Below are 57,671 nucleotides of genomic sequence, written 5' to 3'. Positions count from 1 at the left end.
GCGGCGACGCTAGGTAATGCGTCTTGCGACGGATTGTTCAGCGAGGATCGGTCGGGGGAGATGACGGACACGGCCGATCACGCTTCCAATTCCGCCAACGGAATTTCGCCGGCCATCGCTCGCAGTTTGTCCATCGCGCGACGTTCGAGTTGACGAACACGTTCCTTGGAAACGCCCAAGCGGTCCGCCAAAGATTGCAGCGTGTGCACTTTCCGGTGCGGTCCCAATGAGAACCGGGCCCGAATGATGAATTTTTCGCGGCGATCCAAATCGCCCAACATCACGCTGAGCCGGCTACGCAACTCGTGCCAACGTTTCTCGCTGATGGCTGATGACCGATCTTCTTCACTGACGTCAATGTCCATGTCCTGCAGTCCCCCCTGCACCTTTTGGCGCTCTTGTTGTTTCAGCACCACCGTGCGGTAGGAATTCCGTCGAACAACTTGAGTCGCGTAGGTGCTGAATCGGAATCCGCGATCGAAGTCAAATTTCTCAACCGCTCGCATCAAGGCGACGATTCCATCGCTGAGCAAGTCGTCGAATGTGTTGTTGGGGTTCACGAACTTTTTCACGATCGAGAAAACCAATCGAAGGTTGGCTTCCACGATTCGGTCGCGATGCCAATCGGCCAGAGCGATCAGCAATTCGATCAATTCCAGACGATGGCGTGAAGGGCGTTCGGGGTTGAGCACGCTGCGGTGCATGGCCGCTTGTTGGAGCAGATAGTTCATCCGTTCGAACAACATCTTTTCCTGATGAGGCTTCAACAGGGGGGCTTCGCACAGACGGCCCAGGTGAATGGGGAGGTCGGCGCCGCTACGACGAACGGTGGCGATTCCAAGTGCCGTTTCGCGGGGAGCCAGTCCGAGTTCTTCACCAAAGATCTTCTTGCCTTCACGAACGGAGGTGAATCGCTCGTTGGAGATGAAGTCGACCTCTTCTCGCAATCGTCTGCGAGTGAGCGTACGCAGAGTCGCTGCGTCGGCGTCCGTCAGGTCAGTCAGCATTGGTCGAATTTCGACCATCGCCTGTTCCAATTCCGAACAGTTGATCCAAGCGGGGCGGCGGGCTGGAACGGAGGAAGCTTTCAAGGCGGGCATTGGATGACCTTCAGGAGGTGGCAAAACTGAATGGCTGAAGCGTGAATCAGTGTCAGTCTGGGAGGGCCGACGATTGATGAATCCAAAAGGCTCGGGGAGCTATGAATGCTCTCTTTCGCAATGGACTTCGGAACGCGGTGTCCGCAATCGCCGTGCCGTCTTTGACTCCGTGGTGGACGTTTTGGTGTGAAAAAACGTTCAAGACGTTCTCTTGTATATCGGCGGACGATTTAGAAGACAAGCACTTTCCCGCTGTTTTTGACCGAATTAGAAGACCGGAAAAAACGGCACGTGATCGGTTAGCGTGAATAATTTCACCTGCTGAGGTGGAGTTTGCCTGGTCGGAAATCGTCCAGTGTTGTCGACCGTTTACACTGGAAACGTTCATGCGGTGCGTTTAAAACGTTCATCTGCTTTCGCCAAACCGCTGGCTTTTTTCTTTCCTTCCTCTCATCGCTTTAGTCCCGTGGCAGCTCGTCAGCCTCAGTTTTCGCCGAAGCAGATCGCAGCGGCGATGAATGTCAGCGAATCTTCGGTCAAACGATGGTGCGACAACGGTACGATTCCAGTGATCAAAACCGCCGGTGGACACCGACGCATCACGCTCGATTCGTTGCAAGCATTCGTTTCCGGCGGTGATCGTTGTCTGATCCGGCCGGAGTTGTTGGGGTTGCCGCCGTTGGCAATCCAGCGAGAAACCAGGATCGAAGGTTCGTCGGATCCGCTGAGCGAGAATTTTCGCCACGCGCTTGCGGAAGGTGACGAATCACTCTGTCGCGATTTGATGCAACAAAAGATCGCTTCGGGTGCCACTCGCAGTGAAGCGGCCGAGGCTTTGATCACCGATGCCATGCATGGATTCGGAGAAGCCTGGGATTGCAATACGCTTGACGTCTATCAGGAGCGTCGAGGATGCGACATCGCCATGCGACTGATTTACGAGCTTCGCAGTGAGATTCCGGCTCCCGGCGGCTCCGCTCCCGTTGCAATTGGTGGTGCACCCGAAGGTGATCCATATCAGTTGCCAACGATGTTGGTGGAATTGGCGCTACGCGAAGTCGGGTGGAATGCGACCAGCTTGGGAAATGATCTGCCGATGGAAAGCTTCATCCAAGCGGCACTCGATTATGACCCGCAAATGGTCTGGCTTAGCGTGTCGTCGGTCAGCGAGCCAGGCATGTTCGTGGCGGCTCAGAATCAATTCGCCGAATCGCTGGGCGAGGACGTTCCGTTGCTGATCGGCGGGCGGGCTCTATCCGACAAACTGCGCCCGCGGCTTCGCTACACAGCTCACTGTGATTCGCTTCGTAACCTGGTGGAGCTTGCCGCGATGATGCGTTTGAATCGTCGGTCAAATTGATCGACTGCGAAACAGTCACGGCTGACGAGTGAATGCGGCCCGCGACTGATTCTTTGGACCGATGGGTTGAACCAACGGTATCTGAAACGAATCGCTTCGATGAAGCGATCGTCGCAATCAGCGAATCGTGACGGAGGATCCTTCGGAGAGGATGCCAAACACGTCGCGTGAGTAGTTGCCGGCAACGCTGATGCAGCCCTGATTGGTTGGGCTTTCCGCTTCAGGGCTGCCATGGATACTCAACCCCGATCCCAAATCGATCCACATCGAGCCATAGGGATTGCGTGGGTTGCCAGGAGGAATCGGCGTGCCCGACATGTCATAGTAGGTTTTGGCCGATTGTTTTTCTTGGATGGTGTAGGACCCGGGACGCGGTGACGGGTCGCTGCCCACGGCGATACTGAATCGGCCGGCATACAAATCGCCCAAGAACATCGTCAGTTCTTGGTTTTTCAAATCGACGTCTGCTCGGAACGGTCCGCGGACGACTTTCAAATCGGTTCCCGGCAGGACGGTGATCGGGTCTTCCACTTCATTGATGTTTGCCAGCAACTGCCAAGGCACTTCGTACTGCTTGGCGATGTCCATCAACGTTTCATTGGGACCCACGCGGTGGGGTTCGGCGATCAAGTGCTCGTCGGAGTAAATGACTTCGCGAGCCAAAGGATCCAAACGAATCAAGAGTTCCTGACGCTGTTCGCTGGTCAAGTTTGGCGTTTCGTAAAACAGACTGAGAGTCGCCAAAGCCTCGCGTCGACGGTCCGAGTGATATTGGCGGTCGGCGGTGGCGATCGCGTTCGTCAGCCCAGCAGATTGGATTTGCGAATCGGTGGCCTGGGATTCGGTTGGGGTGGGTGAAGCATCTGCCACCACGTCGTCCATCGATTCCGTAGCCGATACCGCAACGCTTGGATCAGGATTTTCGTATTGAGTTCCGGTGGAAGCGTATTCCTGATTCGGATCCAGTTGAATTGGAGTGCTGGTCCCCGGTTCGACCTCTGGCAAACGACTGGCGGAGGGTTCGTCCTCCCCCTCGTTTAGATCCGACATCGAGAACGAATTGGACGCTTCGGTGGATGCGGCACCGTTTGCTGGCAAATCAGCAAAGGATCGATCAACGGAGTCCATGGGAAGCGTGTCGTTTGGCGCGTTCAAATCGGCTGTGTTTGGCATGTCAAATGACGAGCCGGAGCCAAGACCATCGCCACTTTGGTTGAGAGCCATGTCCAAATCTTCAAAGCCGGACTGCGAAGCTTCCGTTGTCGCGTTCGGATTGCCAGCGAAGTCCGATGAAGCCATTCCGTCATCGATCCCCAGGTCAGCGATGGGGTCCAGTGGGTCGAGCGAATCAGGAATGCCATCGCTGATGTCAAACGTATCAGCGTCAACAATCAAGTCGCGAGCGACCTCGGGAGGCAAGGCATCCGGAGGAGTCGTCATCGAAATCCATGCGCCATAGAGCACGGTAGTCATCAAGACGACGATGGCGGCTGTTTTAAGTGTCTGCACGGTGGTCTCTCCCCTGCCGGGTACGTGCTTCCAAAGGCGTAGTTTTGAAGGGTTCTCTCTTCCATAGTGAAGCCCGAGCGATCATCGCTAGCCCAATTTGATCGAAGGTGAACATTGAGCAGGTTCTAGCCTGAACTTTTGGACAGAATTTCGTCTAGATGCGAGGAGAAAAATTGCAAGTTCACCGGTTGGACGCGAAATGCGTTTTAAGTTTCCGTGTCGACCGAACGACGTGTTTCGTGCGAAGCCCACCCGGCCAACATGGTGATCTTGTATCCCATGTCGGTGAGCTGCCCAAGGATGTTCGAGCCACGATTCGGTTGATTCATCTCTTGATTTGCTCCTTTGAATTTGCCCCTTTGTTCAACCAACTTGGATGAGTAAGAAAATGAAATTTGCCCTTCGCCCCATCGCTTTGTTGTCCGCTATCGCCGTTGCCATGGGAGTTGTCGCTCCCGTCGATGCAGCGACCACCGACACGCAAAAATTCACCGCCAACGTTGCGGTGAACATGAGCGTCACCGCTCCATCAGACGCGGTTTTGACGCACGATGAGACCGACGCGAACCAAGCCTTCACGGCTCAACCATGGTCCGTGATCGGAAACAGCCAAAACGGTGTGAGTGTTTCTTTTGCCACCAATGGCCCATTCGTGAACACCGCTGACGCGACGTTCAAACGCGACGCAAAGCTTGGTTTGTCGATCAACAGTCAAACCGGTCCCGGCGCGTTCACTGTTTCGCAAGCCACGGCACAAACGGATTATGCCAATTCGGTCAACGTCGCCACCGTCTCCGCGGTCAGCGATGGCGTCTCCAACGCCACGTTGGACTTGTCGGTGGAGTTCATCACGGGAACCTTCGGCACCTTCGCCGCAGGGACGTATGAAACCATCGTCACCGGTACGATCACCGCTCTGTGATCGATCGAGACTGAGACTTGTTTCGTTCGATCTCGACAGATCGAACGCTTTCTGCGGCGAGTGTTGATTTCCGGTCATTGACTCCGGCGACAATGGACAATCCACGCCGGTCGTCAACGCCCTGCAATCAACACCGTCACAAAATCTGCCCCACAATGACACTCCCACAAGAAGACAATTGAGTGACCGGACGGGCTGCCCACCTGTTTGTGCGAGGACTCTTTGATTTGCCCCATCATCGATTGATTTGCCCTATCAACCGAATAATGAGTCCTTGAACGACGGTCACTCAAACATGCGACGGCCCGTGAGCAATCACGGGCCGTCTGCATGTCGGAACGCCACCGAGACGATCAGAACGCTTGCGGAATCGACGTCGGCTGGCAAGCCCTGCGGTCTCCCCCCGACGGAGCGTTAAAAAACCGAAGCGGTGCAGGAATCGGGATTGGCACACTAGTGTACAACCGCTAACAGCAACCCTAGACATCGTTTCACGTATCCTTGTTCGTTTGCAGGAAAGCTGGCTCGTTGCACATCAGCAAGCCGTTTTCAGCATGCGAATGTCGCGGATCCAGTCGGTTTTCGTAGGAAAAGCGGGATGGTGTCGAGCGAAACTGCCCCTTCGCGTTTGCCCCTTGAGTTGCTGCTTTGTCCCATCGGTCTGCCCTCACGACCTTTCAACGAGAACGATGCGTCTGCATAGACGCGTCGATGATGGGGATATTTCTGACCTTTCTTCTGTCAGGGTGCGTGTACCGACCCGATTTCCATCGGACCAGCATCGATGAACTGATTCAACAGTCATTGGATCATTCCAATGCGGAACGCGGCGGCGACCCCGACATGGTCGGCAACGTAGGCGAGCCGGTGTTGGTGGATGAGTCCTTCGTTATTCCACAGGACAACATGGACCTCCAGTACGGAACGGATCAAGAGATCCCGAAATACCAGAACGATTGGTCCGTGGACGGTTACAGCGAATGGCAGCCCGATCGGCGTGGGGATGACCTGATTCCCATCCAGCAAGCCGCCTTCGTTCAAGACGCCAGCGGATGGAACGACACTCCGAACGATGAATTTCTGATTCAAGAAGAGTTCATTGAAACCGACGTTCGCGAAGTGTTGACATTGTTGGCTGCCGATGCCGAATTGGATCTGGTCTTGGATGACAACGTCTCTGGGATTGTGAACGCGCAAATCAATGACCTGACAATCGACGAAGCTGTTGAAAAGGTTTTGTTGCCGTTGGGCTTGGCGTCCACTCGCCGCGGACGTCAATTGATTGTCGCGCCGCCTGACCCCGCGTCGCCGTTGTTTCCGTTGGTTTCAGTGAAGCACCGCTATCAACCGGCTCACATGGATCCGAACACGCTGTTGGAAACGGTTCCTGTGGCTTGGTTGCAGTACGTGACCGTGGTTGAACAAGCAAAAACGATGCTTGTCGAAGCGCCGCCCACGATCGCCAACGACATCATCGAGCGGTTCCAAACCATTGACCAACCGATTCCGCAGGTGGTTTTGGAAGCCATCATTTGCGTGGTGTCGCCCGATTCGGGTTTCCAATTTGGATTGGATTGGCAACACGCGGTGGAAATGGAAGGCGTCAAACGTTTGTCCTTGAGTGCTTCTGGGTTGGCACTCAATGGTGAGGTGTCACAAGCCGGACTTGATGCGATCTTTTCCGACTTCGGCAGCACTTCCGCGTTTGTCAAACTGCTTTCAGAAAAAGGATATCTGACCATTCGAGCGACGCCGCACGTGATGGCCAAAGATGGCGAGCAAGCCAACATCGCGATCAATCGCGAAACGTTTTTCAGTGTGCAACCGCCTGGATCCACCGGGAACAACTCGGTGTTCTTCCAACAGGACATCCAAAAAGTGGATGCGGGAATCGTGCTGGACATCACGCCTCACATTCGCGGCGATGAAGTCACGATCGAGATCGAAAAAGCGGAAGTCAGTGAAGACGTGCGAAACGCGACGACTCAGTTGTCCATCAATCAGTACCCAATCATCAATCGACGCAGTGTTTCAACGACCGTGAATGTCAAAGACGGTAAGACCATCGTGATCGGAGGTTTGGTGCAACGCGAAACGGTGGACCGAGTGAACCGTATCCCAGGGCTCAGTCGTTTGCCTGGCGTTGGAAAGCTGTTTCAAACGACCGAGCGGCAAACTCGTGATGCCGAAGTGGTGATCTTCATCTCGCCCCGCATCGTGCGTTCCACCGACACGGCCATCATCACCGCAGGTGGATAAATTCGCGTCGTCATCCAACGTTTTTAAGTGCAAACCTTCTGCAGCCCCTTACTGTCTTGGTGAGTGGAATTCTTTCTCGCGATCATGTTCATCTGCTGCCGGTAGCACATGAACCTGTGTGAGCAAATTCAACTTCTCCAATTCATGTGCCCACTTGCCCACCTCTTGAAAACGACATCGATGACCGCGCTAGCCCCCTTTGTCACATACAAATCCCGTGGCCTCCTATTCCATGGTCTTCTCGCAGGTTTGGTTTTCGTCTTGATGACCAGCACAACGTTGGCTCAGAATCCACGTTCGACGCGAGACGGTCAGGACGGCAATCAAGCTGGAAACGTGCCTGGCGATTTGCCTGGTGGCAAACGGGTCAGCATCAATCGTCGAGTCGAGCACGCGTTTCGGATTGAACCAGTTGTCCAACGTTTCAAAGCACGACGCGGGGAGGTGATCCCGTTTACTTTCCAAGTCACCTCGACTGGCAAGACCATGCAGGTCGATGTCTCGCCGGTTCAGCTACGCCAAGAAGAAACGGGCATCATCTTGCACGATGAACACAGCCCGCCGATGGACGGAGTTCGTTTCAGCACGCCGACGCGGTTCACTTTGAATGCGGGAGAAACCGTCGAGCTGAAAGGCACGGTCACGGTTCCGTTGACCAAGACCAACTACCTGTCCTTTGGTTTGTTGGTTCGTGACCACGGGGTGATCAAAGAAAACGAGACACCCGACGCACCCGCCGCGGCGACTCAGGCAAGCATTCGCTATGTCACGCAGTACGTGCTGCGAGTGGACATTGAAACGGGTGTCGTCGACACGAGCGGAATGGATCAACTGGTTTTGGAGAACGCAACCATCATCTCGAAAGACGGTATGCCATACGTCCAAGCCTACGTTCGCAATCCATCGGACTTTGCTCTGGAATGCCGCGTGCGTAGCGAGTTGGCTCAGTCCAATTCAAACGGGACTCGTCGCCGATCAACCTTGGATCCTGTTTCGTTGTTCATGCCAGCTCGAGCGAACTTGAACGACGACGACAAGTACTTGGTGCGAATGATGCCCCATGCACGGTTGCGTTTGGAAGCTCCTTTGGAAACGACGTTCATCAACGGTGCCTACGACTTGAGCCTGCATGTCAGCAATGGTCGACGCACGATGAAAGAGAAGGTCTTTCAGCAGAACTTGATGGCGGATCGCTTCCGAGCTTTGGATACCAAGATCGCTAGTTTGGGCCCTGGTGTCACGTTGGAACCAGCCCAGATTGAACTCGGGCGCGTCGAGGGAACTCAGCGAATGATCACGTTGCAGGTGAGCAACCACAGCGAAAGCGATCAGCAGATTCACTTGGTCCCGCGTGATCACTTGGGCGATCCCATTCAACGATTGATGTTGTCAAAGTCCAAATTTGAAATCGCCGCTGGGCGGACCAAGACGATCCGTGCCATGTTGCGTGGCAAGAGTGATCTGTCGGCGGAGTGGGGAACGCTCGACGTCATTCGTCGGGACTTGGATTCGCCCAATGAAGTCGCCTCGGCCGCCGCATTACCACTGGAGTTGGTGCATGCGGAACGTCCCGCGTTGCAGGTCGAAGCGGGGCCGCTACAGTGGGCAAATTTGACAGCCGGCAAAGGTTTCGTGATGGAACTTTCCAACCACGGGCAAGGTTACGCGCCGATTCATGCGGAGCTGTTGCTGGGTCGCGATGACGGTTCGCGTCCGCACCGAATGCTGGACGGCTTTGGTCGATGGTTGGCTCCCGGACAAAAACGTGAATTGCAGTTTTTTGTTCCCGACGATTTGGTCGCCGGCAAATACCAAGTGCGTTTGCAGGTGCGTTCGAGAGAAAACGTGACGCTGAAAGAACAGGTGGTCGTGCTGCAAATTACTGATGAGATGCTGGGCGGGACCAATGCCACGGTGATTCCTGCCAATTCCATTTCCGCCATCAACGGCGAGGGCGAATCCGTTCGCTGAGCGACCTCTGGTGCGTTCCGCCGCGATCCCTTCAGATGGTGCGACCGAATCGGTCGGCGAATTGATTTCGTACCTCCAACACCTCTGAGATTCATGTCGGATTGGACACCTGCTCAATGGCAATCGGAACACGACGGGCGATTGACCGCGATGGTCGAGATCGCTCGCCAAGCCGGGCAGCACACGTTGACGCACTATGGCAAACCATCGCTGTCCGTGGACCACAAATCGGATGATTCGCCGGTCACGATCGCGGACCGCGAAGCAGAACAATTGGTTCGCGAACTGGTGGCCAAACAATTTCCGGATGACGCGATCGCAGGGGAAGAGTTCGCCGACAGCGAAGGTGCCAGCCGGTATCGCTGGGTCGTCGATCCGATCGACGGGACCAAGTCGTTCATTTGTGGCGTGCCGCTCTACAGCACGCTGCTGGCCGTCGAGTGTGATGAATTCCCCATTGCGGGAGTCATCTATTTGCCGGCGTTGCAGCAGATGGTCGTGGGGGCGTTGAACATGAACGCTTATCAAACATCGGATCTGGAAACGTGGAAGGAAGCCCGTGTGTCGGAGCAATCCGATCTCTCGCGAGCGGTTTTCGTGACCAGTGAAGCCAAAACGTTTGGTGAGCGAGGCGAGGGTGATCGTGGAGACACCGACGTGTTTGAAACGTTGCAGCGAGACACTTGGTTGACTCGCACCTGGGGCGATGGCTACGGCTACGCGATGGTCGCAACGGGCCGAGCTGATTTGATGGTCGACCCCATTTGCAATGCGTGGGACGTTGCCGCCATTGCACCGATTCTGGCCGAGGCCGGTGGACGTTTCACTTCGTGGAAAGGCGTCGACACCGTGCGAGGCGGCGACGGAGTCGGAACCAACGGCCACCTCCACGACGCCGTGCTGCAGCGATTGCAAACGAAACCGTAGCGAGTAAGTAGCGAAACTCGTCAAGAATTTTGAGCTAAGCACGTAGCGAAATTCGTCAAGAATTTCGAATTTGTTTTGAACGGATGCTCCGAAAGTCTTGACGACTTTCGCTACGGGAAATCAGGCGTTGTACTTCGGATCGGGAAGCCGGTAGCACTCGGTTCGTCGAAGAAAGGACAGCGTACGCCAAACCTCGTCCCAACCTTGTTCGCCGAACAATCTCACTTGCGGCGCACCCGGCAACAGGCAGCCGGTGTAGGGATAGGTAGCAAAGGCGTCGGACTGAACCAGTCCTTCGCGTTCGGCATTTCGAGCGATGTATTCCGCGGTCGTTTCCACCGCAGAACGTTCTCGCTCCTCTTCCCTCAGCACATGGTCGTAGGCTTGGAGTTGAAACTCAAAGCCGATGCGTCGCAGAGACGCATTTATGTTTTTGTGAAAGTGTTTCATCGCAAGCAACTGGCGCGTGCTTGCTGACAAACCCGCCCAAAGAAGATGCAGGTGGTCGGGCATCAATGTGTAAATCGGACAAGCGAATTGGTAGCGAAACGCCGAATGCGTGAGCAGTTCCCGGAACCGGCAGTGAAGCTTCGCATCCAGCCAACCGGTGCGGCGACGGTCAATTGTCAGGACCCAGTGCACCCACGCCTCGCGTTGATAGAACTCCGGCGGGAGTCGCTTCAGTCGTTCAGACCTGCGGGGAAACATACGGCAAGCCTACCGACGTCCCTCTTGGAGTTCAAAACCCGAAGCGAAAAGTGCAGCCTCAATCTCCCTCCCGAAATCCGTCAAGCGTTTCCTAGTCGATTGAACCCGTAGCGAAACTCGTCAAGAGTTTCGAAGGCCAAACACGTAGCGAAATTCGTCCAGAATTTCGATGTCATGATGTGGCGAATGACGTCAAGAATTTTGGCATCGGCTTGAATGGAGGCCTCCGAAAGTCTCAACGACTTTCGCTACGACGCGATGAAGTAGCGAAACTCGTCAAGCGTTTCGAAAGCCAAGCACGTAGCGAAATTCGTCAAGAATTTCGGGATTTGGCTTGAAGCGAAGCCTTCGAAAATCTGCACGGCTTTCGCTACATGGATGCGACCAACGAAAGTCTGCACGAATTTCGCTACGTTTGCCGGAGGAGGTTTAGAACTCGCCTTCGATGGTCTCTTTGGCGGCTCGTGTGCCGAGGGCGCCCCACAAACCGTAGGGGCTCTTGGATCCGGCTGGGTTAATCGCCCAACCGTCCCAGCGAACGGGCGGAGCACCGGAGTTGCCGGCTTCGATCGAATCCGTGATGAACTTCACCGCTCCGTCCGCCATCAGCACGTGCACGCCGCCTTGGTGATGACTACTCGGCGGCAAGATGCCTTCGTTGTGGCGATTGCCCTGCATGCAGATCTCGGAGTTGGGCGGCAGGATCGTGTTCATGGCAGAGAACAGCGGGCGACCGTATGCCCATTTGAAGCCTCGCTCCATTTCACCGGCAGGACCGGTCACCGCGGGAGATGCCACGAACGGAGCCCCGTTCACCCAGAACTGCGGACGTTCCGGATCGATCATGTTGCGGCATGCCAGTGCGTTATCGGGACCGGCTGGGTTACCGCTGTTGGCTTGAATGCTGGTGGGAGCATCCGGCGGCAAAGCTCGTTTGTCGCGATCGTTCAAACTGGTGATGATTTCGCCGGCCGCGATCGTGTTGGACAGACCATCCAAAATTTCACGAAACGCGGTGGATCGACTGGCGACGAACGTGCCACGGCAAGCGGCGCGTTCGGCTTGTGCCCAAGCGCTATTGGGAATGTTCGCACGGTCTTGTTCGGCACCAACATGCATGTGGTGAGTCGAATCGCCGAGGCAGGCGGCGTAGTTCGTACGTCCTTGTGCCGGCAAGCCTTCACCAGGGTCACTCGGGCAACGCAAGGTCGGCACATTGGTGAGCCAAGGGTTGTACCGGTTTCCCGCTGCGTTGTGGTCGCTCAAATTCATCCGTGGGTCGGGCCCCATGGCTTGAAAGTCAATGACGCCATCGTTGTTCGCGTCCATGGGATTGCTGATCTGTTCCCACAACGCTTGTTGCTCGAAGAAAGGCGTCAGTCCTGGCAGCCAACTCAGCTCATTGCGGTTGTGTCCTCCGCCACCGTCGGCTCGACGCGACGGATTCGGAGTGCCTGAATTGGATTCGTTCGTCGTGCCCGCCGAGTGGGCCGGCAACATGTTGTAGGCGGAATGGTAATTGTGCAGGGCCAAGCCGATTTGCTTGAAGTTGTTGCTGCAACTCATGCGTCGGGCTGCTTCCCGCGCGGCTTGCACGGCGGGCAGCAACAGTCCGACCAAAACACCGATGATCGCGATGACCACCAGCAACTCGACCAAGGTGAAACCCTGGTTGGATGAAGAGCGTTTCATCAAAGACTCCTTGAAAATAGAAAAACAAAATGCGAGGTCAGAAACCTCATCGAAAATCATTCGTGCGGGATCAGTTGGCGGTGTCGCCACCATCGACCGACGCGTTGCTGTCAAAGTCGTGCGGGTTTTCGTCGACGTACTGACTCAGTTCGTCGTCCGAAGGTGCCGAAGGTGAGTTGTCACATCCAGCCAGCATGGCGGCACACAAAAGAGCCAAAGCCCAATGCGGCCGATGGAAAACGGATTGCGTCATGAGAGGCCTCAGGAAGGAAAAAAGTGGAATGAAGTCGTTCGCGAAAATTAAAAAAACAGGCGTGCGATCACGCACGGAAATGTTTTATGGGCCAGCGGGGAGATGAAAAAAGCAACCCTCTGCAGGATGGTTCGATCGCGAACATGACCTCGAAGTCTATAGCGTATTCAGTCTGAGCAAATACCTTTTTGCGCAAGAAAGTTCCAGAAAACGTCAAAAAACGATCTTTCTGGTGGGTAAGTCGCCTTTGGGACCGGTTGCAGCCATTTCCGCAACGCATCTGAGAGATACCGGTTCACTATTCCGTGGTGCGTTCACGGCGTACGGTGTGGAGGACTAACCCACTATTTTGAAACACCTCCACCACGTCTCCTGCCAGGTTGCTTCCCATGATCCAACGAAGCTCGCGTCGTTTTATGCCGAGAAATGCTCTGCGAATCAGCATCCCGACTGGGGTCGTTTTCGTTTTGGCGTTGAGATTCTGCGTCACGGAAGCGGCGGCTCAAACTCCAACGCATTCACCGAAATCCACGAGCATGCCCGTTCAGGTGATCTTCGATACCGACATCACCGGTGACTGCGATGATGTACTGGCCCTGGCGATGTTGCACGCGTTGCAAGATCGTGATGAGTGCGAGCTGAAGGCGGTCACAATTTCCAAAGTCAATCCTTTGGCGGCTCCCTTCGTGGATGCGATCAACACGTTTTATGGTCGTGGCGAGATCCCGATTGGAACCACTCGCGAAGCTCAGCGTCGCAGCAGCAAGTACTTGGAACTGTGCAAAATCAAGGACGGCGATACGTTCCGGTACCCGCATGATCTGCTCCGCAGCGAGGACGCGCCGACCGCCGTGGAAGTCCTGCGACGGACGTTAGCCGATGCCGCCGACAACAGCATCGTGATCGTGCAGGTTGGTTTGGCCACCAATTTGGCGGACCTGCTTGATTCGAAAGGCGACTCGATCAGTCCACTGTCGGGCATGCAACTGTTGCAGCAGAAGTGCAAGCTGATTTCAGTGATGGCGGGATGCTTTGGCCCGGCCCTGGGCAAACCACAGCACCTGGAAGCAAATGTCGTCAACGGATTGGATGCGATGCAGCGATTCGCATTGAAGTCACCATCCGATGTGCCGGTTGTATGGAGCGATTTTCGGATCGGCATCGCGGCACCGTTTCCGCGTGAAAGCATCGCTCGCGAATTTTCTTATGTGACGCATCATCCGGTACGCGAAGCTTACCTCATGCATAGCGGTCCCAACCATGATCGTCCGAGTTGGGATTTGACGAGTGTCCTGCACGCCGTTCGACCGGACGACAACTATTTTGTTTTGTCGCCTCGGGGACGCGTCACGGTGGATGACGAGGGATTGACCAAATTCGTCCCTGATGAGAATGGGCGAGATCAACTGTTGAAGATGAGTCCGAAACAAACGATCCGCGTGGTGGAAGTCCAACGTGCACTGGCGAGCCAACCGCCGCGTTGCGTGACCAAGTGAGCCGACGGCAAATTCAGCATTCAATTCCGCGAAGTTGTTTCAAACTTGAGCTGGATTGTTTTTCCCGGGATGGCACGATCGCCGATATAGCCAATGACTTCCAACTGAACAGGGCCGTTGCCGACTTGTTCGTTCGAGACGCGAAGCGTGCCCGAGTTTCCTTTTGTTTCGGCGATGACTCGGCCAAAGTGTTTCAACTCAATCCGATCCGCGTCGGGGCAGGCGACCCGCAACGCTTTCTCGCCGGAACTCGAATCGTTTGATGAAGTCCCTTGTGATTCGGTGGGTTGAGTTTCGAGTCGCACGGTGGGCAAGGCGTTGGGGTTGCCCAAGACCACCGTTTCCATCGTTGCAACGCGTGGTTGGGTTGGATGATGACCGACCATGACGGCTCGACAACGCAGTGCGCCTTCCATGCTGGAGGGCAGCTTGACTTCGATCTTTTTGGTCGCCGGTGAGACCGCGATCAATTTGTCTTGCAAGTGGATCTCGATCGACGCCGTTGCGGTGGACTGATTGTTGCGGGGAAATTCTTGCCAATGAAATTCGATGGGAAGTTTGCCATCGCTTTCTTGACCGACGTCAATGCGGATGAAGTCGATGGGAGCCTTTGCAAAGGGTTGGCATGCTGGGTCGCCGACGATCAACAGTTGATAGGGCGACGTGGTGCAAAGGTAAAACGCTTCGATGGCGGAGACGCCTTCGACATAGTACGCATGCAACATCGGAGTCGGGAATTTGGGGACCAACGCGTAGGGTTCCGCGACGGCCCCGCTGCTGATGGCGGCTCCCGCATGCAGTAGCTCCGTGAGTTTCGTTTGCGAAGCCGTTTCGAAGGCTCCTCCCAGACTGGTCAAATTTTCGGCAATGGCTCCACCCTGCATCGACCACTTTCGAGCCTTGCAATTCAGGCTCGCTGAACCAAGCATCAACCCGATGTAGTTGTTCGATGATGTCGGCAGGGTGGACGAAAAGATCTCGACGTCGCGGTCGCGTGACATCAACCATGTGAGTGCATCGACGTACAGCGGCTCGCGAGTGGTGACGCGAACGTCTTTGGTCTTGGCAAACCCAACCGTGCCATCAGGAAAACTGCGGTCAGAACGAACCGCTGTTTGCAGTACTTCGATCGCTTGCTGCAACGTGCTGCCGCGTTCGTGAACAACACCGAGAACACACGAAAGCAAATACGGCATGCCGCCTTGGTTGCTCGGGATCGGGTGTCCTGCACTGGTCCATCCGACCGTGCCATTGAACGATGCCGGCCCCTGGTTCTTCATCGGGACGTCCTGCAGTTGCTCGAGCAACTTCGCGTACCCATCAATGCCTTGAAGTTTGCTCAATGCCTCCGATTCTTCGACGTAGCGACGGTTGGACCATCCCGCCGAAACGCTCTGCTGCAACCGCGTCATGGCGGATGGAAGATCGCCTGCTTGCGCATGAGCTTCCGCGGTTCGCAGGTGCATAGGGTAAAGCGTCGGGTATTCGTCCGCGATGTTGGCCCAGAGGGTTGCTGCAGCGGTCCAGTCCTCCTGAGTCTCGGCCGATTCAAAAGCTTGCTCGGCTTCTTTGAAACGCTCCCCGGCTTCGTTGGCGAACGGGTTGGCGAAATGTCGTTCAAAGCGACCACGAGCGTAGAAGTTGCTGCCCCAGCCCAGGTACTCCGGCGAATCCGCCAAGACCCATCGGTAGAAGAACGTCATCGAGTTGATCGAAGCCACCGGTCGTTGGTACTTCTTTTGGTTCTCGTCCGTCAATTGCTTGGTGTGAGGGCGAATGTCGACCGCCGTTGGGAATCCGGCTGAATAGGCGATGACGGATGTGTGTCGGGCCAGTCCTCGTTGGTTGACCTTCTCCAAGACCGGTTTGAGGATGCGATCGCGAAAATCGTCGAGGGAGATTCGCAATCCAGAAGGTATGTCTTGCAGAACAACCATGTTGGATGCGGGGATCTTCCTCAAATCCGCGTAGTGATTGGCCAGCGTCAATGAATCCATGGATTCTCCGTTGACCACAACCACGATGTTCTCACCGCTGATTCCCGCATTCACCTCGCTGCACATCGCGATGCAGGACAGTGTTGCTGCCCAGCACAACAGGACACGAACGGTCGCCAAATTTGGTCGCAATTGTCTCGGTCGCACGGACGAGGCCGTGGTTCGCGATCGAGTCTCCACGCAATGGCTTCGATCGCGAAGGGATGAAACGCAGATGCTTCTCGAGTGCATAGCGATGTCAGTAGAGGATGGAGTGGTTCGGACCACCCCATTGTAGATGCGGCACTTGCAGCAAGTTGCTGCTCACCATGTTTCGCGGCGTCGATTGTTCGAATCGTCGCCTTTCCTGCAGGTGCTGACTCGCTGAGTTTAGGTGTAGTAGAGCACCAAGCTGACCGCCAGCAGCGTCGCTGCCCAGAACGCCATCGTGCTGGTGGACCAGGTTTGCCCGATCCAGCCGTTGACGCTGAATGAACGCTGCGCGAGACGAAGCAAGCTTCGAAGGGTCAGGAGGAAATCGTGGCGGAACGTTTGATCGACCAGCTCGATCGCGACTTTTCCACCGCGAGTCGCCTTGGGAAGCAAACGTCGATAAAACCAATCGGCGTCCAGATTCACCGCACGCTGTTCCGCCGGATAAAGACCAGATTTCATCAATGCCACAAATGCCAAGGCGGCAAACAGCAACAATTGCAGTTGGGTGACAACGTGGGTCACCGTGTACGGGTGGTAGTCGACTTCGAAGGGTAGCAATCGATACAGCAGCGGGTAAGCGATCCCTAGAGCAACGCAGGAGAATGCCGCGATGCCCATCGCAACCAACATGTTCCAGGGCGCTTCTTTGACACGTTTGCCACTGTCATGGGCGAAGAACGCGAAGAACGGAATCTTGATGCCCGAGTGTTCCATCACACCTGCGGACGCGATCAAGAGCACGATCCAAACCCAGAACAGATGTTCTTCGGCGGCGGCTGAGATGATCATTGACTTGCTGACGAAGCCGCTTAGCAGTGGAAAACCAGAGATGGCTCCCGCACCAATCATGCAGAAGATGGTGGTCCACGGCATTGATTTGTGCAGCCCGCCCAACTCGGTCGCCTTTGCTGTGCCGACGCGAAACAACACGGCACCAACGGACATGAACAGCAGTGATTTGTAGATGATGTGACAGAACGCATGAGCGACCGTTCCGTTGATCGCCAGTTCGGTGCCGATGCCAACGCCCACCACCATGAATCCAAGTTGGTTGTTGAGCGAGTAAGCCAACACCCTGCGCAGATCGTTTTCGATCACGGCGAAAATGATTGGGAACAACGTCATCACGCAGCCCACGGTGATCAATGGATCAAACCCCGCGAATCCTCGCGCTAACGAATAAACCGCAAGCTTGGTCGTGAACGCACTGAGGAAGACGGTGCCGGTGACGGTGGCTTTGGGATAAGAATCCTGCAACCAATTGTGCAGCAGCGGGAACGCACACTTGATCGCAAAGGCCAGCAGCACGCACCAAGCGGCCGGCGAGATGGCGTCTGCGCCAAAGAGCGTTTGGCCTTCCCTGACAAACAACGAGAACGTCAGCGACCCTGTCTCGACATACTGAATGATCGCTCCGGTGAGCAGCAGGACGCCTGAACCAACTTGGATGATCAGGTACCGCATTCCGGCTCGGTAGGCGGCGGGGGTGTCCGATGCCCAGACCAAGAACACGCTGCTGATGGCGGTCAATTCCCAGAACACAAACAGGGTCATCAAGTCGCCGGCACAGCACGCACCGATCGCGGCACCCGCGTAGACCATTCCGGCGATGTGTTGCCGCGGATCGCGGACATGCAGTGCGTAAATCGACGAAACGATCGCAGCGATGTGGAAGACCAACCCAAACGGACGGCTGAGCGAGTCGATGCGGATGGGCGTGAGTTCGGCACCCAGCAGAGAAACTGTCGCGGCAGATTCGCCTTCGCCCAGGACGGGTGAAAACCAAAACAACAGTCCGCTCAGCACAGCCAAACACAATGCACCGATGGCTTGCCCGCGTTTGGGCAACAACCAAAGAAACACGCCGCCGACAATCATCGGCCACCCGGGAGGCAAGGAGGTCAAAAAGCTCATGCCTTGTCTCCTGGGGTTTCGTCGGGACGATCCAGCCGTGGCGAATCGTTCTCAGGTTCGGGGTCGTAGTACGTTTCGGGTTTCTTAATCAACGGGCGGATAGAGGTGCCCGAAAACACCACGACCACAAAAGCGATGAATCCAAACCAAGCTTGAAAGCCAAAGAACGTTTCGACTTTTCCAAAGTGTGGGTGCGGATTTTCATAGAACAGATCCGCGACCACCAACAAAACGCAAGCAACCACCAAAGCCGTGATGATGCGCTGAATGTTTTCGGGGCGTTCGAACCAGCTTGGGTAGGAAGGCGAACCGTCGGCGGTGGATGGGCTGTCGTGGTTCATGGCGTTTGCGTCTGCGTGATCGGCAACAAGGCTTCGTAGATCCAATCGGCGGCGAAGAACAGGGCGACGCTGCCCACTGCGGTGATGCACAATGGAACGACGCACATCATGGGAGCTTCGTGAATGCCTGATCCGGAGTGGTCCGGTCCGTGGTCATCGTGATGGTCATCCGAGTGCGAATCGGTGGACTTGGGTTTGCCCATGAATGCCAACATTGGAATGGGCACCAGGTAGGCAATGTTCAAAAGCGAGCTGATCATCAGTGCCGCCGTCAACAGATACTGGTGCGTTTCGACCGTTCCAACCGCGAGGAACCATTTGCTCCAGGCACCTCCTCCCGGAGGCAGTCCAATGATGCTGACCGAGGCCAGCAGGAACGCTCCGAACGTGAAGGGCATTTGGCGACCGAGTCCCCGCATGTCGCTGATGTTTTTCTTGTGAGCACCGACATAGATCGCACCCGCACAAAAGAACAACGTGATCTTGCCGACAGCGTGCATCACGATGTGCATCCCGCCACCGATGATACTGCTGGGCGTTGCCAGCATCGCGCCCAGCGTGATGTAGGCGAGTTGTCCAATGGTGGAATAGGCCAGCCGCGCTTTGAGGTTGTCTTTGGTCATGGCGACCAGCGAAGCGACGACCAACGAGAATCCGGCGACGTAGGCGAGCCACAGATTGCCATCGGTTTGGCCAAGCAAATCCAAGCCGAAGATGTAGACGACGACTTTCAAAACGGAGAACACGCCCACCTTCACGACGGCAACCGCGTGAAGCAAGGCACTGACAGGCGTCGGCGCGACCATGGCCGCGGGCAGCCAGCGGTGGAATGGCATCAAAGCGGCTTTGCCAATTCCAAACGCGAACAACGCCAGCAGGATTCCCAAACCGGTGCTGCTAATCGATTCGTTTGCGAGGGCATTGGCGAGGATTCCGCCAGGGGCAAAATCGAGTGTTCCGGCGACTTGATAGGTCCAGGCGATCGCCAGCATGAAGAATGCGATCGAAGTGGAAAGCAATATGCCCAAGTAGACTCGTCCGCCGTTGCGAGCCTCTTCGTTGCCGTGATGTGTGACCAACGGATAGGTCGAGATCGTCATGATCTCGTAGGCCACAAACAGCGTGAACAGATTCTTGGCGTAGGCGGCCGCGAGAGCCGCGAAGATGGCGAATGCAAAGCAGCCGAAGAACCGGGTTTGGTTGTCTTCGTTGTGCCCTCGCATGTAACCGACGGCGTAAATCGTCGTCAGAATCCACAGTCCCGAGGCAACGAGCGCGAACAGCATCCCAAGCGGTTCGACTTGGAACGCTATTTGAAAACCGGGCAACCATTCGCTCCAAGTCCATTCCGGACGCTCGCCAGCGAAGACGCCAGCCGCCATGCGACACGTCAGCAGGAACAAAATGCTGGCAACGGTCAGCGTGCAGCCTTCGCGAAGGTTGGGCGATTTGCCGAACAAAGTCAGCAACACATAAGCGATCAGCGGCAAAAGCAGTGAAAGCCAGATCTGCATGGAATCGTTCATTGCGTGCCTCCCAACAATCCCGCCGCTGCGGCGGCTGCCAGGTCAGCGGAATACGTGGTCCAGACGCCGAAGACGAACGTCCCCGCCAGTACCACATAGGTTGGGATCAGCATGCTCAGCGGAGCTTCCTTTGCCTGTTTGACTTTCGCGGTCGGTTCGCTGAAGTAGAGCGTTTCGACAACTCGCCAAACGTAGACAACCGCCAATAGAGAACTGAGCAACATCAGCACCGCAACCGGCCACATGCCTTTGTCCATCGCAGCGGTCAACAGCAACCATTTGCTGACGAAGCCCGCGGTCACCGGAACACCGATCAAACCCAACCCGCCGATGGCCCATCCCAGCGAGGTCCAGGGCATGGTCTTGCCGGCGCCTTTCCAGTCGTCCAATTTGACGCTGCCCAAACGCAGGGCAAAGCATCCGACGATCATGAACAAGCCGCCCTTGATCAACGCATGGTTGAACATGTGGACGATGCCCGCGGTCAAGCCGGCTTGGGTCGCCATGCCGATCCCCAAAATCATGTACCCGATTTGCGCGACGCTGGAATAAGCGAGCAATCGTTTCACGTTGGCTTGATAGATCGCCGCCGACGAAGCCACAAAGATTCCGATCAAAGCAAGAACGGTCAATTCCGTATCCAGCGGCAAGAAATCAAACGCGAATGACGACGTGATGATTCCAAAAATGACTCGCGTGAAAGCGTAGACAGAAACCTTGGTCGCGGTGGCCGCGATGAAACACGTGACGACGGACGGAGCGTACGTGTAAGCGTTGGGAAGCCACGTGTGCAGCGGAAACACCGCCATCTTCACACACAAACCAATCACCAAAAAACCAAACGCAACCAGCACCGTTCGCGGCCCGTTTTCGTGCGGAACGCGTGATGCGATGTCCGCCATGTTGAGCGTGCCCGTCATCTGATACAGCAACCCGATACCGATCAGAAGAAAGGTGGCACCGATGCTGCCGAGGATCAGGTATTGGAACGCCGCCAGCGGAGCACGTCGTGTGCGACCGAGACTGATCAACGCGTAAGAGGACAGCGAAGAGATTTCCAAGAACACAAACACGTTGAACAAGTCGCCTGTGACGCACATGCCCATCAAACCAGTCAGGCACAGCAAGTAGGTGGCGTAGAACAAATAGTGTTTTGACGGAGCGATCTCTTTCTCGACGGACTTGGGTGCGTAGCACAGCACCACGGCTCCGATGCCCGAGACGAACATCATCACGAAGGATGAAAACGAATCGACCAGGTATTCAATCCCGTAGGGCGGAGCCCAGCCGCCCAGGTTGTAGCGAATGACGCCGGACTGGCTGACTTCGGAGACCAAGCTCAGCGAGATACCGAACGTGATCCACGAAACGACAAGTGCCAACGCGTAGGCGATCGTGCGTTGATGCAGGATCACGCACAGCGGCGCCGCGACCAGCGGCAACGCAATCAATAGGATGGGGAAGTGTTCCGTCAATTCACCGACTCCGTATCCGAGGACGGTGGCGACGAAATCACAACGGTTTGAGCGGTCTCGTCCAACCAAGCACTCTCGTCTTCTTCATCCGGCTCAGCGTCGGCCCGATCGATTTCTAGGATCCGGTCTTCTTCAATCGTTCCGTAGTCTTCGCGAATTCGAACGACCAACGCCAACGCGAGAGCCGTCGTTGCGATTCCGACCACGATGGCCGTCAGCATCAACACGCTGGGAAGTGGATTGGAGTAGATGATGTCGGCGCCGGGCAGGGCTGCGTGTTCGGCGTGGCCACCCACGATGTCGTGGGATACCGTGCCCAAGGTGTGAGTCGAATGTTCGTCGGCGTGCATGGCTTTCGCCTGCGCCGCGGCGACTTCCGGTGGAATGATCGGCGCCGTTCCGCCGCGAACTTTGCCCATCGTGACGTAGAGCAGGAACACGGACGTTTGAAAGACGTTCAGCCCGATCACCGATTTGATGAGATTTCGCCGAGCCAAAACGATGTAGAACCCGGTCATCATCAGGACAATGACGATCCAGTAGTTGTAAAGTCCGGCGGCTTGCTCGAATGCTTCACCGTTCATACGAATCGACTCCGGCTAGCAAAGGCGTAAAAGATCATCGTCATCACCGAGGTCACCGTGATACCCACGCCGACTTCCACCAAAAAAATCCCCAGGTGTTGGCCACCGGGAAGGTATTTGTGGTTCAGCGAGTGTTCCAACACGTCGTAGTCCAAGAAGTTGCCGCCCAGCAGCATCGTGGCGAAACCGGTGCCCGCGTAGACCAACACGCCCAGCGCCATCAACTTTTCGATGACAATCGGTGGAGCCACCCGTTTGATTGCATCCAGTCCAAACACCAACCCGTACAGGATTAGCGCCGACGCGAAGATCACACCGGCCTGGAATCCTCCGCCGGGGCCATAATCGCCGTGGAATTGGACGTAAAACGCGAATAGAAGGATGTAGGGGATCAGCAGTTTTGTGATCACCCGGATGATGGGGAACTTGATCATGCGTTGGCCTTCCGTTGTCGACGTTTGGCACGGCTGGCAATCGCGGGGCGATCGAATTCATCACGGCGAAGGATCAGCAACACAGCGATTCCCGCGGTGAGCACCACCGTGGTTTCTCCCAACGTGTCGTAGCCCCGGTAAGAAGCCAGCAATGCCGTGACCACGTTGGGAAGTCCATGCATGTCCTCCAGCGATTTCTCAACGAAGGACGGATCGGGGTGTTGGTGGACGACCGCGTTGGGGTCGCCATAATGCGGCATGTCCAACGTGCCGTAGATCAACGCACCGCCTGTGATCGTGACCACCAACAGTGGCACCAGTGGCGATCGTTTGGTCGGCTTTTCTTGTTCGCCGGTCAATGCCAACGTGCTGAGCATCAGCACCGTCGAGATCCCCGCGCCCACGGCGGCTTCTGTAAAAGCAACATCCGGTGCGTCGAGGATCACCATCCACGATGCACTGAGGAAACTGTAAATCCCGGTGAACATGACCGCCGCCCACAGTTGCCGCAGCCGAGCTACGGTGACGGCGGTGAGAGCCAGCAGCGCCAGGATCGCGAAGACAACCCAATTCATCATGTCGCGTCTCCTTCGGTGGAGTTCGCCGGTGGAGCAGGGTGACGCTTCACGTCAAGTTCCGGCTTCACACCGTGAATCAATGCGGAGTGAGCCAACGCGTGACACGAGCTGGGGCTGGTGATCGTCAGGAAGAACAAAATCGCGATCAGTTTCGCGGCGACCAAGGTCGGGCCGGCCAAGCACAGCAGTCCGATGATGATCAAACCCGCGCCCATCGTGTCCGTGATCCCACCGCCGTGCATGCGCGAAAAGAACTCGGGCAGTCGAATGATGCCGATCCCGCCGATGATCGAAAACAAGGAGCCTGCAATCAAAAAGAACCAGCTGGCAATTTCAAACGCGATCATACGTGACTCCCGTTCATGCTGGTTCCTCGCCGAAGCTGCGGTACTGAGTGAATCGCAGCAGTGCCACCATCCCGATGAAGTTCATCAAGCTGTACAGCAACGCCAAATCCAAAAAGTCCGTTCGTGTGGTGACAAAGCTGACCACGCAAATCAACAACACGGTCTTTGTGCCGAACATGTTCAACGCCAGCACCCGGTCAAACACGGTCGGTCCGGCCATCGCGCGGACGAGTGCCAACGTCATCGTGATCAACACAGCCGCCGAGGTCGCCATCATCACGTGGTGAGTCAGGCTCAATCCAAAGGTGTGCGACGAATCCACCAACATCTGATGCAAATCGGATGAACTGGCATGCCCGCGTCCGCCGGCGAGACCTTCCGCCGATGATCCGCCGTGGCCCGCGGCAGCATGGCTGACCGCCGCGTCCGTGGCCGCCTCGGTGACCGCTAGCCATTTCGTTGATCGCTGTGGCAGCGAAAGGATTTCAAGCAACAGACCGGACGGACTCATTTGGATTTCTCCAATCGACAAATGCGTTCATCCATCTCGCCAGACATGTCTTCTTCCGTTTCTTGCAGATTCAATCCATGAATCAAAATCTTCTCGCCTTCCATTTGGACGGAAACTGTTCCGGGGGTCAGCGTGATGGAGTTCGCCAAGATGACTCGCCCAAGTTCGCACTTCTGATTGGATTTGATTGTCACCAAGTTGCGCCGGAGACGCATTTTGCGAGACAAAATGATTTTGGCCACGGCAAGATTGCTTTGCACAATCTCTTTGGCCAACCAAGGTGCATAGAAAACGAATGGTCGGATGCCGAGCTGAGCGGGAGCCCCTTCTTCGTCGACAATGTTCATTCGCAGAGAAACGAACATGCTGATCAGCACCGACAGAGCCCCAAGTCCGAGCAAGAATGGGTTGTCAAAGTGCCCTGACCAAAGCAGCCAGGTCGCGATCAATGCGACGGTTAGCGCGAACGCGTATCTCACGGGAGGATCCGATCCGTGGGGAGATGTGCAGGAATGAGACACGTTATCCACACAACGCGCCTTCACAACAAGAGGGCGTTCACAACAAGCAAGGGTGAGTCCAAAGATTCAACGCAACTGCGAACCTCTCGCCGTCATGCTGGGTGTGTTGAGGCCACCTTGTTGTCAAAAACCCAACATGGAATCCAGTGCGAACATTTCGCGGGCGTTGCAGCTTGCTACGGCTGCTTAGCCTTGCTGCCTTGCCTGGTTTGCCAGGGCTGTGCAGGGTGCGTTCACGCATCAGAGCATCGAAGTGGACGCATGTGTGAATAACCAATCCATGCACAGGTCGTGATTCAGGAAGCTCGTCAATAGTAAGTGGCCACGCCAGCGCCGGTCACGGCGAATCAGCGTGTTACTGACGAGGATTCAACGTCGCTGATCGTGCTCGCGGGAAGCTGTCTTGCTCGGGTGGCTCGCGTGGTCAGGTATTTCAACCGCGACGCACAGAGACGAGACCTCTCGATGTCGTCGCTGTCAAAAAACAGATTGGCGATTCGTTTTAGACAGCATTGGCAATCAATTTCGTCCACTTGGCTCGGGATCACCGGAGTCAAAATCGTCACCGCGTCGTCCTTTCGTCCCAAGCGAATCAGCAAAGACGCCAGTCCTATGCGGTAATGAACGTTTCGCGGGTCGAGCTGAACGGCGTGGCGAATCAACGATTCGATGATGTCAGCAGAATGCCCGCACTGCTGGGCGTAGCATCCCATTTGGTAGTGGACTTCCGGCATCTCTGGGCTCTGAATCCCGGCTTGCCGGCAAGCTTCCATCGCCAGTCGCGGTGCATCGATGGCTTCCAATCCGGCCGCCACGCGAAGCAGTTCAGGGCTGGTGACTTTGCCAGAGGTCGCGATGGACATCAGCAAGTCTTTCGAAAGCTGGCAGCGACCCACCGCCCCGTAAGCGATGGCGAGTTCAATTTGAACGGCCCGAGGCAGCGGTTGGATCAGTGCTGCCCGCTCAAGTGAATCGATGCCTTCTTCGTGTTCGCACAAACAAAGGCACGCCATGCCGAGCAATACCAATGCGTCCACGTTCTCAGGGTCTTGCGCCAGCGTGTATTGAGCGAACTGAATGGCATGATGGAAACGTCCAGCAGCAAACTCGGTGTCTGCGAAAAACAAATTGTCTGTCATTGATTGAGTTGGTTGAGTTCTAGAAGGTTTGTTTTGAACGTGTTTTTCAACATGGTTTCGGTGCGGATGCATCGTCGCGTAGGCGTTTGGCTTGCGTCCGGCAAGCGGATGCGAGTTCGTGCCTTTCTCGCCGCGATAGCAACTCGGCGATGCGTTCCAAACAACTGAAGCAGGTCGCTTGGTGAATGTTGTCCACGTTGACGAGTGCCATGGCATCGATCGCTTCGTCTTCCCGCCGCAATTGAATCAGCAACGAGGCCAACCCGACTTGGTAGTGCAGGTTCTTTGAGTCCAATTGCAACGCGCGTCGCGTCAGAGCTTCGGTGATGTACAGTTCGTTGCCGCAGCGAGCGGAGTAAACGCCCATGTCGAAGTAGGCTTGTGCCACCGTGTCGTCGGACTCGGTGATCCATTCGCAAACCTTCATGGCCAACTGAGGCGAATCAATCGCGGCGAGCCCGGCCGCAACCTGAAGCATCAGTCCCGGTGGCAAGCGACGGCTGATTGCGAGTTCCAAAAACAAATCGCGAGCCAAGTCGGTCCGGCGAAGTTCGGCATACGACGACGCCAACGCAACGCGTGCTTCGTCTGGAATGGGGCCCAACAAGCTCGCCTTTTCCAGAGCGTCCGCGGATTCCAGTGCCCGGCCAAGATGGTGGTAGGCCAACCCGAGCAACACCGCTGGTTCGATGTCGTGGTGAGATTGCTGAAGTGGCTTCGCGGAAGCCAACAGCTGAATGACCCGTTCCGGATCGTTGTTGGACAGGGCGATCCGAGCGTCGCGAAGCTTCGATTCAGCGGCGACGTTGCGAAGGGGCGAATCAAAGAATTCGTGCGAAGAAGATGTTTGCATGGAGCCAACCTGGAATGACGTGAAGCCCCACGCATGTGCGGATGGGGCAATCTGGAAAGTCATGGCTGGCTGGCAGCTTCGCAATCGGCCGCGAATTTGACGGTTGCTTCCACTGCGGAAGGCGGTCAAAGGCGGCCGGCGAAGTTCGCTCGCTGGCTTGATCACGAGTCTCTGTTGCGACTCGTTCTCAATATGGTAGCGGCCGGTCAAGTTGCGTCAACATCGGTTGAGCAAATTCGGTCGGCTGAGAAGGCCTTGCGTCGTTATTTGCCGATGCAGAATAGTTTCTCACCGCGGCGGATCAGCAGGCGATTTCCCACGGGGACGCCCGCATAGAGCACATTTCCGCCGCCGAATCCAGGCGTTTTGTCACTGTCATCGCCTTCTTCCCAGCAACGATTTTCAGCGACCTCTTTTCCGTCCGCTAACGAAAACACGCTGGTCGTTCCCTTGTATCCAAACAGGTACAGGTGATCACCCGCGACCATCGGCGTCGCCCAGATGCCACCGGCGTCGGTGCGTTTTGCCGAGACTTGTTCACCGGTTTCCAAATCCAATCGATAGAGCACTCCGGCTCGATTGACGATCACGGCGGTGTCGCCGGCCACGATGGGGCTGCCGAACGTGCACGACGCCTTTTCGGCTCGCCAAACGAAGTCGGCTTGGAAGGCATTGTTTTCGCCCCGCGAGATGGCGATCAAGCCATTGTTTTCCGCCGCCGCGCCGGCGTTCTCTTCCCCGCGACCGTCCGAGGCACCGATCAGAAACTTGCCGTTGCCAACGATCGTGGGTGTCGAAGAGGTGTTGTTGGAAAGGCCGGTGAACTCCCAGAGTTGATCACCCGACGCGGGATCCAAACCAACGATCTTCCCGCTGGCACTGCAAACCAAGTGATGCGAGTCTTCGACAGGGATCAATCTTGGTGAAGCCCACGACGTCGAACCCAATCCATCGGTCTTCCAAATCGTTTCTCCGTTGGTTGGGTTGATGGCCAAAATGTAAGGCTCTTCGCTCCGTTCGACCCACACGAACACGCGTTGTCCATCGCTTTCCAATGAAGCGGACAATCCGTGGCGGGCTTCGATCTTGCCGTGCTCGGCGACCAAGTCTCGCTGCCATCGAGTCTCGCCAATGGGCGAAACGGCCAGCAACACACCGCCTTCGAAAAACGCGACAAAACCGTTTTCCGTCGCGATGGCGGTCGGGGCGGCACGACTGACCATCGGAGAATTCTTGAAAGGCGACGGGTTGGTCAAATCAACCTGCCAGAGCTTTTCGCCGTCATCGGTCGAGAACGAGGTCAGGTGGTAGTTGTCTTTGTTTTCGCCACTGGTCGATGTGACCACGATCTGGTCGTGTGCAATGATCGGTGTCGATTGCCCGTAGCCGACGATGTCGGCTGTCCAGGCAATGTTTTCCTCCGGCGACCATTCGGTCGGGAGCGATTGCTCCGTAACCGGCGAACCGCCGTTTTGAAAGCTGCCCCAGCCTTGTTCGGCTTGGATTTTACTAGCGAATGACAGCAAAAAACAAATTGCGAGGCAAAGGCTCAGCGATCGTGAGCCACTCAGACGTTGGCGGATGGACACGGGGGGCACAGGTTGAATCGGCACGGGGTGAATCGGCACAGGTTGGATCGACACGGGGTGATTCCTAGGTGGTGAATGAGACAGTCCAAGTCCAATCACCATGACGGACAGAATCATCGATTGCCAACCCGCCAAGCCAAATTTGATTCAAACACTTCTTGTAGATTCATCGTGCAAATCACCTCCGGGGCGACGGCAATCGCCGGGGTGTTCGTCGGCGAAAGCGGTCAGGGCATTTCTTTGTCACCTTCCATCGACTTCATCGATTCCATTTCCAATTCGCGTTCCTTGGCTTTGTAAGCCTCGATCGCTGCCTGGTCTGCACCTTCGGTAACCGGTTTCGGCGTGTCGTCGGAACATCCCGTCATCCATCCACCGAGACAAAGAACGAACAGAAGCAAACGAAAGGTGTCTTGTGATGTGTTGAATTTAGATTGGTTGGGCATGCGGGAATTCCATGATGAATGAGCGAAGAAACCGTGTTGCAGCGAAGCAACGTGACAAAGAAGACGAGGGGCAGACTTGGTGTGGTCCACCCCTCGTCATTGCTTGGGCAACGAAGCGACTGATCCAAACGATCAGAATTCTTCGCCGATGACTTCTTTGGCGGCGCGAGTGCCGAGGGCTCCCCACAATCCATACGGGCTTTGGCTGCCGGGCGCTCGGGCTCCCGTCCCGTTCACCCAGACATCGCCATGATTTCGGTTGCCTGCGTCAATGGAGTCGGTGATGAACTTCACGGCTCCATCGCCCATCAACACGTGCACGCCGCCTTGGTGACGGCTGGACATCGGTGCGGTGCTCGACAAGTCGTCGCCGTTGTTGCGTGCACAGTAAATGTCGTTGGGCGGAAGGATCGTGAAGCAACCATTGAAGATCTGCTTGAAGTCAGCCCAGCGAAATCCGCGTGCACGCGTTTCGCGAGACGCACCATTGAGCCAAGTGCTGGGACGTTCTGGATCAACAAAGGTGTCACAGACGCCAGGGTTGTCGCGAATCGCGGCGTTGGCGGCACCGTTGCCACCCAGCGTTCCACCATCATTGGGCAGGCTCAAGCGAGCGTCACGGTCACCGAGGTAGCTTGCGATTTCACCCATCGCGATGGTGTTCGACAAGCCATCCAAAATATCGCGAAAGCGTCCACGTGCATCTCGTGGGCGAAAGAAACCACGGTGACCGGCTTGCGCGCGAGTGAATCGATAGTTGGAAACGGGCTCCAGCAAGTCACCGTCCCAAGGGCCGACCATGGTTTCCCATGATCCATCGCCCAAGCACGCGGCATAGTTCGAACGACCCAGCGCAGGCAAACCGACGCCTGGATCACTGGGGCATCGATACGCGGGGAGTTCGGTGGCCCAAGGCGTGTAGTCGATGTTGTCTGGGGTTGGTCCCATGGCTTGGAAATCGATGACGCCGTCATTGTCGATGTCCATCGGGTTGCTGATCTGCTCCCACAATCCTTGCTGTTCGATGAACGGCAGGATGCCAACCAGAGTGCTCAAACGTCGGTTGTTGGCGGCGACGTTGCTGTTCCACCACGCGCTGCCGCTGCTGGGGTTGGAAACCGTGCCGATTCCGTTGGCGGGGATTCGGTTGTAGGCGGAATGGTAGTTGTGGATCGCCAGTCCGATCTGTTTGAAGTTGTTGCTGCAGCTCATGCGGCGAGCTGCTTCCCGTGCCGCTTGGACCGCGGGCAACAATAAACCAACCAATACACCGATGATTGCGATGACGACCAGTAGCTCCACCAACGTGAAGCCAAGCTTCCTTTGCGTTCTCATAAAAACACCTTCGAAGAGATCAAGTGAAAAGGGGGGTGAAGAAGAGCCACCTCATGGTGGTGAACGATCTCGGTAAAACGATGTTTTTTTGCGTCTCGGAATTTGGTCTTTGCGTCAACGTGGTTTTCGGCTGGCTAAACGCCCGTGTTTTGTGCTCTTGTCGTCATTTGCTTGCTAAGAATTTCTCTGCTAATTTCTGGTTTCTGTATAGACTCTTGGTGAAGGAGTCTTGGAGTAATGTTTTGCGACGTCCGGTGCGGAGCTTGCGTCGTGTGTATTGTGGATTGAGGCGGAATCGTTGAAGACCAACCACCGACCCAGAATCGCTTTGCTGGTCGAAGTGTCGCGAGCGTACGGTCGCGAAATGTTGCGGGGCATTTCGTTGTATGCCCGCACTCAAGCGGATTGGTCCTTGCTGCACGAGGAGATGACGCTGGATTCGGGCGTGCCGAATTGGATCTCACGCACCCGAGTTGACGGCGTGATCGCTCGAGTCGATCAACACACGATCGAACCCTTGCGACAGCTTCGCGTGCCCGTCGTCGATGTGCGTTGCAATCGCAAGTTCACGGGCGTGCCTCAAGTCGAAGCGGACAATCAACGCGTTTCGCAAATGGCGTTTGAACATTTGTGGGAACGCGGCTTTCGGCGTTTTGCATTTTGCGGCTTTCGGTTTGCAAAGTATTCGGATGAGCGGTTGGCCGCGTTTCGTGAATTGGTTCGCGCCGCGAAGTGTGAGTTCACGGAGTATCAATCGCCCGGTGCTCCCGGTGTGGCGCTCACTGAACTGGAACGAGCCGGCGTGGTCGAGCAAGAATCTCTGGCGCAGTGGTTGTCCACGCTCAAGCGACCCACCGGTTTGTTCGTATGCAACGACATTCGCGGGCAGCAGGTCTTGAATGCATGTCGTATCGCCAACATCGCGGTGCCGGATGATGTCGGGGTCATCGGCGTGGATGACGATGACACGCTTTGCTCCATTTGCGATCCGACGTTGTCAAGCGTTCGTCCTGATGCGGAAGGTGCCGGCTACCGCGCGGCGGAAATTTTGGATGGTATGCTCGCTGGACAGAAGCCGGCCCGTGACACCGAACGCATCGCGCCGCTGTCGGTGACCGAGCGTTTGTCGACCAAAGTCGTCGCGGTGGAGGATGCGGAGCTCGCGAGGGTGTGCCGCTACATTCGCCACAACGCGTGCAGCGGTATCAACGTGGGGGATGTTGTTGAGATCACCTCGCTGTCGCGCCGACAATTGGAGCGACGCTTTCGAGACGTGCTCGGTCACACCCCGCATCATCAAATCACGATGACACAAGTCGCTCGGGTCAAGCAACTGCTGATTGACACGGATATGACGCTGGAGCAGATCGCCCCCATGGCCGGCTACACGCACAAGGAAAGTCTCGGTGCCGTGTTCAAACGAGAAACCGGCCAAGCCCCGGGTGAGTTCCGCACCGAACATCGCAAGGCATCCTCCACGCAACCAACCAGCGTCAATCAAACCGAAGGTTAGAGACAGATCCAAGTCAATTGATCCGTCCGTGCCGGAGATACCCAGCGCGTTCGCTCAATCAACCAAATCGAGCAACCTCGTAGCCGATCGGCGTTAGCCGCGGTTGGCATTTGCCAGGCCGAGCGACTGCCCATCGCCAATGATTCGACTCGCTCGAAATAACAGTCCGCTCGGCGTGGCCAACCGCAAATGTCCGGTGGAACCGGACCTACGGCACGCACTCTGAAATCGCCATCCAGTCAACTGAATCGAGCAACCCAGTAGCCGATCGGCGTTAGCCGCGGTTGGCCGTGCCCGTCGGTGCCTGCATCGCACAACCAGCCGACCAAATGCCCCGAGTGACTTTGCCATCAATCCTGCCGTCGCTCGCTTCGCTCGCTCGGTTTTGCTGGTCGGCTCGACCAATCGACCTCTGTTCCCTCAGCTTGCATCGGCTGGGCGTTCGTCGTGACAACCGGTGCTAACGCACATCGGCTGTTGGGTTCGTTCCATCGCAGCATGCGACACGAGATCCCGGACGCCAATCGATTGACCATCACCAACAAACCGCACCCTGTCGAGCAACCCAGTAGCCGATCGGCGTTAGCCGCGGTTGGCATTTGCCAGCCCGAGCGACTGCCCATCGCTAACAATGCGACTCGCTCGAAATAACAATCCGCTCGGCGTGGCCAACCGCAAATGTCCGGTGGAACCGGACCTACGGCACGCACTCTGAAATCGCCATCCAGTCAACTGAATCGAGCAACCCAGTAGCCGTTCGGCGTTAGCCGCGGTTGGCCGTGCCCGTCGGTGCCTGCATCGCACAACCAGCCGACCAAATGCCCCGAGTGACTTTGCCATCAATCCTGCCGTCGCTCGCTTCGCTCGCTCGGTTTTGCTGGTCGGCTCGACCAATCGACCTCTGTTCCCTCAGCTTGCATCGGCTGGGCGTTCGTCGTGACAACCGGTGCTAACGCACGTCGGCTATACAGTGCGTTCCATCGCAGTATGCGACACGAGATCCCGGAGGCCAATCGATTGACCATCACCAACAAACCGCACCCTGTCGAGCCACCCAGTAGCCGATCGGCGTTAGCCGCGGTTGGCATTCGCTATGCCCAGCGACTGCCCATTGCCAATGATGCGTCTCGCTCGAAACAACAATCTCTCGAAGAGGTCAACCTCAAGCGTCCGGTGGAACCGGACCTACGTGTTACGTCAAACGCACGTTGTGGCAACTGGTGCGAACGCACGTCGGCTATTGGGCGCGTTTCATCGCAACCTGCGACACGAGATCCCGGACCCAATCGATCGACCATCGCCAATAGACGACAATTTTAGAACTCAGAGCCTTGCTTGTCTTTGTTGCAGGTACTCGGTGAGAGCCCGGTCAAACGGCATGCTGGTGTCGAGCGGAACATAGTCAATTCGCAGGGCGGCACATCCACGCGAATAGGTTTCGCGAAACGCTTCGACTTGATCCAGGTACTCGGCTCGAAACCCGGTGGCATCCACGCTGATCAACTCGCCGGTTTCAGGGTCTTCAAATTCGATTGGACCGTCGTATGGAAAACGGACCTCCGCGTCGTCCATCACATGAAAAACAATCACGTCGTGTCCGCCGTGACGAAGTCGTCCCAGCGCCGCTAGTGTTTCCTCCGGGTCACCCAACAAATCGGAAAACAGCATCACCAAGCTGTGTTGTTTCAGCATCGCGGCGACTTGAACCAAGCACTTGGGTAGCTCGGTTGTTCCTTCGGGAGTCATGCCTGACAACGCCGCCAAAACATCCCCCAAGTGCCCTCGCCGACTGCGTGCCGGCAGGATCGCTCGCAATTTGTCGTCGAACGTCAGCAAACCCACGGGGTCTTTTTGCAGCGACATCAAATAGGTCAGTGCGGCGGCCAAACAAGTGGAATATTCAAACTTGGTCATCGAGTCGCCTTGGCGAAACCCCATCGATTTCGACAAGTCCATCAACAGGTAACCCGTCAGATTGGTCTCCGCCTCGAAGCGTTTGATGTAGTGCTTGTCTGTCTTGGCGTACACTAACCAATCGATCAGCTTCGGGTCATCGCCTCGCGAATAACGGCGGTGATCACTGAACTGGACGGAAAAACCTTGCAGCGGACTGCTGTGCAATCCTTGCAAAAATCCGCGCACCACCATGCGTGCCTTCAGGTCCAGCCGCTTGATTTGCTGCAACGTTTCAGGCGACAGCGACGAACTCATGCGGTGATCCCGAATCGTTCCCGTTGGACCAATTGGCCATCGACCAGTTCATAGCGTTGATGCATGTCATCGGCCAAGGTCAACGAGTGAGTCACCGTGACGAGGACCGTGTTCTGTTCGGCCTGCAAACGCAGCAACAACTCGGTGATGGTTTTGGCGGTTTTCGCATCCAGATTTCCCGTTGGTTCATCCGCCAACAACACCGCCGGTTGCATTAACAACGCGCGAGCGATGGCCACCCGTTCTCGTTCGCCGCCTGATAACTCGCGAGGCAAATGCCCGGCGCGATGCGACAATCCAACCGCATCAATCAACGTTCCGGCTCGCGTGACGTCATCGGAGCTCGGTTTGCCACTGGCGAGTGCTGGGATCAGCACGTTTTCCGTGACCGACAATTGTGGCAACAGATGATGATCTTGAAAGATGAAACCGATGGTTTGATTGCGATACGCGGCTCGTTCTTTCGGTCCCAATGCGAACGGATCTTCGCCCTGAATGGTCACGCTGCCCGAATCCGGTTCGTCCAAGGTGCCGAGAATTTGCAACAGCGTTGTTTTACCGCTACCGCTGGGGCCCACGATCGCGGCGGACTCCCCCGGAGCCAGCTCCAACTGAACGCCGCGAAGCACCGACAGCGGTTCTCCTGCGGTGGGATAGGATTTGGTGAGATCGGATACTCGCAACACTTCCGTGCACTCCGGATGGGCAACTGAAACGGACACGATTCAGTTTAACACTGTTGTCACGGATCGTCGCGATGGAGTGGCTCACCCTCGATCACCACCAAAACGATTGGCCCTCGACGATCGTCATCAGACGACCGGTCCATTCATTGTCCCATGCAAACTGTTGAATGGACCCGGACGGCCAATGAACGGTCACCGTCTCTGGATTGGCGAGCCCCAATGGAATCTCCACGACGGACTCGTCGGTGCACATGTAACCATCACCAGCAACAACATCGGCGAATCGTTTGCCTGCGTCGGTTTGCACCTCAACCCGAGCCCCAATCGCATCGCGTTCTGAAATTGTGCCGATCAGATCGAGGCGAATGGAATGCCCCTCGCCTTCGCTGTCGTTGCGAAGCAGAGCCACGTCTTTGTCCAAGTGATTGACAACCAAATCAGAACGACCGTCGCGGTTGTAGTCGACTCGCGCCATCACGCGTCCCAAGGCGGGCGTGGTCCAGTAGCCATTCGGGTCGTTCGGTATCGCTGGGACAAAATCGAGCAGCGTTCGATTGGCAGGATCGGACGTGTCGGTGGATGCCTCCTTGCCTCGACCCAAAAAGCACTGCGGCGGCATCTTGTAGTCTTCACCGGGCAGGTCGTCGATGTGTCCGTTGACCAAACAAACATCCAGCCAACCGTCGCGATTCAGGTCCATTGCCTTGCACCCGAAACCGACCATCGGCCGCGTCGCCGACGACAAACCTTTGCGAACGCATTGATCGGTGTAAGCCCCCGAATTGTTCTTGAGGAATAGCGAAACAGATTCAGTCGAAAAGTTGGTAATGAAAAAATCCAAGCCGCCGTTCTGATCGAAATCGGCGGCAGCGATTCCCATGCAAGCGGTGGGCAAGCCTTCCACATTGTTGGCCAGTCCCGCAACGGTCGCGCTCTCGGACCAAGTCGTCATTTCTTTGGATCGACGTAGAAAGTGATTCGGGCGAGCGTCATTGCCCACCAACACTTCGTTGACCTGGGGCATGTCGAATTGTTTGTCCGGCTCGGCCGATCCTTCGCGAGTCAAGTTTCCGATGATCAACCCCAACGATGTTCCGGGCCGGGCCACATCGCTTCCGATGGTTTGCACACGCCAGCCTCCCGAACCCTTTTGCAACCAAACTCGGTCGGGCTCCGCGAACAAGCTACGCGGAGTCTTTTGCGGCACGCGGCCATTTTCATCGGGCGGCAATCGCTGCATCAATCCTTCGCGTTCGACGTAATTGGCTTCGAACAAATCAGGCAACCCGTCGCCATTCAAATCAGCAATCGCTGCGGAAGTCGTGAAGGCCCCCTCGAACCCGGGCACGCTTTGATCGCCGAGGTTCGACGTGCTTTCCCGGAAGGTTCCATCGGCGTTGTTGATCAACAGAACGTTCACGCCAAGATTCGCGATGAACAGATCGTCGAAGCCGTCTTGGTTGATGTCTCCCACCGCGACACCAAAAGCGTACCTTCGGTTGAGATAGCCGGCGTGCTGAGTCTCGTTGCGAAACGTCCCGCCCAGGTTTCGGAACAGTTGATCGCTGGACGTCGAAACGAGGTTGGGTGGATCGCAATCACCTTGTCCGAACACCAAATCAGGCCAGCCGTCCCGATCGAAATCCAACACGCCGATTCCGGATCCCAACGCCTCGTGCATTCGCAAGGATTCGGTTGGCAACGTCAGGTCATCTGCGAAAGCGTTTGAGGTTCGTGAACGATGTTCTCGTGGCCAGAATCGAAATTGCAACCCGACTTCTCCCGCGACGTCTTGGAGTTTGATCGACGAAGCGTCCATATTGATCTCCTGCAAGTCGTCGTTGTGTTCGGAAGAGTGGTTGGCAACGGAGGCTGCGAGCACCTCTCGCAAGTCCGGTTGAAACGGAAACTCGCTCGGTTGCATTTGCAAGATGTGCTCCTCCGCCAGGATCGCCGCGATGTCAGGCGTTTGGGAGAGGGCGTTCATTTTCTGCAAGACCAAACGACGTTTCTGCATCGATTGCGTCGACACTCTGAGGATACTTTCGGCAACATCCAATTGATGCAGGGTCCACTGAAAGGATTCGAAGGGACGCCCCGCTTCCATCAATTGCTTGGCAAGCAAATCCGCGACTTGGAATGTCTGGCTGTCGGCCAATCGTTTTGGTTTTGGAGACTGAGGTACCTCCTGTAGCTGATGCCATTGGTCGCGCAAGGCGATGGTTTCGGCGATTGCTCGGGCTCGTCGGTAGAACAGTTCGGCTTCGTTTTCTTGGTCCAACGCATGCAGCCAATTGCCAACTCGTTGCACCGTGAGCTGGTCCGTCGGGTCCATTCGAATCGCTTGCAGAGAAGCTCCGACTGCCGCACGGTGTTTTTGGTGGCTGCCTAACCAAATCCCAAGAGCCGCCCAGAAGTGTGCGTGTCGCCGAGTCTCGTCGTCGCATGCTTCCAACCATGCTGGCAACTCGTCCAGTCGTTGAGCCTCCGCCAGCAAACGCCCGTGAAAAGCTTGCCACTCGGCTGAATCGGTGTCGATTTGAGAATCCTGCGGTCCAGCGGTGGCTGAGCTGTTGGAGTCTGAGTCCACTGATCGAAAGGCACACCTCAGGGCGGCGTCATATTCCCTGCGGTCAAAGTGCCACATCGCTTGGGAACGGGTGGTCAAGCCTGGACGACTCCAACTGGCTGGAGGAAAGGCTCGATTGCGAGTCAACAGCGACAGCGATTGATCCACGCTTGCGGTTCCGGATCGCACTTGCCGTTCAGCCAACCGATTCGCATCGGCAACGGCCACCGCGGTTTGCAAGCGTGTCCATTCGTCATGCGGAGTTTCCTTGGCAGAAGGATTTGGCTGACCCGTTTCTCGTGAGGGCTTCTCCGGTTGACTGTTTGAGATTGTGGGCTGCGTCGCGAATGTCTCGCGTGGCGGCTCCGAATTGGTGTCTGGTCGACAACCGGCAACGAATCCAACCGACAGAAGGATCCATGTGATCTGCCAAATCCAGTTTTGTTCAGCGCGTCGAAATGGCTCCACCGATGTCCCCGCTTGAAAACCGTTGATTCCGATCATGAGGCTGTGATGAATTCATGTTGTCATCACGCAGGCGCCAACACCACCCGCGAATGCTGAAGCCTTCAACGTATCGCTGAAGACTTTGGCTAGCCAACCTCGAGAGCGACACTTGGTTCAGAGGGAATCGAGAAAAATTTCGGAAAATTTTCAGTCCAATTTCGAGCGTCGAATGAAAGACAAAATGACTCGTCGCAGAATGCAACGCTGCGTGCTCGGGTGTGACAAAATATCTAACTGGCGAATCGTGGTCGACGTTGCTCGTTCTGAGCGTGTCGCTTTTCGTTGTGCCACCATGTGAGTTCACGTCTTACGTAAATTGACTTTACATGCAAAGTAAATAGGTGTTTTGGGACCGGTTTCATTCGCAGTTTGCGGTGTGGTTGCGTCGTCTGAATTGCATAGACATTGAATATATATATTTGAACCCAAAATTCATCTTTGCTTCAAATTGATACGGAGCCACTCAACTGGGATGGAGCGATTCACCCATTAATGACACGTTGGTGCTCTCCAGGGTGTCGTGGGGGCGTGTTATTCGCCCTTCAGTTCTTCGGGAAACGGGTACGATTAGGTACACGCCGCGTTCAAATTTGCATTGCGGCAATTTCTTTGTTTCTTATCCGTCCTTTTGAGGAAATCAGATGACACACTCTCGTATCCGTCTGACTCACCCCCAGCGGCAAAGCGGTTTCACGCTTGTCGAATTGTTGGTGGTGATCGCGATCATCGGCGTTCTCGTTGGGCTGCTTCTGCCCGCCGTGCAAGCCGCTCGCGAAGCAGCTCGTCGCATGAGCTGCAGCAACAATTTCAAGCAGATCGGTTTGGCCCTGCATAACTACCACTCGGCCTACAACATGTTGCCAACTCAAATGTCTGGTCCTCACCGGGCAGGCGTTTGGTTGCACAGCCAGGAGCCAGCCGGCAGCGCGTGGAACAGCGGCAACCCAGATCGCAATGCGATGGGAACCAACAGCTTCCTTGTCGGCATTCTTCCCTTCATCGAGCAGCAAGGCTTGTGGGAACAAATCGCCAACCCTCGTGACAACAACGGCGATGGAAATATCGACGTCCCCGCGTTCGGTTACGCTGCCGACAGTGACGCGGGCAACAACTATGATCCTTGGTTGACCGAAGTTCCCGGGTTCCGCTGCCCCAGCGACCCTGGAAAGGGAGCGCCTGCTCGCGGCCGAACGAACTACGGTGCCTGCATGGGCGACGCGTTCGATTACATGACTCAAGGCACGTGGGAATGGAACCTGACGGCTCGTCGCGGCTGGCCTGCTGAACGTTCGCCTGCTGCGACTCGTGGTTTCTTTATCGGTCGTACCGCCACTCGCTTCCGCGACGTGCTGGATGGTTTGTCCAACACCATCGCCGCAGGTGAATTGGCGACAGACTTGGGCGACCTTGATAACCGCACCAATGCTGCGAACTACGCGGAATGCAAAACGGATGTGAACTTCCAGCAAGCGTACGTGGACCCACAGCGTCCTCAGTTCTACTTAGACACCACTGACCTCAGTGCCAACAATGCGACCGGTTGGACGTTGCGATACGGACGTGGATTCCGTTGGCACAGCGGTTACCCAACCCAGTCGATGGTCACCACCGTCAATCCTCCCAACTCGCCAGTTTGTGTTTTCCAAACGGGCGATTGGTTCCCAGAGCGTGATGGCGGTAACGTGGCACCAAGTAGTCGTCACCAAGGTGGTGTGCACATGCTGATGGGCGACGGTGCGGTCAAGTTCATCACCGACTCGATCGAAGCCGGCAACCAAGAAGCTCCTCCAGTCATTTGGGACGGCACGGGCATCAACCGCCCAGGTGCACAGAGCCCTTACGGTTTGTGGGGTGCTTTGGGGACTCGTGCAGCCAAAGAAGTGATCGACGAAGAATTCTGATTTGAGTTCTTGATCGATTTAGTTTCGAGCATCTCTCCTGTCTCCGCCGATGGATTTTCCTCGGCGGTGGCTTTTTCATTCCAAAGGAACCTCCTATGTATAAGTCGACCCTTGCCGGTCTTTTCCTCGCTTCTCTTTTCGTCGTTGGTTGCGGCGAAGCGAAGACGGAAAAGGTCGTTTCCCCTGAAGATCTGAGCGCCTACGAAACTCCTTCCGGAGCCATGGAAGACGCGATGAAGGAAGCCCAGGCCGAAGCGAACAAACGATAGTCTCGCTGATCGCAGCAACCTGCCTATCCAAACTCCGCACGATGTTTTTGTCGTGCGGTTTTTTTATGTCTGTTTGGTGTGAACGTCGAAGCGTCAGGCGGGGCCTGACCTACTGGGAGGATGATTGCTCGTAGCGGAACGGGCGCGAGCCCTCTGGTGAGAGTTCACCGAATTTGACGAACGGTGAATCGTTGATTTTTGATGAACGGAGTTTGGCGAGGTCCGGTGAGGTGGCATGGTTTTGGTGGTAGCGTCAGGCGGGGCCTGACCTACTGAAAGATTGATTGCTGTAGCGGAACGGGCGCGAGCCCGCCGGTGACGTTGCCTACCGAGAGCAATTAATATCCTGATTGTCCTCGGTCTGTTTCCAACGGATCAATCGCTTCCTACGCCCGGTTGGCCTCGACGTGTCTGACGAATCCTCATCCCGCTCCTCAACGAATTCTTCATCGACTTCAAAGCGAACGCCAAATGGTCTCGCATATTGCGTGCAATTCCTACTTCCACTCGCGGTTCCGGCCGCCTTGGTTGGGGGCTTGGTCGCGGTGACCTGGTTTCAACAAGGTTTTGTTGCAGGAATGCGGTGTGGCACCGCGCTGATTCAGCCCGTGGGTTTGGTCTGGCTAGGACTCCTCGCATTCACAACCTCTCGGCTGCGCGCTTACCGACGCGGGACGATATCTGGTTGGAAACCGCTCGGGGCGTTGTTGCTTTTTCTTGCGTGGGGAGTTGTAGCCAATGGATCGTTTGCCAATTGGGCCAGTCGGTCGGTGGAGACACCACTGAGGTTGGATCCTCACGCGGCAATCGAACAGAGAAAGCTGGAGACACCGTTTGACGCCGTTGTGGTTTTGGGTGGTGGATCCTACGCGGTCGCACCTGGATTTTATGAATTGGGCAGTGATGGTGAACGCGTCATTTCGGCTGCCCAGGCCTACCATGCGGGGGCAACGCGATCGATCATCGTCACTGGTTCCGCCACGGACGGCTACGAGCCTCCCACCAAACAATCTCGGACGCTGTTGAGGTCACTGGGGGTTCCGGACGGGATCATTTTCTCGATCGAAGGCGTCAACACACAGGCTGAAATGGAATCGCTCGCGGATCTGATTCAGACCCCACCGAGTGCCTTGTCCGCTCTTTGGGAAGCAAGCGAATCTTCATCCGACTCGCGAACGATCGGTCTGATCACCAGTGCTTTTCACATGCCGCGGGCGATGCGTCTGTCCAGACGCCATCAATTGGATTTGGAACCACTTCCGTGTGCCTTCCGCGCAAAAGCGAACGAAAAACCGTGGCTTGCATCGGACTTAGTTCCCGGAGCGGAGAATCTTGTCGATGTCGGCAAGATGCTAAAAGAAACGATCGCAAAACTGGCGGGGCAGTGAGCGGGGAAACGCTTGCTGCACACTTTGCGTTGCTGACACGTTGCCTCGCGGTGATTTGCTTCAGAGGCCGAGCTGTTTCAGCGTTGGCTCCAATGCTGCCTTCCATTTGGCGTATCCCGCTTCGTTGGGATGCAGCAGGTCTGGGAACTCCTCCACCTTCGCATCACCGTTTTCGTTGGCAAATGGTGTCCAGGTATCGACCAGGTGCACATGGTCGGCTTCTTCAGCGATCTCAGTCAGCATTGAGTTCAACGTTTTGATCTTCTTCGCCGGACGAGCCTTCGTTTCGCTGCTTGGCATCACCAAACACAGCACGATCGGCATGTCGGCGTTGTGCTTGTGCAACTCGTCAAGAATCAAACGAACATTTCCGGCAACGGTCTTCGGTTCGGCGTGCTCCTCCAAATCGTTGGTTCCCATCAGCATCACTACTGCTTTCGGGTCCAGGCTCAACACATCTTCTTCCAACCGATACAGCATGCCACGTGTGGTGTCGCCACTGATTCCACGGTTGGCAACGTGGCGGTCTCCCAACGATCCGCGAAAATCATCGCCCCAGCCCTGCGTGATGGAGTCGCCTAAGAACACAATCGCATGGCGGTCTTGCTCTTGGCGAGAACGAAACGTTGCTCGTCGCCGTTGCCACACCTGCTTCATCCAATCGTAACGACGGACAGGACCTTCGCCCGCCATGCCTTCGTTGGTCTCTGGGATCAAAAATTGTTTTTGCGTCGTCGCTTCTTGCGCGAGCAGCATGTTTCCGGATAACCCACACGCCAACTCCACACCCAAACAAACGCACAAGACACGAAGCAGCCGACGCGGTGAACAGAACATGGATGGTCTCAGGAGGAAGGTGCATGGGGATGACGCGAGTAGTTTAACATGAAGCGATTCAACCGACGTTTCTGGTGATGCAGTTTCCACGCAATTCTGCGTGTCATCGATGCGTCCATTGAGAACATGCCTACGAACCGCCGGAGTCGCTTTTGCCACGCCCAAAAATCACATTGGTTTCCATGAGCGGGCTTCGGGTGGGACACGATGCGTTGCTCGAACGTGGGTTGCGTCTGCCAGGATTAGCGCGCCGTGCGACGGCGCTCTCCCAATTACCACCCTTGGGTTTGCTCACCCTCGCCGGATTGGTGCCTGACGATTGGGAGGTGGAATTGGTGCTGGATGATGGCATCGCTGAAGAGTCGACCGCGGTGGACCAAATACTCAGTGCGGGTGAACACGGGGCAAGTGAAAATGGCCAGCCTGACTTGGTCGCATTCTCCGCCCTCACGCCGTCAGCAGATCGAGCTTGTCGGTTGAGCGAGCGACTTCGCAAACGCGGGATCACAACCATCATCGGTGGTTTGCATGCGACGGCGGCTCCTGATCATTGCCAGCCTCATTTCGATGTGGTGGTCCGCGGCGACGGAGAACCCTCGTTCGAACGATTGCTAATCGATTTTCGAGGTGATCGGATGCAGCCGGAGTATCAATCCTGCGGCCACTATTCGCTTTCCGATTCGCCGATGCCACGTTGGGACTTGTTGGGCGATCACGCACCGCCACGCTACACCGTCCAATCGATGCGTGGTTGCCCCTGGTCGTGTTCGTTCTGCGCCGCCAGTCGCTTGCTTGGTCCGGCCCGCGTCAAACCGGATGCATTGTTTGAACGTGAACTTGCCGCGATCACCACGCGTCAATCTCGACCGTGGATCGAACTTGCCGACGACAACACGTTTGCGAGCAATCGCGATCACAGTTGGATGCTGGATGCTTTGCGGCGGCACGGAGCTCGATGGTTCACCGAGTCCGATTGGCGGATTGCTCTGCGTCCGAAGTTGCTACGCCAGATTGCAGAAAGCGGTTGTCGGCAGATTCTGGTCGGTTTGGAATCGAACGTTTTTCGCTACCCCGGCATGGGAGCCAAAACCGCCGACTGGGATCGCATGATGGAGGCGGTCTTGGCCATTCAAGACGCGGGCATTGTCGTCAACGGTTGCTTCATCGTTGGAGCCGAAGGAGAAACACCGGCGTCAATCGAACGTCTCGGTGACTTTTTGGACGAGGCTCCTTTGGGCGAAGTTCAGCTAACGCTTCAAACACCGTTTCCCGGTACCAGCCTCTACCAATCGCTTCTCAAAGCGGGGCGATTGCTACCCGGTGACTTTTCACGATACACCCTGTTCGATGTCGTGTATCAACCCGATCAAATGACGGTCGTCCAGCTACAGGATTCGTTCGACGAATTGGTGGGACGCGTCTATCGGCCCGAAGCTCAATCGCGACGCGACCAAATTCAAAAATCCATTCGATCCAAACGACCGCGGCGGAAGGTTTCCCCATGAGTGACACTGCGTCCCTTCGATTTCGTGATCCCGCGTTGTTCCTGGTCGGTTCGCGAGACTCCATTCTGCGAGTCTTGCAGTCACGCTGGTCGTTGTTGCTGGGTGGTTTGTTGGTGGCAACGGCAGCGATGGCTCGCGAATACGATGCGGTCAGTTGGCTGCACCAGCCTACCGATCTGCTCGGACCATTTGCGGCTTCGTTGGTGTTTTGTGGGATTCTCTTTGTCGTCGTCAGTTCTTGCCTTGGCATGGCTGGACGCAGGTCCGCCTCGTGGTGGGTTGACCTTCGGATGTTTCTTTCGGGTTACTGGATGACCGCGCCTCTCGCATGGCTTTATGCGATCCCAATTGAAACGATGACGGATGAACTGACCGCTTTGAATTTCAATCTGACTCTTTTGTCGATCGTTTCGATCTGGCGTGTGTTGCTGTTCAGCCGTGTGGTGAGTGTTCAATTTGGAGTTCGTTTTTGGCAAGCCTTGGCGTGGATCGTCACACCTTGCATGGTGATTGCCTTCGTGGCGGTCCTCTCCAAAACACTGTCGATGGTTTCGCTGATGGGCGGTGTTCGGTTGACTGAGACTCAGCAAACGCTTTTGGATTACCAGGAATTCGTCGGCGGACTTTGCTTTTATGGGTTTTTGCCTTCGTTACTCATCGCGATTGTCGGCGTCACGCTGGCCAAACGAAAACCAGAAGCTTGGCAGCAAGTGGGTTTTGACGCCGCTCCGGTGCAACGTTTGGTTTGGGCATGGCCGGCAATCGCGTGTGTGGTGCTCTGTGCCGCTGCAATTGCGTTCCAACCGAACCTTTACCAAGCCGCCGAGGTGGACCAGCTTTTGAGAGCAGGGAAAATCGACGCGGCGATCCAACAAATGCAACGTCTCGGGGCAAAAGCATTCCCGATGGTGTGGGATCCGCCTCCGAAGTACCCGGAACGCGGAGACGGATTGCCTGAGATTTCAGCGATCGCGAAGGCGTTGCAAAACGAGTCGGCTGAGCCTTGGATTGTCGATCGATTGCTGGTGCAAGCTGACGAGATCGCTTTGCGTCAATCGAATTGGTATCAAGGTTCCGCCAACCTGTCTTACATCCGACGACACATGAATTATTTGGGGGTTGAAGTGTTGGAAGAGATGCTTGCAACTCTCCGAGAAGTTCAGAAGCTCGATCCGGGCGACGCCGATACCCGGCAGCATCGGGCGGAATTGATCGAAGCGATCGAGATGGCACACGAGATGGCCGTGTACAACGATGAGGAAGTGCTCGAGTTCCCCACCGACGATCAGGTTTCGCCTGATGGTTCGGGCGATGCTTTGGAACCAAGCGAGGAGTTCACGGGAGTTGCTCGCTGACACGCGTGGCTTTGGTTTGGTGAGTGCATCGGCGTATCACCATCGTCAGGCGGGGCCTGACCTACGGTTGATTGATGCGTCCCTTCGCGTAGGTCAGGTCTCACCTGACGGCCCGGCCGATGCTTTGGAACAAAGCGAGGCGTGGTCTGGGTTTGATCGGTGGAAAGCGTGGTTTGGCGTTGGTGGTTGTGACGGCGTTTTACCATCGTCAGGCATGGCCTGACCTACGGTTGATTGATGCGTCCCTTCGCGTAGGTCAGGTCTCACCTGACAGCCCGACCGATGCTTTGGAACAAAGCGAGGCGTGGTTCGGATTTGATGGGTGAAAAGCGTGGTTTGGCGTTGGTGGGTGTGACGGCGTTTCACCATCGTCAGGCATGGCCTGACCTACGGTTGATTGATGCGTCCCCGCGTGTAGGTCAGGTCTCACCTGACGGCCCGACCGATGCTTTGGAACAAAGCGAGGCGTGGCCCGGATTTGATCGGTGGAAAGCGTGGTTTGGCGTTGGTGGTTGTGGCGGCGTTTTACCATCGTCAGGCATGGCCTGACCTACGGTTGATTGATGCGTCCCTTCGCGTAGGTCAGGTCTCACCTGACGGCCCGACCGATGCTTTGGAACAAAGCGAGGAGTGGTTCGGATTTGATGGGTGAAAAGCGTGGTTTGGCGTTGTGGGTTGTGACGGCGTATCACCATCGTCAGGCACGGCCTGACCTACGGTTGATTGATGCGCTCCTGCGTGTAGGTCAGGTCTCACCTGACGGCCCGGCCGATGCTTTGGAACAAAGCGAGGCGTGGTCTGGGTTTGATCGGTGGAAAGCGTGGTTTGGCGTTGGTGGTTGTGACGGCGTATCACCATCGTCAGGCGGGGCCTGACCTACGTGTTTGGTGTTGTTAGGGGAGGGTCTCGAGCTGTTGCTTGGCTTCGTTGACAATCTTCTCTGCCCAAGGTTGCTCGTTGTACAAAACAACGATTCCTTCGAGGACGCGTCGCTGCTTTTCGGTGGGAAGCGTTCGGGCGGTGGTCAGTCGCAACTGCAACGCTTGCTGACGTTCGGTGTTGGCTTCCACACTCGACGGATCCGACTTCAATCGAGCCAGCTCGTCTTCCACCAAGACCTTGAGCTGCTCCAGATCTCGCATTCGTAAACGATGTTTCAGCTTCTCACCGGGTGAGAGCACGATCCCATTCTTCTCAGGATCCACCTCGATCGAATACACATCCAACCAAGCCTGTAGCTGTTTGGCTGCGTCGGTCGTGGAGGTGTTGCGTAACGACAATGCTTGCAACAGGGCTTGCTCGGCGGCGGGCAAAACCTCGGATCCACCCGAACGCGAACGCGCTTTCAAACGGCGATAGGTGGCTTCTAACTTGGCAAAGCGTTGCCAATTCATCACCTGCTCGATGCGTTCGTCGTCCGGATAGTTTTCGAGGAATTGCGTCATCCGAGGCAATTCGTTGGTAAGCGTGCCATTGAGTTCCGCATTCTCAAACGACGCGTACAGCGTTGACGCGGATGGCGTGCGAATCGAGTAAACAAACAATCCGAGGCCGCCTAACAAGATGACGACCATGCCGATGATGGAAGCGTAATGAATCCAGTTCGATTCACCTTGTTCCGCGCGATGCTGTTCCGAAAGATAACCACCGAGGGATTTCGAAGAATCAATGGTTTGGAAGTGAGTCTTCTTGGACTGAGATTCGTTCGCCGCGCGGGCCATTGACTCGCGAGTGTCCGTTTTACCCGGGTCAGTCAGAGGTTCCGCCAGGTTGCTGGCATGTTCCGCGGCCAAAACACGTCGGCCGGTGACATGATCACCGCCCGTGGCGTCCGTCGGCAGATCCGGTGAGATTTCGCGCGAAGCGTCGGTTTGATGATCCCCGCGGGTGTCCAAGTCGCCCGCGATGGACGGCGGCAAACCCGGAGTCGCATCGTCGTCGCCCAAACGCGTTCGTGAGGTCAATTCGTTCAGCGTACGGCCACGTTGCAAACCAGCTCGGGTGGCTTTCAATCGATTCATCACCGCCAACGCGGTGGGAGGCCGATCAGCCGGGTCTTTTTCCAGCAAGTGATGAACGATCTCGACCACTTCGGCGGGCAAGTCCGGGTTGATCAGATCCAACGGAACCGGCCGATCACGCTGCAACGCTTCGACCACCTGAGTCACCTTTTTACCGGCGAACGGAGCCCGACCCGCCAGCATCGCGTACATGACGCTGCCAAGCGCGTACAGGTCCGTCCGCGGCGAGATCGCATGACTGCCGGCTTGCTCGGGCGCCATGTAGTCGGCGGTGCCCAGCACGGATCCGTGCAACGTTTGCTCGCCGAATCCGAACAGCTTCGCGATGCCGAAGTCGACCAATTTGACTTCGCCCGCGTCCGTCAAAATCAAGTTCGCCGGTTTGAGGTCGCGGTGAATCACGCCGATGTCATGAGCGTGCTTCAATGCCGCGCAGACTTGCGAAGCAACATCCAAGGTCGGCAACCAGCCCAATCGTTTGACGTCACGAATTCGCTTTTGCAGCGTTTCGCCGCGGACCAATTCCATGGAGTAGAACAGCTGTCCTGATTCTTCGCCGTAACCGATCAGCCGCACGATGTTGGGATGCCGCAGTCGTCGGAGTGTTTCGACTTCGGCGTCGAAGCGTCGGCGAAAACGCATGTCATCCGCGACGTGTTGAGCGATCAGCTTGACCGCGACCTCTTCGCCGCTCTTGGCGTGCCGAGCCCGATAAACCGAACCCATCCCGCCGCGTCCAATGACGCTTTCGATTTGGTAAGGCCCCAGATGTTCTGGTTCAGCCATCGAGATCAGTCCAGTCGTTTCGCGGATCTTGTGAAATGCTGGCGGGCTCGCCCTCGGCGGCAAGCGTTTCGATTTTTTGCCGCATCGATTCGACCGATTCCGCTTCCACCAAAGGATGCAACTTCACCCGAAACGATTTGGTTTCACCAGCGTCGATGTCCACCAATCGGCCTTGTTGTTCTTCGAACCCACGTCGATTGGGGAATCCGGTCGCGGGTTCCAGACCGGTGACGTAGCCATCGGATTCAGCCGCCGTGTTCTTCCATAGGATAAACGCTGGCAATGTCGTTGTTTTGAAACTGACACCAAAACCACGTTGTTGATCTGCCGACATCAGCATCGCATGCGTGGTACCGGTTTCATCTGCGCGGGGGCGAGCAAAGTACACCCGTTCGGTTTCGCCGGTGGTGGGGCCATCAAACGTGTCCCAGCGATCCATTTGTGCGGCCGAATGAGCGTCCTTGGGTGCCAGTTCGTCCAGCGCCGCGACAACGCGAGCGTTCTCCTCCAAGATCGGTGCTCCCAGATTCACGTGGTAGAGCATTTGCATTGTTTGGGGAGTGGCCAACTCGTTGGTCACGTCGTCGAGCAGCTCGACTTCCGTTCGATCCGCATGAAGGCGAATGCGAGAACGCATGCGGAACCGTTTGAAGAAAAGTCGCGTTTCCACGGTTTCAGCAATCAATTCGAGACGTCCGCTGGCCTCATCAAACTCAACCGCCAAAGAATCTGCCGGCGTGTTGGCGATGTGCCCGTGCAGCGGAAATTCCAGCCGACCATTGGCATCATGCTGAGGCGCACCGTTGCTGTGCAAACCACACCGAACGACCAATTCGTCGAACCCGGACAACCATCCCAAACCGCTGGGTTCTTCCACGGGCACATGAATGGGATTCACAGGGCCGACCACGGGTGACCGCCAACCAAACCGCACACCGTCGCATTCCAATCGCCAAATTGACATGCCACGCGTTGGCAAAACGTCGACGTGCAAGCGTTCGTTCTGGAGCCGCACAATCTCAACGCCCTCGCTGACGCCGCCACGGAAAAAACCGTGGCGGATGGTCCATTCACCGGTTCGCGTCGACAAATCCAAGTGCAGCGGACTGTTCGAGTTCCACTGAATGCGTTGGTCACGGTCATCGACTTCGCGAACAACGATGGATTCGGTGGCCATGAAGAACTTCCAATTGATTTCGAGGATGGCGAACGAAGCAAGGCATTCTCCGCCCGCTGTCTGAACTTGTATAGACCTTGCGGTCAGCCTAAAACATGTCGAGAAAAACAACGTGCACGGGCATTGTTCCATGCTAATGTGATCCTATTTCCCCCTCCCACCTCAGCCAACATCTCCAACCGAGCACCCGATGAGCACCGTGAAGTTAGACGAAGGATTGATTCAGGGCGACAGCGTTTCCAGTATCCTCGATTCTGCCATGGACGCCCATGGTGGTGTCTTGAGATTGACGCCGACCTGGGTCCCCCGTTCGTTCCTGCACCCAGGACGCCGCATCAAACTGCATCCTTCGGACTACTACCGTTTTGGTGCCGATCGCGGCGGGATTGATGAGCGTTGGTTCGGCAGTACCACCGACGCTGCGAACGAAGGCCGCGTGTGGCATGAAGGTCAAAGCTTCTGCTTGTTCGAAGGCAAGAAGTTCATGTTGAAAGACGCCGTCGCGGAACGTGGCAATGACATCGTCGGCGAAGCAATCTTTTCGAAGTACAACCGCTGGCCGGTGTACTCGAAGTTCTTCGACAACATGGGCCCCATTCCTCACCACATGCACCAATCGTTCGAGGACGCGGAACTGGTCGGACAAGAGGGCAAGCCCGAAAGCTATTACTTCCCACCTCAGTTGAACAACGTCGACAACAACTTCGCCTACACGTTCATGGGGTTGGAACCCGGCACACAACCGGAAGACGTTCGTCGTTGTCTGGAGAACTGGAACGAGGGCGACAATGGCATCTTGGATCTCAGCCGCGCTTATCGACTCAAACGCGGCACCGGTTGGTTGATCCCGCCAGGCGTGCTGCATGCACCGGGTTCGCTCTGCACCTACGAACCTCAGTGGGGCAGCGATGTGTTCGGGATGTATCAGTCGATCGTCGAAGGCCGCTACGTGCCATGGTCGTTGCTGGTCAAAGACATGCCCGAGGAGAAACACCAAGACCTGGACTTCATCGTCGGTCAATTGGACTGGGACAAGAACGTCGACACGCACTTCAAGAACAGCAACTACCTCGAACCGGTTCGCGATGAGAAACGCAGCGGCGACGGGTACGAGGATTTGTGGATCGTGTACGGAACGGTTGATGGCGAGCAACTGTTCAGTGCCAAGGAATTGACGATTGCTCCGGGTGCCAAGTGCGTTTTGAAAGACGGCGCAGCCAGCAGTTGGATCACGGTTCAAGGTCGCGGACGAATCGGCAATTTGGATCTGCAAACACCCGCCATGATCCGCTTTGGTGAGAACACCACCGACGAAGTCTTCATCAGCCACGTTGCCGCAACGAACGGCGTTGAGATCGAAAACCTGGGCAGCGAGCCACTGGTTGGTCTGCGTTACTTCGGCCCCAACGCTCACGACGATTTGCCCAAAGCCGGCAGCTGAGCGAAGCTTCGCCCACGACGACGAAACACTCCAACGCGAATGGATTCCCATTCGCGTTTTTCATGCGCGTAGGTCAGGCCCCGCCTGACTCCCGGCAACCAAATGCCCCAAACCTCGAACCCTCAAAGAAAATCGTCACACGAAGTTGCCGGTGAACACATGATTCGCGAGCGGCATTTGATGAGCTTGGCTCTCTTGAAAATGCATTTGATACGCCGCCGTGTTGGGAATCGCCACCAAGTCACCGCGAGCAATTCCATTCGGGAACTGAAAGCGGCGTTGAAACAGATACTCCGACTCCGTGCAGTAGGCCCCGACGAAGAATCCTTCCAACGCTCGCCCACGCGGCCCGGCTGCATTCATGGGCAGCACGATGGGGTCAACCAGAAACTCGTCTCGCGTCGTTCGGCATTGCGAACTGTTCATGTGCAATCCAATCCAGTGATCACCTTGCGAGTTTGAATTCGCGGAGCACGGCTTCACAAACGCGACTTCAGCCAGCGTCATGCCACAGCCATCCAGCAGGCTCCTGCCGGGTTCGCACTTCAAGATCAAGTCTCGGCTGCGAATGGCGGTGACGGTTTCTGACTGAAGGACATCTCCCAGCCACTTCGCCGCGGACCACGGTTGCCACATGGGATCGACGTTTCGAAGCAATTGACCATCCCATGTCAGGCGTCTTGCCGAATCGTCGTTTTGAGAGACCGACAAAAAGTTCGACCACTGCGAAGCATTGCGAAGATAATTGATTGGGAAGCCGCCACCGATGTCCAACCACCGCAGGTCGTTCCCCCATTCGCGAAAGTGGTCGACGGCGACCAACGCTTCTGCAATTCTCGTTCGAGTCCAAATCGGGTCGAACTGCGACAGAGAACGTTGAAAGTGAAAGTGCACGCCAACCAGCTTGATTCGTTGCTCGCTCGCGATCCGTTTGGCTTCGTCGCTCCAGGCTGACATTGGCATCCCAAAGCGAGATTGAAACGCGGGGGCTTGTTCGCTGTCAGGACGCCAACGCAACGCCACGCGGGCTTGCGAACTGCCCATCGCCTCAAGAGTTTCACGCAACGTTTGCAGTTCGTCCGGATTGTCGATCACCAGCACCACATCGTTCTCGACGCACAGTCGCATCAGCGAATGCGACTTGATCGAAGCCGTGCAAACCAGTCGGTCTTGTTGCGGGCTTGCTGCCGCTTTTCGCATCACCTCCAGCGTCTGTTGCAATTCCGGTTCGCTGGCGACGTCGAATCCGATTCCCTCACCCAAGCCAGCCTGAACGAACTCCGGGCACTTGTTTGCCTTCCGAGCAAAATGCAATTGCACGGGCAAGCCTCGATCGCTGGCAACATCCTGGATCGCTCGAATGGCCCGCCGCATCGGATCGACGTTCAGCACGTTTAGCGGCGATCCCCATTGCTTCAGCCAGCCGCGCAAGAGGCTCGTTTCGTTCGCCGCATCACGAAGCAATTCCATCATCCAGTCCGGCCAAATCGCATCCAAAGGCATCATGCCGCGGCAATGTTGACGCAGAGTCTCTCCCTCGCTCGGTGAAGTTCTCTCCACCTGCGAAGCCCGCTCGGGGCGGTCGCCCAGCGGGTCTTTGGCAATCGTTCCGTTTGTGCGGGCAACCATGATTCCAGAAAGCTACTGCGTGGCAAGTTCCGGCGAAAGCAAGACTTGTCGAGTTTGAGTCGAGACGATATCCTGCCGCTTTGCCCGCGGATGTGGCGGAATTGGCAGACGCGCTAGACTCAGGATCTAGTGCCCGATTAAGGGCGTGGAGGTTCGAATCCTCTCATCCGTACTACGATTGAAGTTTGAAAAAGCCCCTCGTTGGTCGCTGTCTTTTGAGACGGTGAAACACGCGGGGCTTTTTTCGTGCTCGAATTTGGCGGCTATTTTTCATCTTCAGAAATGTAACAACCGACGCTGCCTCTCAATTTGATTGCAGTGATTGGTCCGGTTGTGACGATGCAACGGGTTGTGCAGAGGGAAGTTCTGCACCGGTGGACGAGAAATCTCGGACGCTGTCGTATTCGAACTCAAGGTGGCATCGTGACCGTCAAGCTCAATCGATTCAAACAACGCAACCGGACTGGAAAGCTGGCTTCTGCGAAGCGTGTCGCCCTTGCTTTGGCGATTGCCACATCGACCGCGATGGGCGCGTCGGCCCAGCGTCCGAATCAGCCTCAATTGAAACACCTCGATGTTCCCACTGCTGTTGTCGAGTCGGTTGCGACCCGTTTGAGCCTGCAGTACCACGACCAGCCTGGCGTTTCGATCACGCCAGACGATCGTCCCGGCGGTGGATTGCTGGTGTTGGCTCCGCCTGACCTGCAAAACAAAATCGCGGCGGACGCGGCCACGCTGTCGGATCGCCTTTCGCAAATCGCGGGACCACAGTCCGCTCGGCCAATCACGGTTCACTTGGTGAACATCACTTGGCGCGAGGTGGAAGACGCGTTGCGAGCGATGGCTGGCGAAGACGTTCCCGTCACCACCAGCCGCAATGGCGAGCGAGCTTCCTTCACGATGAAGATGGAAAATCGCGGTGGCAGCTCGACCCGCGTGGTCGTCGACCGACGTGCCAACTCCGTCACGTTGACGTCCAACCCGCTCATGCACAACACATGGCGGAAGACAATTCAGGCCATCGATCAGGCCCCCGGCAAACCGGGTGAAGAGACTCGCGTGTACATGTTGCAACACGCAAAGATCGCTTCCGTGCAACGTGCCATTCGATTGCTTCGTTCGTTGGAACCGACTCGTGGTGGAACGCCAGCCCGAGCAGCATCCAGTCGAACCCAGCCCAACTTCCGCACGGCGGCATTTCAAAACGAGGGTGGTGCACCGGACGGAGCCGCTGATCTCGATGCGGCAGATACCAACGTGGACGGCGAAGATCCCGCCGGCCCAATCGGTGATCCCGAAATCCAATTCGTTCCCGAATCGGGTTTGATCATCGTCAAAGGCAACAAACGAGATATCCAACGCGTGATGGATATCGTCAAAGACATCGAAGAGAAGAGCAAGCTCACGCAACCAGAGATCGAAGTGCGTCAATTGGCGCACGCCGATAGCAACGCGGTCGCGACACTGTTGACGCAGCTCTACGAAGACGTCCTTTCGGCTCGCCAAGGCGATGTCAGCATCACCGCGTTGGATGCTCCCAACGCATTGCTGTTGATCGGCCGCAAAGAAGCCATCGAGGCCATCAATGACTTGATCGAAAAAATCGATCAACCCATTCCAGATTCGGATCGTTTGCGAGTTTTCCGCTTGCAGCACGCGTCGGCGACCGATGCCGAAGCAACCATTCAGGGTTTCTTCACGAATCAGCCCGGTGGCGACGAAGACAATCGCCCCGGCCTGGGTGTGCGAGTTCGCGTGACGGCTGACTATCGCACGAATTCGTTGATCGTCAGTGCTTCGCCACGAGATTTGGCCGAGGTCACACGTTTGATCGAAGAGATCGACGTGCAGAAAACACCTTCCACTTCCGAAATCAAAGTCTTCCCACTGACGAACGCTCGCGCGGAAGACATGGTGGAAGTCTTGCAAGACGCCATCTCGGGCGAACCCGAAAACATCGCGGGTGACACCACCGCACCAGCGTCCAGCTTGTCCATCGTTGCACTGGCTTCACCCGGCAATCCGATCTTGGATTCCGGCGTCCTGGCCAATGCCGTCATCACCGCCGACAGCAACGTCAACGCGGTGGTTGTGCGAGCTCCGGCCGCGGGCATGGCATTGATCGGTGAACTGATTCGCCAATTGGACCAAACGCCTGGCATCGACTCGCTGGTCAAAGTGTTCACCGTCGAGAACGGCGATGCGACGCAATTGACCACAGCTTTGCAGAATCTCTTTGGCGACGATGCGGCGACCAATGGCACCAGCGTCGGTGCAGGTAACCTCGGTGACCTGCCGTCACTGAGTGCCTCAGAAAGTGCGTTGACGCCGCTTCGTTTTTCGACCGACATCCGCACCAACAGCATCATCGCCAGCGGATCCGCGGAGGACTTGGAAGTCGTCGAAAGCATCTTGCTGCGACTGGACAGCGAAGGTTTTGCGGAACGCATCACGGAAGTGATTTGGCTCAAGAACCAATCCGCATTGAACGTCGCCACCGCCATCACGGAATACGTGGGGCAACGCCAGCAGTCTCGCAACGTGATCACTCAATTCCAACAAGGTCTCGGCCCATTGGACTTGCCCGATCGTGACATCGTTGCGGTCGCGGAAGGCCAAACCAACAGCATCTTGCTCAGCGTATCGCCACGCATCTACGAAGAAGTCCGTCAGTTGGTCGATCGCTTGGACCGACGACCACCGATGATTTTGATCAAAACCCTGATTGCCGAAGTGCAACTGGACGACGGTTTCGAAATCGGTGGTGAGTTCGGTTTGCAAGACTCCTTGCTGTTTGACCGAGGCGTTGCAACAGGCGGCTTGGCGACCGGAAATCCCGCGTCCGATCCCGGTTTCAACTTCAATGGAACCAGCGTCAACTTGCCCAACAACAATTCGTTTGGACAAGAAAATCTGGCCTCAAAGGGCATTACCAGCTTTGGTGCCTCCGCCAGTCAGCTGACCCAATTGAGTGGACTGAACTCAGGCGGCTTTGTGTTCTCGGCTGCAAGCGAGTCGGTCAACTTGTTCTTGCGAACCTTGCGGGTTGCCAACCGTCTGCAAATCCTCAGTCGTCCTGAAATCATGACGGCGGACAACACGCAGGGTTACGTGCAGGTCGGTCAAAGTTTCCCGCGTCCCACGGAGTTGTCGTTCACAGGCGGCAATGGAACGACGGCTTCGCAACCGATCATCGGTATCGAAGACGAAGAGATCGGGATCATCTTGCGAGTCACGCCACGCGTGGGTTCGGATGGGTTGATCGTGATGGACATCGACGCCAGCCGCAGTGACATCAATCCCAACGAGGGACAGATCATCGGTTCGTTCCAAGACGACGTGCCGATCTTTGTGCCGGCGATCGACCGAACTCAAGCCCAGGCAACAATCACCGCGTTCGACGGGCAAACCGTTGTCTTCGGTGGTCTGATTCAGAAGTTCCGACAAAATCGTACGCGTCGCGTGCCGTATCTGTCGGAAGTGCCTGTGCTCGGAACGTTCTTCAAATACGACTCGGAGATCGAAACCCGCAGCGAACTGTTGGTCGTGATGACGCCAATCTTGGTGACCGGTCACGAGGACTTGGAATACGTCAAACAAGTCGAATCCAGTCGCATGAGCTGGTGCTTGGCCGACGTGGTTGAAATGCACGGTGATGTTGGATTGTCCGGTGGTTACGGCCTTTGGGGACCCGCGGTCGGACCCACGATCTATCCCGATATTCATCCCACCGTTGATGTCTTCCCCGCCGCGGATATGCCCGGTGGTGGACGCGCCATCAAAGGCGGCATGGTGCCGTCGGGAGCGGTCATTCACCCGACCGAAGGACAGGTGATTCCCGGTTCGGCACAACCACTTCCGTCAGACATACCACTGAATCCCGGCGAGTCGATCATTCACAACGATTGGATTGGATCGGACGGACCGATCCCAGCACCGCAGTCAGCTGTGCCCGTGGATCAGTTGCCAGCACCGATCATGTCGGCTCCCACCGATGCGTTGCCTGCACCTAACAGCCTTCCCGCTGGATCGGGCGTGAACGTGACCGGTGCCGGGTTCAACACTCCCGCGACAACGGAGCCGAACTCGACCAGCGGATCGTCGAAGGTTCCCGCCAAACAAGTCTCCGCACGCACGCCGGCTCAACCCGCCGATGAGCCTGCACCGGCCAAGAAACGCTGGTTCAACTTCAACCGATCGAAATGAGATTTGTCAGTGAGCGGCGTCCTTCGGTTTTGACTGACGCTGGAAACATCGACCATTGAATCGACGGGTGAGAGTGCCCGATTTAGGAACTGAGATGACGGGCAAGAGTGCCCGTCCTACGTAGCAGAATTAAACCTTTGGACGATTTGTCGTTGGTGAGTCCCCCGCATCTCACCGAATTGCGAATGGTCTGACAACAAATCATGGGCTGAGGCGACATCGCCGACGTCCATCCCGTCGAAAGGTCCCGCAACCTTTGGAGGGGAAAACATCGCCGCATCGTCGCCAGCTCAGCCAACCCGCAAGTGTTGAGACCGACGGCAAGGTGACTTTAACCGTGTCATCGCGAATGTGCCCACGCAGTCAGACTGTGTTGGCGCGGCCGTGATCAACCTTCAATGCAGAGACCCAGACATGTCATTGATTTCTCGCGCCCAAAATGCATCCCGAGTGACGCTTGGGGCTTGCTTGGTCAGTTTGACTCTCAGCGGCGGTTGTGCGTCGATGACGAAGTCGGATTCAGAAGCTCCGAAGAAGAGCCTGATGGAGCGGATGCCATGGGCAAAAAAGGAAACGGCTCCGGAGCCTTATCCGAACCCAGCTAAGTTGGCTGCGGTTTGGTCGACCGAATCGTTGACACAGGTTGGTCGAGTCCCTACGCGAGGGTTCGGTGGACGCATTTTCTTCTACGACGAAAAGTCTCGCGCGGTGCCAGTTGATGGAACGCTTGTCATTCATGGTTTTGATGAAGGGGCGACCGATCCCAAGGGCGCGGTGAAGCGTTTTGAGTTCACTCCCGAGCAATTGACCAGTCACTTCAGCCAATCGGACGTGGGTGCGTCGTACAGCATCTGGGTGCCATGGGACGCAATCGGTGGCGAGCAAAGCCAAGTCTCGCTGGTCGCCTCCTTCCGCACGGAAGAAGGCAAGATGTTGCAGGGGCAACCAACCACGGTCTTGTTGCCCGGATCCAAAGGCGACGAGGAAATGGATTTGGCCCGCCGCTATTCGCCTGATTTCCGTGCCTGGAAACAAGCCGCGGCCGGCAACACAACGCCTACCAGTGGCCTGACGACCACCACAATTTCGCGTCCCACCACGCCGACACGTGCAGGTGACACGCCAACGCAAACCAATTCCACCTGGAACATTGTTCGCAACCAATCCAAGGCGTTGGACATTGCCATGGTGAACCAATCCGATGCGCCGGAGAATTCGCGATCCACGAATGAGTCGATTGCGGAGCAACCCGGTAAACCACAAGTGTTGCCCGCCTCCACCCGCCTCAACCAGTAGGTCAGGCCACGCCTGACGATGGTAAAACGCCAACCAATACCACCATCCCGGCCGACTACTAACGTGTTGGGACCTTGGACGCCTCGCTTTGTTCCAAAGCATCGGCCGGTGCGTCAGGTGAGACCTGACCTACTGCCGGCGACACGCAACCGTAGGTCAGGCCACGCCTGACGATGGTAAAATGCCAGCCAATACCACCATCCCGGCCGACTACTAACGTGTTAGAATCTTGGACGCCTCGCTTTGTTCCAAAGCATCGGTCGGTGCGTCAGGTGAGACCTGACCTACTAGTTGCTCTATCTCTAATTGTCATGCTTTTTGTATGCTCTCGGCATCTCGTACAGGAGGATCAGAGATGCCAGGTACATCAAGGAAGTATGTCGTAGAATTGT

General features: G+C 56.3%; 46 protein-coding genes and 1 tRNA gene. 18 read left to right on the top strand and 29 right to left on the bottom strand.

The window, feature by feature from the left end; all coding sequences use genetic code 11:
• Positions 1-77: 77 nt before the first annotated feature.
• Positions 78-1,100, bottom strand: coding sequence for a sigma-70 family RNA polymerase sigma factor (locus tag LOC70_RS12685; RefSeq protein WP_230253954.1), 1,023 nt, complete (start codon positions 1,098-1,100; stop codon positions 78-80).
• Between the two features lie 355 nt (positions 1,101-1,455).
• Between LOC70_RS12685 and LOC70_RS12680 the strand changes: the two genes are divergently transcribed.
• Positions 1,456-2,460, top strand: a complete 1,005-nt coding sequence (locus tag LOC70_RS12680) for a helix-turn-helix domain-containing protein (protein ID WP_230253953.1) — start codon at positions 1,456-1,458, stop codon at positions 2,458-2,460.
• 117 nt (positions 2,461-2,577) lie between these two features.
• Here LOC70_RS12680 and LOC70_RS12675 read toward each other — a convergent pair whose 3' ends face one another.
• Together LOC70_RS12675 and LOC70_RS24290 are read right to left on the bottom strand one after the other, a co-directional pair.
• Positions 2,578-3,969 carry a L,D-transpeptidase family protein gene (locus LOC70_RS12675; protein ID WP_230253952.1) on the bottom strand — a complete coding sequence of 464 codons (1,392 nt, stop codon included), beginning with the start codon at positions 3,967-3,969 and terminating at the stop codon, positions 2,578-2,580.
• A 206-nt stretch (positions 3,970-4,175) separates the two neighbouring features.
• On the bottom strand, positions 4,176-4,298 hold the full coding sequence (locus tag LOC70_RS24290) for a hypothetical protein (RefSeq protein ID WP_255716040.1): 123 nt from the start codon (positions 4,296-4,298) through the stop codon (positions 4,176-4,178).
• 110 nt (positions 4,299-4,408) lie between these two features.
• Here LOC70_RS24290 and LOC70_RS12670 point away from each other — a divergent pair, with 110 nt between their 5' ends.
• The 4 genes from LOC70_RS12670 (at position 4,409) to hisN (ending at position 10,048) form a co-directional block, all read left to right on the top strand.
• Positions 4,409-4,891, top strand: a complete 483-nt coding sequence (locus LOC70_RS12670; protein WP_390889039.1) for a hypothetical protein — start codon at positions 4,409-4,411, stop codon at positions 4,889-4,891.
• Between the two features lie 711 nt (positions 4,892-5,602).
• On the top strand, positions 5,603-7,150 hold the full coding sequence (locus LOC70_RS12665; RefSeq protein ID WP_230253950.1) for a type II secretion system protein GspD: 1,548 nt from the start codon (positions 5,603-5,605) through the stop codon (positions 7,148-7,150).
• A gap of 264 nt (positions 7,151-7,414) precedes the next feature.
• Positions 7,415-9,121: a hypothetical protein gene (locus tag LOC70_RS12660; RefSeq protein WP_230253949.1), complete on the top strand. Its 1,707-nt coding sequence runs from the start codon at positions 7,415-7,417 to the stop codon at positions 9,119-9,121.
• A gap of 93 nt (positions 9,122-9,214) precedes the next feature.
• Complete coding sequence (hisN, locus tag LOC70_RS12655) at positions 9,215-10,048, top strand: histidinol-phosphatase (RefSeq protein WP_230253948.1); 834 nt, start codon at positions 9,215-9,217, stop codon at positions 10,046-10,048.
• Positions 10,049-10,168: 120 nt separating this feature from the next.
• Here hisN and LOC70_RS12650 read toward each other — a convergent pair whose 3' ends face one another.
• The 3 genes from LOC70_RS12650 to LOC70_RS12640 form a co-directional block, all read right to left on the bottom strand.
• Positions 10,169-10,756 (bottom strand): hypothetical protein, encoded by a 588-nt coding sequence (locus LOC70_RS12650; protein WP_230253947.1) that lies wholly within the window; start codon positions 10,754-10,756, stop codon positions 10,169-10,171.
• A 429-nt stretch (positions 10,757-11,185) separates the two neighbouring features.
• A complete protein-coding gene (locus LOC70_RS12645) occupies positions 11,186-12,448 on the bottom strand; it encodes a DUF1559 domain-containing protein (protein WP_230253946.1) in 1,263 nt (420 codons plus the stop codon).
• Between the two features lie 70 nt (positions 12,449-12,518).
• Positions 12,519-12,701: a hypothetical protein gene (locus LOC70_RS12640; RefSeq protein ID WP_230253945.1), complete on the bottom strand. Its 183-nt coding sequence runs from the start codon at positions 12,699-12,701 to the stop codon at positions 12,519-12,521.
• A gap of 536 nt (positions 12,702-13,237) precedes the next feature.
• Between LOC70_RS12640 and LOC70_RS12635 the strand changes: the two genes are divergently transcribed.
• A complete protein-coding gene (locus LOC70_RS12635; protein ID WP_230253944.1) occupies positions 13,238-14,197 on the top strand; it encodes a nucleoside hydrolase in 960 nt (319 codons plus the stop codon).
• A 20-nt stretch (positions 14,198-14,217) separates the two neighbouring features.
• Here LOC70_RS12635 and LOC70_RS12630 read toward each other — a convergent pair whose 3' ends face one another.
• The 16 genes from LOC70_RS12630 to LOC70_RS12555 form a co-directional block, all read right to left on the bottom strand.
• Positions 14,218-16,260: a hypothetical protein gene (locus LOC70_RS12630; RefSeq protein WP_390889038.1), complete on the bottom strand. Its 2,043-nt coding sequence runs from the start codon at positions 16,258-16,260 to the stop codon at positions 14,218-14,220.
• Between the two features lie 303 nt (positions 16,261-16,563).
• Entirely contained in the window at positions 16,564-18,303 is a 1,740-nt protein-coding gene (locus LOC70_RS12625; RefSeq protein WP_230253942.1) for a Na(+)/H(+) antiporter subunit D, read from the bottom strand.
• Entirely contained in the window at positions 18,300-18,644 is a 345-nt protein-coding gene (locus LOC70_RS12620) for a hypothetical protein (protein WP_230253941.1), read from the bottom strand. Before LOC70_RS12620 ends, LOC70_RS12625 begins: the two co-directional genes overlap by 4 nt.
• Entirely contained in the window at positions 18,641-20,170 is a 1,530-nt protein-coding gene (locus tag LOC70_RS12615; RefSeq protein ID WP_315857257.1) for a proton-conducting transporter transmembrane domain-containing protein, read from the bottom strand. The genes LOC70_RS12620 and LOC70_RS12615 overlap by 4 nt, the downstream gene beginning before the upstream one ends.
• Positions 20,167-21,645 carry a monovalent cation/H+ antiporter subunit D family protein gene (locus LOC70_RS12610; RefSeq protein ID WP_230253939.1) on the bottom strand — a complete coding sequence of 493 codons (1,479 nt, stop codon included), beginning with the start codon at positions 21,643-21,645 and terminating at the stop codon, positions 20,167-20,169. Before LOC70_RS12610 ends, LOC70_RS12615 begins: the two co-directional genes overlap by 4 nt.
• Positions 21,642-22,229 (bottom strand): sodium:proton antiporter, encoded by a 588-nt coding sequence (locus LOC70_RS12605; protein ID WP_230253938.1) that lies wholly within the window; start codon positions 22,227-22,229, stop codon positions 21,642-21,644. Before LOC70_RS12605 ends, LOC70_RS12610 begins: the two co-directional genes overlap by 4 nt.
• Positions 22,226-22,663, bottom strand: coding sequence for a Na(+)/H(+) antiporter subunit B (locus LOC70_RS12600; RefSeq protein ID WP_230253937.1), 438 nt, complete (start codon positions 22,661-22,663; stop codon positions 22,226-22,228). Before LOC70_RS12600 ends, LOC70_RS12605 begins: the two co-directional genes overlap by 4 nt.
• On the bottom strand, positions 22,660-23,238 hold the full coding sequence (locus LOC70_RS12595) for a DUF4040 domain-containing protein (protein ID WP_315857258.1): 579 nt from the start codon (positions 23,236-23,238) through the stop codon (positions 22,660-22,662). Before LOC70_RS12595 ends, LOC70_RS12600 begins: the two co-directional genes overlap by 4 nt.
• Entirely contained in the window at positions 23,238-23,588 is a 351-nt protein-coding gene (mnhG, locus tag LOC70_RS12590) for a monovalent cation/H(+) antiporter subunit G (RefSeq protein ID WP_230253935.1), read from the bottom strand. The genes LOC70_RS12595 and mnhG overlap by 1 nt, the downstream gene beginning before the upstream one ends.
• A 13-nt stretch (positions 23,589-23,601) precedes the next feature.
• Positions 23,602-24,099, bottom strand: coding sequence for a monovalent cation/H+ antiporter complex subunit F (locus LOC70_RS12585; protein WP_230253934.1), 498 nt, complete (start codon positions 24,097-24,099; stop codon positions 23,602-23,604).
• On the bottom strand, positions 24,096-24,578 hold the full coding sequence (locus tag LOC70_RS12580) for a Na+/H+ antiporter subunit E (RefSeq protein WP_230253933.1): 483 nt from the start codon (positions 24,576-24,578) through the stop codon (positions 24,096-24,098). Before LOC70_RS12580 ends, LOC70_RS12585 begins: the two co-directional genes overlap by 4 nt.
• A gap of 389 nt (positions 24,579-24,967) precedes the next feature.
• A complete protein-coding gene (locus LOC70_RS12575) occupies positions 24,968-25,759 on the bottom strand; it encodes a hypothetical protein (RefSeq protein ID WP_230253932.1) in 792 nt (263 codons plus the stop codon).
• Positions 25,760-25,805: 46 nt separating this feature from the next.
• Positions 25,806-26,612 carry a tetratricopeptide repeat protein gene (locus tag LOC70_RS12570; protein ID WP_230253931.1) on the bottom strand — a complete coding sequence of 269 codons (807 nt, stop codon included), beginning with the start codon at positions 26,610-26,612 and terminating at the stop codon, positions 25,806-25,808.
• 263 nt (positions 26,613-26,875) lie between these two features.
• Complete coding sequence (locus LOC70_RS12565) at positions 26,876-28,255, bottom strand: outer membrane protein assembly factor BamB family protein (RefSeq protein ID WP_230253930.1); 1,380 nt, start codon at positions 28,253-28,255, stop codon at positions 26,876-26,878.
• 173 nt (positions 28,256-28,428) lie between these two features.
• Positions 28,429-28,647: a hypothetical protein gene (locus LOC70_RS12560; protein WP_230253929.1), complete on the bottom strand. Its 219-nt coding sequence runs from the start codon at positions 28,645-28,647 to the stop codon at positions 28,429-28,431.
• 132 nt (positions 28,648-28,779) lie between these two features.
• Entirely contained in the window at positions 28,780-29,982 is a 1,203-nt protein-coding gene (locus LOC70_RS12555) for a DUF1559 domain-containing protein (protein ID WP_230253928.1), read from the bottom strand.
• 298 nt (positions 29,983-30,280) lie between these two features.
• Between LOC70_RS12555 and LOC70_RS12550 the strand changes: the two genes are divergently transcribed.
• Positions 30,281-31,495 (top strand): AraC family transcriptional regulator, encoded by a 1,215-nt coding sequence (locus LOC70_RS12550; RefSeq protein ID WP_230253927.1) that lies wholly within the window; start codon positions 30,281-30,283, stop codon positions 31,493-31,495.
• A gap of 1,323 nt (positions 31,496-32,818) precedes the next feature.
• Here the strand turns inward: LOC70_RS12550 and LOC70_RS12545 are convergent.
• From LOC70_RS12545 to LOC70_RS12535, 3 genes are all read right to left on the bottom strand, one after another.
• Positions 32,819-33,706, bottom strand: coding sequence for a DUF58 domain-containing protein (locus tag LOC70_RS12545; RefSeq protein WP_230253926.1), 888 nt, complete (start codon positions 33,704-33,706; stop codon positions 32,819-32,821).
• Positions 33,703-34,392 (bottom strand): ABC transporter ATP-binding protein, encoded by a 690-nt coding sequence (locus LOC70_RS12540; RefSeq protein WP_230253963.1) that lies wholly within the window; start codon positions 34,390-34,392, stop codon positions 33,703-33,705. The genes LOC70_RS12545 and LOC70_RS12540 overlap by 4 nt, the downstream gene beginning before the upstream one ends.
• Before the next feature lie 91 nt (positions 34,393-34,483).
• The gene (locus LOC70_RS12535) at positions 34,484-37,465 is read right to left on the bottom strand and encodes an FG-GAP-like repeat-containing protein (RefSeq protein WP_230253925.1); all 2,982 of its coding nucleotides are present in this window, start codon (positions 37,463-37,465) and stop codon (positions 34,484-34,486) included.
• Between the two features lie 644 nt (positions 37,466-38,109).
• Between LOC70_RS12535 and LOC70_RS12530 the strand changes: the two genes are divergently transcribed.
• The 3 genes from LOC70_RS12530 (at position 38,110) to LOC70_RS12520 (ending at position 41,026) form a co-directional block, all read left to right on the top strand.
• Entirely contained in the window at positions 38,110-39,369 is a 1,260-nt protein-coding gene (locus LOC70_RS12530; RefSeq protein ID WP_230253924.1) for a DUF1559 domain-containing protein, read from the top strand.
• Positions 39,370-39,464: 95 nt separating this feature from the next.
• Positions 39,465-39,638 (top strand): hypothetical protein, encoded by a 174-nt coding sequence (locus tag LOC70_RS12525; protein WP_230253923.1) that lies wholly within the window; start codon positions 39,465-39,467, stop codon positions 39,636-39,638.
• Between the two features lie 704 nt (positions 39,639-40,342).
• On the top strand, positions 40,343-41,026 hold the full coding sequence (locus tag LOC70_RS12520; protein WP_230253922.1) for a YdcF family protein: 684 nt from the start codon (positions 40,343-40,345) through the stop codon (positions 41,024-41,026).
• A 60-nt stretch (positions 41,027-41,086) separates the two neighbouring features.
• On the opposite strand, the gene LOC70_RS12515 is transcribed toward LOC70_RS12520, so the two are convergent.
• Positions 41,087-41,863, bottom strand: coding sequence for an SGNH/GDSL hydrolase family protein (locus LOC70_RS12515; RefSeq protein WP_230253921.1), 777 nt, complete (start codon positions 41,861-41,863; stop codon positions 41,087-41,089).
• A gap of 182 nt (positions 41,864-42,045) precedes the next feature.
• On the opposite strand from LOC70_RS12515, the gene LOC70_RS12510 reads away from it, so the two are divergent.
• From LOC70_RS12510 to LOC70_RS12495, 4 genes are all read left to right on the top strand, one after another.
• Complete coding sequence (locus tag LOC70_RS12510) at positions 42,046-43,368, top strand: B12-binding domain-containing radical SAM protein (RefSeq protein WP_230253920.1); 1,323 nt, start codon at positions 42,046-42,048, stop codon at positions 43,366-43,368.
• Positions 43,365-44,723: a hypothetical protein gene (locus LOC70_RS12505; RefSeq protein WP_230253919.1), complete on the top strand. Its 1,359-nt coding sequence runs from the start codon at positions 43,365-43,367 to the stop codon at positions 44,721-44,723. Before LOC70_RS12510 ends, LOC70_RS12505 begins: the two co-directional genes overlap by 4 nt.
• A gap of 119 nt (positions 44,724-44,842) precedes the next feature.
• Complete coding sequence (locus LOC70_RS12500) at positions 44,843-45,049, top strand: hypothetical protein (RefSeq protein ID WP_230253918.1); 207 nt, start codon at positions 44,843-44,845, stop codon at positions 45,047-45,049.
• Positions 45,050-45,168: 119 nt separating this feature from the next.
• On the top strand, positions 45,169-45,375 hold the full coding sequence (locus tag LOC70_RS12495; protein ID WP_230253917.1) for a hypothetical protein: 207 nt from the start codon (positions 45,169-45,171) through the stop codon (positions 45,373-45,375).
• 241 nt (positions 45,376-45,616) lie between these two features.
• Here LOC70_RS12495 and LOC70_RS12490 read toward each other — a convergent pair whose 3' ends face one another.
• Positions 45,617-47,530: a serine/threonine protein kinase gene (locus LOC70_RS12490; protein ID WP_230253916.1), complete on the bottom strand. Its 1,914-nt coding sequence runs from the start codon at positions 47,528-47,530 to the stop codon at positions 45,617-45,619.
• Positions 47,523-48,707 carry an aldose 1-epimerase family protein gene (locus LOC70_RS12485; RefSeq protein WP_230253915.1) on the bottom strand — a complete coding sequence of 395 codons (1,185 nt, stop codon included), beginning with the start codon at positions 48,705-48,707 and terminating at the stop codon, positions 47,523-47,525. The genes LOC70_RS12490 and LOC70_RS12485 overlap by 8 nt, the downstream gene beginning before the upstream one ends.
• Positions 48,708-48,897: 190 nt before the next feature.
• Between LOC70_RS12485 and LOC70_RS12480 the strand changes: the two genes are divergently transcribed.
• Positions 48,898-50,148, top strand: coding sequence for a hypothetical protein (locus LOC70_RS12480; protein ID WP_230253914.1), 1,251 nt, complete (start codon positions 48,898-48,900; stop codon positions 50,146-50,148).
• Between the two features lie 135 nt (positions 50,149-50,283).
• Here LOC70_RS12480 and LOC70_RS12475 read toward each other — a convergent pair whose 3' ends face one another.
• Positions 50,284-51,777 carry an alanine racemase gene (locus LOC70_RS12475; protein ID WP_230253913.1) on the bottom strand — a complete coding sequence of 498 codons (1,494 nt, stop codon included), beginning with the start codon at positions 51,775-51,777 and terminating at the stop codon, positions 50,284-50,286.
• Between the two features lie 86 nt (positions 51,778-51,863).
• Between LOC70_RS12475 and LOC70_RS12470 the strand changes: the two genes are divergently transcribed.
• From LOC70_RS12470 to LOC70_RS12460, 3 genes are all read left to right on the top strand, one after another.
• Positions 51,864-51,949: transfer RNA gene (locus tag LOC70_RS12470), tRNA-Leu, on the top strand.
• 251 nt (positions 51,950-52,200) lie between these two features.
• Positions 52,201-55,983 (top strand): secretin N-terminal domain-containing protein, encoded by a 3,783-nt coding sequence (locus LOC70_RS12465; protein ID WP_230253912.1) that lies wholly within the window; start codon positions 52,201-52,203, stop codon positions 55,981-55,983.
• A gap of 414 nt (positions 55,984-56,397) precedes the next feature.
• Positions 56,398-57,279 (top strand): hypothetical protein, encoded by an 882-nt coding sequence (locus LOC70_RS12460; RefSeq protein WP_230253911.1) that lies wholly within the window; start codon positions 56,398-56,400, stop codon positions 57,277-57,279.
• Positions 57,280-57,671 lie beyond the last annotated feature (392 nt).

The organism is Rhodopirellula halodulae, from assembly GCF_020966775.1.
Taxonomy (GTDB): Bacteria; Planctomycetota; Planctomycetia; order Pirellulales; family Pirellulaceae; genus Rhodopirellula; species Rhodopirellula halodulae.
Note: the sequence above shows the minus strand (reverse complement) of the source record. Positions and strands in the feature narration are given on the sequence as shown.

Bases quoted from the DNA above. Each gene is read 5' to 3' on its own strand.
- LOC70_RS12650 (WP_230253947.1), bottom strand. From the start codon at position 10,756: ATGTTTCCCCGCAGGTCTGAACGACTGAAGCGACTCCCGCCGGAGTTC.
- LOC70_RS12500 (WP_230253918.1), top strand. From the start codon at position 44,843: ATGCTTTGGAACAAAGCGAGGCGTGGTCTGGGTTTGATCGGTGGAAAG.
- LOC70_RS12460 (WP_230253911.1), top strand. From the start codon at position 56,398: ATGTCATTGATTTCTCGCGCCCAAAATGCATCCCGAGTGACGCTTGGG.
- LOC70_RS12670 (WP_390889039.1), top strand. From the start codon at position 4,409: ATGGGAGTTGTCGCTCCCGTCGATGCAGCGACCACCGACACGCAAAAA.
- LOC70_RS12635 (WP_230253944.1), top strand. From the start codon at position 13,238: ATGCCCGTTCAGGTGATCTTCGATACCGACATCACCGGTGACTGCGAT.
- LOC70_RS12555 (WP_230253928.1), bottom strand. From the start codon at position 29,982: ATGAGAACGCAAAGGAAGCTTGGCTTCACGTTGGTGGAGCTACTGGTC.
- LOC70_RS12640 (WP_230253945.1), bottom strand. From the start codon at position 12,701: ATGACGCAATCCGTTTTCCATCGGCCGCATTGGGCTTTGGCTCTTTTG.
- LOC70_RS12505 (WP_230253919.1), top strand. From the start codon at position 43,365: ATGAGTGACACTGCGTCCCTTCGATTTCGTGATCCCGCGTTGTTCCTG.
- LOC70_RS12490 (WP_230253916.1), bottom strand. From the start codon at position 47,530: ATGGCTGAACCAGAACATCTGGGGCCTTACCAAATCGAAAGCGTCATT.
- LOC70_RS12685 (WP_230253954.1), bottom strand. From the start codon at position 1,100: ATGCCCGCCTTGAAAGCTTCCTCCGTTCCAGCCCGCCGCCCCGCTTGG.
- LOC70_RS12575 (WP_230253932.1), bottom strand. From the start codon at position 25,759: ATGACAGACAATTTGTTTTTCGCAGACACCGAGTTTGCTGCTGGACGT.
- LOC70_RS12620 (WP_230253941.1), bottom strand. From the start codon at position 18,644: ATGAACCACGACAGCCCATCCACCGCCGACGGTTCGCCTTCCTACCCA.
- LOC70_RS12665 (WP_230253950.1), top strand. From the start codon at position 5,603: ATGATGGGGATATTTCTGACCTTTCTTCTGTCAGGGTGCGTGTACCGA.
- LOC70_RS12615 (WP_315857257.1), bottom strand. From the start codon at position 20,170: ATGAACGATTCCATGCAGATCTGGCTTTCACTGCTTTTGCCGCTGATC.
- mnhG (WP_230253935.1), bottom strand. From the start codon at position 23,588: ATGATCGCGTTTGAAATTGCCAGCTGGTTCTTTTTGATTGCAGGCTCC.
- LOC70_RS12570 (WP_230253931.1), bottom strand. From the start codon at position 26,612: ATGCAAACATCTTCTTCGCACGAATTCTTTGATTCGCCCCTTCGCAAC.
- LOC70_RS12530 (WP_230253924.1), top strand. From the start codon at position 38,110: ATGACACACTCTCGTATCCGTCTGACTCACCCCCAGCGGCAAAGCGGT.
- LOC70_RS12645 (WP_230253946.1), bottom strand. From the start codon at position 12,448: ATGAAACGCTCTTCATCCAACCAGGGTTTCACCTTGGTCGAGTTGCTG.
- LOC70_RS12595 (WP_315857258.1), bottom strand. From the start codon at position 23,238: ATGAATTGGGTTGTCTTCGCGATCCTGGCGCTGCTGGCTCTCACCGCC.
- LOC70_RS12525 (WP_230253923.1), top strand. From the start codon at position 39,465: ATGTATAAGTCGACCCTTGCCGGTCTTTTCCTCGCTTCTCTTTTCGTC.
- LOC70_RS12660 (WP_230253949.1), top strand. From the start codon at position 7,415: ATGACCAGCACAACGTTGGCTCAGAATCCACGTTCGACGCGAGACGGT.
- LOC70_RS12495 (WP_230253917.1), top strand. From the start codon at position 45,169: ATGCTTTGGAACAAAGCGAGGCGTGGCCCGGATTTGATCGGTGGAAAG.
- LOC70_RS12605 (WP_230253938.1), bottom strand. From the start codon at position 22,229: ATGAACGGTGAAGCATTCGAGCAAGCCGCCGGACTTTACAACTACTGG.
- LOC70_RS12510 (WP_230253920.1), top strand. From the start codon at position 42,046: ATGAGCGGGCTTCGGGTGGGACACGATGCGTTGCTCGAACGTGGGTTG.
- LOC70_RS12625 (WP_230253942.1), bottom strand. From the start codon at position 18,303: ATGAGCTTTTTGACCTCCTTGCCTCCCGGGTGGCCGATGATTGTCGGC.
- LOC70_RS24290 (WP_255716040.1), bottom strand. From the start codon at position 4,298: ATGAATCAACCGAATCGTGGCTCGAACATCCTTGGGCAGCTCACCGAC.
- LOC70_RS12630 (WP_390889038.1), bottom strand. From the start codon at position 16,260: ATGTGCAGCGAGGTGAATGCGGGAATCAGCGGTGAGAACATCGTGGTT.
- hisN (WP_230253948.1), top strand. From the start codon at position 9,215: ATGTCGGATTGGACACCTGCTCAATGGCAATCGGAACACGACGGGCGA.
- LOC70_RS12535 (WP_230253925.1), bottom strand. From the start codon at position 37,465: ATGATCGGAATCAACGGTTTTCAAGCGGGGACATCGGTGGAGCCATTT.
- LOC70_RS12585 (WP_230253934.1), bottom strand. From the start codon at position 24,099: ATGAGTCCGTCCGGTCTGTTGCTTGAAATCCTTTCGCTGCCACAGCGA.
- LOC70_RS12515 (WP_230253921.1), bottom strand. From the start codon at position 41,863: ATGTTCTGTTCACCGCGTCGGCTGCTTCGTGTCTTGTGCGTTTGTTTG.
- LOC70_RS12480 (WP_230253914.1), top strand. From the start codon at position 48,898: ATGAGCACCGTGAAGTTAGACGAAGGATTGATTCAGGGCGACAGCGTT.
- LOC70_RS12560 (WP_230253929.1), bottom strand. From the start codon at position 28,647: ATGCCCAACCAATCTAAATTCAACACATCACAAGACACCTTTCGTTTG.
- LOC70_RS12475 (WP_230253913.1), bottom strand. From the start codon at position 51,777: ATGGTTGCCCGCACAAACGGAACGATTGCCAAAGACCCGCTGGGCGAC.
- LOC70_RS12545 (WP_230253926.1), bottom strand. From the start codon at position 33,706: ATGAGTTCGTCGCTGTCGCCTGAAACGTTGCAGCAAATCAAGCGGCTG.
- LOC70_RS12600 (WP_230253937.1), bottom strand. From the start codon at position 22,663: ATGATCAAGTTCCCCATCATCCGGGTGATCACAAAACTGCTGATCCCC.
- LOC70_RS12485 (WP_230253915.1), bottom strand. From the start codon at position 48,707: ATGGCCACCGAATCCATCGTTGTTCGCGAAGTCGATGACCGTGACCAA.